Source organism: Candidatus Rokuibacteriota bacterium (assembly GCA_030647435.1).
GTDB lineage: Bacteria > Methylomirabilota > Methylomirabilia > Rokubacteriales > CSP1-6 > AR37.
In genome coordinates, this window is sequence record JAUSJX010000123.1 from 1 (window position 1) to 55466 (window position 55466).

The 55466-nt window shown below is 68.6% G+C and carries 60 protein-coding genes and 1 pseudogene (1 of these 61 running past the window's edge); 40 read left to right on the forward strand and 21 right to left on the reverse strand.

Translation table 11 applies throughout. The features are described 5' to 3' along the window. From Q7W02_20935 to Q7W02_20955, 5 genes are all read left to right on the forward strand, one after another. Positions 1 to 318: acyl dehydratase (locus tag Q7W02_20935; GenBank protein ID MDO8478611.1), on the forward strand; the 318-nt coding region annotated here is incomplete at its 5' end. An 8-nt stretch (positions 319 to 326) separates the two neighbouring features. Next, entirely contained in the window at positions 327 to 785 is a 459-nt protein-coding gene (locus Q7W02_20940; protein ID MDO8478612.1) for a MaoC family dehydratase N-terminal domain-containing protein, read from the forward strand. A gap of 87 nt (positions 786 to 872) precedes the next feature. Further along, positions 873 to 1400 carry a MaoC family dehydratase N-terminal domain-containing protein gene (locus Q7W02_20945; GenBank protein MDO8478613.1) on the forward strand — a complete coding sequence of 176 codons (528 nt, stop codon included), beginning with the start codon at positions 873 to 875 and terminating at the stop codon, positions 1398 to 1400. Positions 1401 to 1412: 12 nt separating this feature from the next. Next, positions 1413 to 1901, forward strand: coding sequence for an acyl dehydratase (locus tag Q7W02_20950; GenBank protein MDO8478614.1), 489 nt, complete (start codon positions 1413 to 1415; stop codon positions 1899 to 1901). A gap of 91 nt (positions 1902 to 1992) precedes the next feature. Then, complete coding sequence (locus Q7W02_20955; protein MDO8478615.1) at positions 1993 to 3000, forward strand: LLM class flavin-dependent oxidoreductase; 1008 nt, start codon at positions 1993 to 1995, stop codon at positions 2998 to 3000. A 19-nt stretch (positions 3001 to 3019) separates the two neighbouring features. Here Q7W02_20955 and Q7W02_20960 read toward each other — a convergent pair whose 3' ends face one another. Continuing rightward, the gene (locus tag Q7W02_20960; protein MDO8478616.1) at positions 3020 to 3325 is read right to left on the reverse strand and encodes a methylenetetrahydrofolate reductase; all 306 of its coding nucleotides are present in this window, start codon (positions 3323 to 3325) and stop codon (positions 3020 to 3022) included. Between the two features lie 476 nt (positions 3326 to 3801). Then, a complete protein-coding gene (locus tag Q7W02_20965; GenBank protein MDO8478617.1) occupies positions 3802 to 4470 on the reverse strand; it encodes a hypothetical protein in 669 nt (222 codons plus the stop codon). Between the two features lie 696 nt (positions 4471 to 5166). Here Q7W02_20965 and Q7W02_20970 point away from each other — a divergent pair. The 4 genes from Q7W02_20970 to Q7W02_20985 all read left to right on the forward strand — a co-directional run bounded on the left by Q7W02_20970 (position 5167) and on the right by Q7W02_20985 (position 11168). Continuing rightward, positions 5167 to 6759 (forward strand): ABC transporter substrate-binding protein, encoded by a 1593-nt coding sequence (locus Q7W02_20970; protein MDO8478618.1) that lies wholly within the window; start codon positions 5167 to 5169, stop codon positions 6757 to 6759. A 602-nt stretch (positions 6760 to 7361) separates the two neighbouring features. Beyond that, positions 7362 to 7811 (forward strand): transposase family protein, encoded by a 450-nt coding sequence (locus Q7W02_20975; protein ID MDO8478619.1) that lies wholly within the window; start codon positions 7362 to 7364, stop codon positions 7809 to 7811. 265 nt (positions 7812 to 8076) lie between these two features. Further along, on the forward strand, positions 8077 to 10254 hold the full coding sequence (locus Q7W02_20980; GenBank protein MDO8478620.1) for an acetate--CoA ligase family protein: 2178 nt from the start codon (positions 8077 to 8079) through the stop codon (positions 10252 to 10254). Further along, a complete protein-coding gene (locus Q7W02_20985) occupies positions 10251 to 11168 on the forward strand; it encodes a CoA ester lyase (GenBank protein MDO8478621.1) in 918 nt (305 codons plus the stop codon). The genes Q7W02_20980 and Q7W02_20985 overlap by 4 nt, the downstream gene beginning before the upstream one ends. 399 nt (positions 11169 to 11567) lie before the next feature. On the opposite strand, the gene Q7W02_20990 is transcribed toward Q7W02_20985, so the two are convergent. After that, complete coding sequence (locus tag Q7W02_20990) at positions 11568 to 12320, reverse strand: thiamine pyrophosphate-binding protein (GenBank protein MDO8478622.1); 753 nt, start codon at positions 12318 to 12320, stop codon at positions 11568 to 11570. A 15-nt stretch (positions 12321 to 12335) separates the two neighbouring features. After that, entirely contained in the window at positions 12336 to 13157 is an 822-nt protein-coding gene (locus tag Q7W02_20995) for a GntR family transcriptional regulator (protein ID MDO8478623.1), read from the reverse strand. A 307-nt stretch (positions 13158 to 13464) separates the two neighbouring features. On the opposite strand from Q7W02_20995, the gene Q7W02_21000 reads away from it, so the two are divergent. The 7 genes and pseudogenes from Q7W02_21000 to Q7W02_21030 all read left to right on the forward strand — a co-directional run bounded on the left by Q7W02_21000 (position 13465) and on the right by Q7W02_21030 (position 18218). Next, positions 13465 to 14043, forward strand: coding sequence for a UbiX family flavin prenyltransferase (locus Q7W02_21000; protein MDO8478624.1), 579 nt, complete (start codon positions 13465 to 13467; stop codon positions 14041 to 14043). 53 nt (positions 14044 to 14096) lie between these two features. Continuing rightward, on the forward strand, positions 14097 to 14564 hold the full coding sequence (locus Q7W02_21005) for a pyridoxamine 5'-phosphate oxidase family protein (GenBank protein MDO8478625.1): 468 nt from the start codon (positions 14097 to 14099) through the stop codon (positions 14562 to 14564). 138 nt (positions 14565 to 14702) lie between these two features. Further along, positions 14703 to 15185 (forward strand): CoA transferase, encoded by a 483-nt coding sequence (locus tag Q7W02_21010; GenBank protein MDO8478626.1) that lies wholly within the window; start codon positions 14703 to 14705, stop codon positions 15183 to 15185. 44 nt (positions 15186 to 15229) lie between these two features. Then, positions 15230 to 15535: pseudogene (locus Q7W02_21015) on the forward strand (CoA transferase). Between the two features lie 79 nt (positions 15536 to 15614). After that, a complete protein-coding gene (locus tag Q7W02_21020) occupies positions 15615 to 16073 on the forward strand; it encodes a branched-chain amino acid ABC transporter permease (protein MDO8478627.1) in 459 nt (152 codons plus the stop codon). A gap of 9 nt (positions 16074 to 16082) precedes the next feature. Beyond that, positions 16083 to 17138, forward strand: a complete 1056-nt coding sequence (locus Q7W02_21025; protein MDO8478628.1) for a TIGR03617 family F420-dependent LLM class oxidoreductase — start codon at positions 16083 to 16085, stop codon at positions 17136 to 17138. Positions 17139 to 17288: 150 nt separating this feature from the next. Then, positions 17289 to 18218, forward strand: coding sequence for an aldo/keto reductase (locus tag Q7W02_21030; protein MDO8478629.1), 930 nt, complete (start codon positions 17289 to 17291; stop codon positions 18216 to 18218). Between the two features lie 27 nt (positions 18219 to 18245). Here the strand turns inward: Q7W02_21030 and Q7W02_21035 are convergent, their stop codons facing one another. Beyond that, positions 18246 to 18344: a nitrate reductase cytochrome c-type subunit gene (locus Q7W02_21035; protein MDO8478630.1), complete on the reverse strand. Its 99-nt coding sequence runs from the start codon at positions 18342 to 18344 to the stop codon at positions 18246 to 18248. 179 nt (positions 18345 to 18523) lie between these two features. Between Q7W02_21035 and Q7W02_21040 the strand changes: the two genes are divergently transcribed. Continuing rightward, on the forward strand, positions 18524 to 20071 hold the full coding sequence (locus Q7W02_21040) for an ABC transporter substrate-binding protein (protein ID MDO8478631.1): 1548 nt from the start codon (positions 18524 to 18526) through the stop codon (positions 20069 to 20071). Here the strand turns inward: Q7W02_21040 and Q7W02_21045 are convergent. Then, a complete protein-coding gene (locus tag Q7W02_21045) occupies positions 20055 to 20945 on the reverse strand; it encodes a TauD/TfdA family dioxygenase (protein ID MDO8478632.1) in 891 nt (296 codons plus the stop codon). The genes Q7W02_21040 and Q7W02_21045 overlap by 17 nt on opposite strands. Before the next feature lie 81 nt (positions 20946 to 21026). Continuing rightward, positions 21027 to 21350, reverse strand: a complete 324-nt coding sequence (locus Q7W02_21050) for a hypothetical protein (GenBank protein MDO8478633.1) — start codon at positions 21348 to 21350, stop codon at positions 21027 to 21029. Between the two features lie 163 nt (positions 21351 to 21513). Here Q7W02_21050 and Q7W02_21055 point away from each other — a divergent pair, with 163 nt between their 5' ends. Then, positions 21514 to 21768 carry a hypothetical protein gene (locus tag Q7W02_21055; GenBank protein ID MDO8478634.1) on the forward strand — a complete coding sequence of 85 codons (255 nt, stop codon included), beginning with the start codon at positions 21514 to 21516 and terminating at the stop codon, positions 21766 to 21768. Here the strand turns inward: Q7W02_21055 and ilvE are convergent. Continuing rightward, entirely contained in the window at positions 21758 to 22681 is a 924-nt protein-coding gene (gene ilvE / locus Q7W02_21060; GenBank protein ID MDO8478635.1) for a branched-chain-amino-acid transaminase, read from the reverse strand. The two genes, Q7W02_21055 and ilvE, sit on opposite strands and share 11 nt — an antisense overlap. 114 nt (positions 22682 to 22795) lie before the next feature. Here ilvE and Q7W02_21065 point away from each other — a divergent pair, with 114 nt between their 5' ends. Next, complete coding sequence (locus tag Q7W02_21065) at positions 22796 to 24073, forward strand: MFS transporter (protein ID MDO8478636.1); 1278 nt, start codon at positions 22796 to 22798, stop codon at positions 24071 to 24073. Positions 24074 to 24089: 16 nt separating this feature from the next. Here Q7W02_21065 and Q7W02_21070 read toward each other — a convergent pair whose 3' ends face one another. Further along, positions 24090 to 25022: a fumarylacetoacetate hydrolase family protein gene (locus Q7W02_21070; GenBank protein MDO8478637.1), complete on the reverse strand. Its 933-nt coding sequence runs from the start codon at positions 25020 to 25022 to the stop codon at positions 24090 to 24092. Positions 25023 to 25028: 6 nt separating this feature from the next. Then, positions 25029 to 26741: an amidohydrolase family protein gene (locus tag Q7W02_21075; GenBank protein MDO8478638.1), complete on the reverse strand. Its 1713-nt coding sequence runs from the start codon at positions 26739 to 26741 to the stop codon at positions 25029 to 25031. A 168-nt stretch (positions 26742 to 26909) separates the two neighbouring features. Here Q7W02_21075 and Q7W02_21080 point away from each other — a divergent pair, with 168 nt between their 5' ends. The 8 genes from Q7W02_21080 to Q7W02_21115 all read left to right on the forward strand — a co-directional run bounded on the left by Q7W02_21080 (position 26910) and on the right by Q7W02_21115 (position 30561). Beyond that, positions 26910 to 27935: an LLM class flavin-dependent oxidoreductase gene (locus Q7W02_21080; protein MDO8478639.1), complete on the forward strand. Its 1026-nt coding sequence runs from the start codon at positions 26910 to 26912 to the stop codon at positions 27933 to 27935. Further along, complete coding sequence (locus tag Q7W02_21085; protein ID MDO8478640.1) at positions 27911 to 28333, forward strand: Lin0512 family protein; 423 nt, start codon at positions 27911 to 27913, stop codon at positions 28331 to 28333. Before Q7W02_21080 ends, Q7W02_21085 begins: the two co-directional genes overlap by 25 nt. A gap of 3 nt (positions 28334 to 28336) precedes the next feature. After that, complete coding sequence (locus tag Q7W02_21090; protein ID MDO8478641.1) at positions 28337 to 28798, forward strand: VOC family protein; 462 nt, start codon at positions 28337 to 28339, stop codon at positions 28796 to 28798. Between the two features lie 32 nt (positions 28799 to 28830). Next, the gene (locus tag Q7W02_21095) at positions 28831 to 29145 is read left to right on the forward strand and encodes a putative quinol monooxygenase (GenBank protein MDO8478642.1); all 315 of its coding nucleotides are present in this window, start codon (positions 28831 to 28833) and stop codon (positions 29143 to 29145) included. A 5-nt stretch (positions 29146 to 29150) separates the two neighbouring features. Beyond that, positions 29151 to 29342 carry a hypothetical protein gene (locus Q7W02_21100; protein MDO8478643.1) on the forward strand — a complete coding sequence of 64 codons (192 nt, stop codon included), beginning with the start codon at positions 29151 to 29153 and terminating at the stop codon, positions 29340 to 29342. Beyond that, positions 29339 to 29554, forward strand: coding sequence for an Os1348 family NHLP clan protein (locus Q7W02_21105; protein ID MDO8478644.1), 216 nt, complete (start codon positions 29339 to 29341; stop codon positions 29552 to 29554). Before Q7W02_21100 ends, Q7W02_21105 begins: the two co-directional genes overlap by 4 nt. A gap of 423 nt (positions 29555 to 29977) precedes the next feature. Beyond that, a complete protein-coding gene (locus Q7W02_21110; GenBank protein MDO8478645.1) occupies positions 29978 to 30337 on the forward strand; it encodes a hypothetical protein in 360 nt (119 codons plus the stop codon). After that, positions 30334 to 30561: a winged helix-turn-helix domain-containing protein gene (locus Q7W02_21115; protein ID MDO8478646.1), complete on the forward strand. Its 228-nt coding sequence runs from the start codon at positions 30334 to 30336 to the stop codon at positions 30559 to 30561. Before Q7W02_21110 ends, Q7W02_21115 begins: the two co-directional genes overlap by 4 nt. A 38-nt stretch (positions 30562 to 30599) precedes the next feature. Here the strand turns inward: Q7W02_21115 and Q7W02_21120 are convergent, their stop codons facing one another. From Q7W02_21120 to Q7W02_21145, 6 genes are all read right to left on the reverse strand, one after another. Continuing rightward, positions 30600 to 31820, reverse strand: a complete 1221-nt coding sequence (locus tag Q7W02_21120; GenBank protein MDO8478647.1) for a CoA transferase — start codon at positions 31818 to 31820, stop codon at positions 30600 to 30602. A 1-nt stretch (position 31821) separates the two neighbouring features. Then, positions 31822 to 32664, reverse strand: coding sequence for an SDR family oxidoreductase (locus tag Q7W02_21125; protein MDO8478648.1), 843 nt, complete (start codon positions 32662 to 32664; stop codon positions 31822 to 31824). Next, entirely contained in the window at positions 32664 to 34007 is a 1344-nt protein-coding gene (locus tag Q7W02_21130; GenBank protein MDO8478649.1) for a M20/M25/M40 family metallo-hydrolase, read from the reverse strand. Before Q7W02_21130 ends, Q7W02_21125 begins: the two co-directional genes overlap by 1 nt. 94 nt (positions 34008 to 34101) lie before the next feature. Next, positions 34102 to 35112, reverse strand: coding sequence for a nitronate monooxygenase (locus tag Q7W02_21135; GenBank protein ID MDO8478650.1), 1011 nt, complete (start codon positions 35110 to 35112; stop codon positions 34102 to 34104). A gap of 165 nt (positions 35113 to 35277) precedes the next feature. Further along, positions 35278 to 35736, reverse strand: coding sequence for a GatB/YqeY domain-containing protein (locus tag Q7W02_21140; protein ID MDO8478651.1), 459 nt, complete (start codon positions 35734 to 35736; stop codon positions 35278 to 35280). A 22-nt stretch (positions 35737 to 35758) separates the two neighbouring features. Continuing rightward, a complete protein-coding gene (locus Q7W02_21145; protein ID MDO8478652.1) occupies positions 35759 to 36064 on the reverse strand; it encodes a DUF308 domain-containing protein in 306 nt (101 codons plus the stop codon). Between the two features lie 42 nt (positions 36065 to 36106). Here Q7W02_21145 and Q7W02_21150 point away from each other — a divergent pair, with 42 nt between their 5' ends. The 3 genes from Q7W02_21150 (at position 36107) to Q7W02_21160 (ending at position 38470) form a co-directional block, all read left to right on the forward strand. Continuing rightward, entirely contained in the window at positions 36107 to 36898 is a 792-nt protein-coding gene (locus tag Q7W02_21150) for an aldolase/citrate lyase family protein (protein ID MDO8478653.1), read from the forward strand. A gap of 154 nt (positions 36899 to 37052) precedes the next feature. Then, positions 37053 to 37670: a CoA pyrophosphatase gene (locus Q7W02_21155; GenBank protein ID MDO8478654.1), complete on the forward strand. Its 618-nt coding sequence runs from the start codon at positions 37053 to 37055 to the stop codon at positions 37668 to 37670. Positions 37671 to 37681: 11 nt separating this feature from the next. Beyond that, positions 37682 to 38470: an SDR family oxidoreductase gene (locus Q7W02_21160; GenBank protein MDO8478655.1), complete on the forward strand. Its 789-nt coding sequence runs from the start codon at positions 37682 to 37684 to the stop codon at positions 38468 to 38470. 133 nt (positions 38471 to 38603) lie between these two features. Here Q7W02_21160 and Q7W02_21165 read toward each other — a convergent pair whose 3' ends face one another. Beyond that, positions 38604 to 39116, reverse strand: a complete 513-nt coding sequence (locus Q7W02_21165; GenBank protein ID MDO8478656.1) for a gamma carbonic anhydrase family protein — start codon at positions 39114 to 39116, stop codon at positions 38604 to 38606. Positions 39117 to 39123: 7 nt separating this feature from the next. After that, entirely contained in the window at positions 39124 to 39918 is a 795-nt protein-coding gene (locus tag Q7W02_21170) for an enoyl-CoA hydratase/isomerase family protein (protein ID MDO8478657.1), read from the reverse strand. 134 nt (positions 39919 to 40052) lie between these two features. Between Q7W02_21170 and Q7W02_21175 the strand changes: the two genes are divergently transcribed. Both Q7W02_21175 and Q7W02_21180 read left to right on the forward strand, forming a co-directional pair. After that, positions 40053 to 41141 carry a Gfo/Idh/MocA family oxidoreductase gene (locus tag Q7W02_21175; protein ID MDO8478658.1) on the forward strand — a complete coding sequence of 363 codons (1089 nt, stop codon included), beginning with the start codon at positions 40053 to 40055 and terminating at the stop codon, positions 41139 to 41141. Positions 41142 to 41173: 32 nt separating this feature from the next. Beyond that, positions 41174 to 42382: an acyl-CoA dehydrogenase family protein gene (locus Q7W02_21180; protein ID MDO8478659.1), complete on the forward strand. Its 1209-nt coding sequence runs from the start codon at positions 41174 to 41176 to the stop codon at positions 42380 to 42382. Between the two features lie 125 nt (positions 42383 to 42507). On the opposite strand, the gene Q7W02_21185 is transcribed toward Q7W02_21180, so the two are convergent. After that, a complete protein-coding gene (locus Q7W02_21185) occupies positions 42508 to 43398 on the reverse strand; it encodes a DMT family transporter (GenBank protein MDO8478660.1) in 891 nt (296 codons plus the stop codon). Positions 43399 to 43442: 44 nt separating this feature from the next. Here Q7W02_21185 and Q7W02_21190 point away from each other — a divergent pair, with 44 nt between their 5' ends. Further along, entirely contained in the window at positions 43443 to 45761 is a 2319-nt protein-coding gene (locus Q7W02_21190) for a transketolase C-terminal domain-containing protein (protein ID MDO8478661.1), read from the forward strand. Between the two features lie 99 nt (positions 45762 to 45860). Here the strand turns inward: Q7W02_21190 and Q7W02_21195 are convergent, their stop codons facing one another. Continuing rightward, complete coding sequence (locus tag Q7W02_21195) at positions 45861 to 47897, reverse strand: hydantoinase/oxoprolinase family protein (protein ID MDO8478662.1); 2037 nt, start codon at positions 47895 to 47897, stop codon at positions 45861 to 45863. A 1-nt stretch (position 47898) separates the two neighbouring features. Further along, on the reverse strand, positions 47899 to 49575 hold the full coding sequence (locus tag Q7W02_21200) for a hydantoinase B/oxoprolinase family protein (GenBank protein MDO8478663.1): 1677 nt from the start codon (positions 49573 to 49575) through the stop codon (positions 47899 to 47901). Positions 49576 to 49714: 139 nt separating this feature from the next. Between Q7W02_21200 and Q7W02_21205 the strand changes: the two genes are divergently transcribed. From Q7W02_21205 to glk, 7 genes are all read left to right on the forward strand, one after another. Beyond that, the gene (locus Q7W02_21205) at positions 49715 to 51130 is read left to right on the forward strand and encodes an extracellular solute-binding protein (GenBank protein MDO8478664.1); all 1416 of its coding nucleotides are present in this window, start codon (positions 49715 to 49717) and stop codon (positions 51128 to 51130) included. Then, complete coding sequence (locus Q7W02_21210; GenBank protein ID MDO8478665.1) at positions 51121 to 51990, forward strand: sugar ABC transporter permease; 870 nt, start codon at positions 51121 to 51123, stop codon at positions 51988 to 51990. The genes Q7W02_21205 and Q7W02_21210 overlap by 10 nt, the downstream gene beginning before the upstream one ends. A 1-nt stretch (position 51991) precedes the next feature. Continuing rightward, positions 51992 to 52837, forward strand: coding sequence for a carbohydrate ABC transporter permease (locus tag Q7W02_21215; GenBank protein MDO8478666.1), 846 nt, complete (start codon positions 51992 to 51994; stop codon positions 52835 to 52837). A 13-nt stretch (positions 52838 to 52850) separates the two neighbouring features. Beyond that, on the forward strand, positions 52851 to 53693 hold the full coding sequence (locus Q7W02_21220) for a hotdog fold domain-containing protein (protein MDO8478667.1): 843 nt from the start codon (positions 52851 to 52853) through the stop codon (positions 53691 to 53693). A 118-nt stretch (positions 53694 to 53811) separates the two neighbouring features. Continuing rightward, the gene (locus Q7W02_21225) at positions 53812 to 54513 is read left to right on the forward strand and encodes a TIGR04282 family arsenosugar biosynthesis glycosyltransferase (protein MDO8478668.1); all 702 of its coding nucleotides are present in this window, start codon (positions 53812 to 53814) and stop codon (positions 54511 to 54513) included. After that, positions 54514 to 54714, forward strand: a complete 201-nt coding sequence (locus tag Q7W02_21230; protein MDO8478669.1) for a hypothetical protein — start codon at positions 54514 to 54516, stop codon at positions 54712 to 54714. Positions 54715 to 54728: 14 nt separating this feature from the next. After that, positions 54729 to 55466: the 5' portion of a glucokinase gene (gene glk / locus Q7W02_21235; protein MDO8478670.1), read on the forward strand. The gene runs 243 nt beyond the window's last position; 738 of the gene's 981 nt are visible here — the first part of the coding sequence; the start codon lies at positions 54729 to 54731; its stop codon lies off the right edge, out of view.

The following is a 55466-nucleotide window of genomic DNA, read 5'->3' on the forward strand; positions in this document are numbered from 1 at the left end:
GAATTCCATCACGACGAGCACGTGGCGAAGGCCCAGGGTCTGCCCGGCATCATCCTGTCCGGGCCGCTGATGGCGTCGTACCTCCTGACCGAGGTCGCGCACTGGGTCGGGCGAAACGCGCGGCTGCTCCGGTTCGCCGACCGGAACGTCGGCTCCACGATGCCCCGGGACATGGCGTACCTCCGCGGTCGCGTCAAGAAGACGTACGTGCAGGACGGCGAGGGCGTGCTCGAAATCGAGTGCTGGATCGAGAACCAGCGGGGCGAGAACACGACGCCGGGGCGCGCGGTGACGGCGGTGCCCCGCCGGACCCCCTGAACGGCGACATGGAGATGTCGGTCCCGGACATCGAGAAGTTCCTCGCCGGGCTCGTCGGTCCGGTCGGGAAGCCCGACACCATGGCGGTGGAGCTCGGGGCCGTCCGCAAGATGGCCAAGGCGGTGGAGGACTTCGATCCGATCCACTACGACGCCGCGGCGGCAATCGCGCGCGGCTATCGCGGCGTCGTGGCGCCGTGGCCGCTCCTGTGGCTCTTCTACTTCAACGGCACGGAGCACAGCATCGACTTCCCCTTCGGGAAGGCGACGGTCCACGGCGAGGACGAGTACGAGTTCCGCGATCCGGTGATCGTGGGCGACGAGATCGCGATGCAGATGGTGATCACCGACGCGCGCCTCAAGCAGGGGCGCTCGGGCCCGCTCGGGGTGGTCGTCGAGGAGCGGCGGTTCACCAACCAGCTCGGCACGCTCTGCGCGGTGCTGCGCACGACCCTCATCCGGCGCTGAGGATGACGCGGGCGCGCACGCCGGGCCGGCGCGCGCGGCGCGGAGCGTGGCGAGCCGGAAACTTCGCGCTCGAGGAGGAGCAGAGGCATGGGCGTCAACTACATCACCGATGAGGTGAAGGCCGTGATCGGCGCCGAATCGGAGCCGGTGGAGGCGTACCACGCCGTGGAGCCGAGCGAGGTGCGGCGGTTCCATCACGCCACGATGGACCCGGCGCGGCGCTACTGGGACGCCGAGTGGGCGAAGCAGAGCCGCTACGGCGGCCTGGTGGCGCCGCCGGCGTTCCCGGCACACGCCTTCCGGCGCCCGCCCGACGCGCCGGATCCCCTGGACCAGATGGGCGATCCCGACTTCGACGGCCGCAACCGGCGGATGCGGCCGGGCCTGCCGCCGGTCGAGGTCCCGCTGGTGCGCCTGCTGAATGGCGGCTACGACTACGAGTTCTTCCGCTACGCGCGCCACGGCGAGCGTCTCTTCGTGAAGAGCCGCTTCAAGGACATCTACCAGCGCGACGGCAAGTCTGGGACGATGGTGTTCGTGGTGATCGAGGACCTCTACAGCAACGAGCGAGGCGAGCCGCTGCTCAAGACGACGAACACGCTCATCCTGCGCTGAAAGGACGAGGCGATGAAGGCACCTGTGTTCGAGGATGTCCTGGTCGGACAGGAGATTCCGGTGGTGGTCAAGGGACCGATGACCACCGCGCACGTCATGCGGTGGTCGGCGGCCATGGAGAACTGGCACCGCATCCACTACGACTGGCGGTATGCCACGGAGCACGACAAGCTTCCCGACGTGATGGTGAACGGGTCGTGGAAGCAGCACGTGATGGTCCAGCTCCTCACCGACTGGGTCGGCGAAACCGGCTGGCTGTGGAAGATCAGCTTCCAGTTCCGCGGCATGAATGTGCCCGGCGACACGCTCACCGCGTGGGGCCGCGTGGTCAAGACGGAGGCCCACGGGCCGTACGGCGTCGTCGATCTCGAGATCGGCCTGAAGAACCAGAAGGGTGACGAGGGGACGCCCGGCACGGCGAGCGTCGTCCTGCCGCGACGCAACGGGCCAGCGGTGCCGTACCCGTTCGATCCCGGCTCGCTGGGCTTGGCGACGGCCTGAGCGCCCGCCAGCCATCGGCTGGCCGGTGAGGCACCCCGGGACGGGTGGGAGCCCACCGGCCAGATCGCGAGAAGGGGAGAGGAGGGGAGCGATGCGATTCGGGTTGTCACTGCCGGTGCAGCATCCCGTGGGCGACGACATGTCGCAGCGGTTCGCCGAGCTGCTGGAGATGGTGCGGCTGGCGCGGGGGGCGGGGTTCCATCACGTCAGCGCCAGCCAGCACTACCTGGCGGCGCCGTTCCAGTACATGCAGCCGCTCCCGGTCTTGGCACGCGTGGCGGCCGAGATCGGAGAGATGACGCTGGGAACGGGCATCATGCTGCTGGCCCTGCAGCATCCGGTGGATGTGGCGGAGTCCCTCGCCACCCTGGACGTGATCTGCGGCGGGCGGCTGGTGTTCGGCGTGGGACTCGGATACCGCGACGTCGAGTTCGATGCCTTCGGGATTCCGCGCGGCCGGCGGCTGTCTCGCTTTCTGGAGGTCCTGGACGTGGTGCGGCGGCTGTGGACCGAGGAGCGTGTGACCTTCCATGGCGAGCATTTTCACCTGGAGGACGTCGGCCTCACCATGAGGCCGCGGCAGAAGCCGCGGCCGCCCATCGTGGTGGCGGCCAGCAACGACAAGATGGTCCGGCGCGTCGCCCGTATCGGCGATGCCTGGGCCATTGCCGGCCACGCCACCCTGGCGACGCTGGAGCGGCAGGTGGCGCTATACCGCGCCGCCCTGGAAGCGGAGGGCAAGCCGTTTCCGCCTCCGCTGTTCAGTCTGGGCAAGGAGCTCTACATCGCGCGCGACATGGACACGGCCTTGCGCGAAGCCCTGCCGTACCTCGCGACCAAGTACGAAGCCTACGCGCAATGGGGCCAGGACAACGTCTTGCCCGCGGGTGAGACGTTTCGTCTGCCCATCGAGCAACTGCGGCAGGATCGGTTCATCGTCGGCGATCCCGCATACTGCATCGAACAGATCGCGCGGCATCAGGAGCGCCTGGACATCCAGCAGATGGGCTTTCGCCTGCACTGGCCCGGCATGCCGCACCAGCGCGTCATGAAGGCCATCGAGCTGCTCGGCGAGCGCGTCCTGCCGCATTTTGCGTGAGGCCCCACCGGCCGAGGGGCTACTGCTTCAGACCCTCCAGCACCTCCAGCGCTAGCTCGTACCTGCCGAGGGGCGGCATGAGGTAGGCGCCCTGCACGCGGTCCCGCACCGCGAAGAGCATCTCGCGGGCGATCTTCACGCCTTCCTTGCGCGCCGCCTCGCCGCCGGACATCCGGCGCATGCGCTTGCGGATCTCCTCCGGGATCTGCATGCCGGGGACCTCGTTGTGGAGGAACTCCGCGTTCTTGTAGCTCACGAGCGGGAGCACCCCGACGATGATGGGTAGTCCTAGGTGCTCGATGCGCCGTAGGACGGCGTCGAGCAGGTCCTGCTGGAAGACGGGCTACGTCATCACGAGCTCGGCGCCCGCGGCCTTCTTCTTCTCGAGGCGGTGGATCTCACGGTCGAGGTCTGCCGGACCAGGCTCGAACCCCGTGGCGAACAAGAACGACGTCTTCCCGCCGGACGAGGGCCTTTGCACCGGAGGAAGGGACATTACTTACGCAGGAGTCAATAACTTCTACATCTGACGCGGTTCCCGACCGCCGCCTTCATGCGCTCGACGCGGACTTCGTGTCGTCGTCCGTGAGCGTCATCCTGACAGCATCGAGTGCGGCGCGCGCCTGCGGAGGCGCTTTGCCAAGCGTCCCGTTGAGCGCGCGTTCACGGATCCCGTTCAACTCAGTCCGGTGGTGTTCCTGGCGTGACCGGGCACTCAGCGTTCGAGGAGTTCAAGCACGGGGATGCCAGGCGCTGGGTGCGCGCAGTCCATGATCGCGAAGCAGACTCGCTCCTCGTCCATCACATCCCTCGCGGATCGTGGTACCGTTCGAGGCCGAACTTCGTTGGTATCGCGATGCTACCGTCTTCGTCGCCCTTGGTCATGAACGCATGGGCCTTCTCGGCGCTGGTCGGCATCACGACGACTCGCGGCGGGAGGAAACCCCAATGTTTCGGCTTCGAGTTGATCGTCGCCGCGGCGAGCGCCAGAGCATTCGCGTGATCGTCATGCTGCCCTCGCGGGTGGTTGACACGATCCTTCCCACCGACCTGTGGGCGGCGCTCCAGCATGCGAAGCTCGCGAATGAGCGTCGGGTGATCGAGAATCTCAATGTGCGCCTGGGCGAACAAGGGTTCGGCTTCGAGGTACGCTGACGAACGGTCTAACACCACGCTTTCTCCGTTCACCTTCGCGGTGGCATCTCGGTACGTGATCTCGTGGCGCGCGAATGCCTCGCGGACCCAGCCCTTCGCGTACCGATCCCCGACGACCTCCTTGATCCGGTAGGTCTTGCATATCGACGCGATCTCCGCCACGGCGCCCTCGAGGTTGGCGGCGCTGTCGCGCGGCTTGGACCAGCCCTTCATCCGGTCCTGCACGACTTTCGTCGTCGCCCCGTCGCGCTCGGCGTGAACGATCGCCAACGTGAAGGCGTCAGGACCACCGCCATTCGGATCGACCGCGGCCACGTACGTGACGCCTTCGAGCCACGGAAGCTCGTGCCGTCTCGGGACCGCGGCGGCCTCGACCCAGGCGCTGGGCAGGAACGCCGCACCGATGGTGGAGGTGAGGAACGGATTCATGGTTATGTCCCGGGAACCGGTGGGGTATGGCCCCGGGACGAGCGTGTCAACGGTCACCCAAATGTCCCCACTTGTGGTCATCGAAATTTCCCCACCCTGTGCAAGATCTCATCGCGGTGCAGGCCATCCTCGCCCACCTTGCCCGCTCCGGCGCCCCCGACCCGCCCGGCCCGGCCCCGCCCGCCTCGGCTGCGATCGGGTAAACTCCCCGCTCGGTCAGACCCTCGACGCCTCACTCTCGCCGCCTCTGCGCCCGCGCCTTGACCGCTCGACCGCGGCGGCGCAGCATAGCTGGGGGCAGCGGACGATCGCGATGCCGACCCTTGCCTTCGCCCCCTCGAGCGGCCGTTGCGGGTGCCCGGTGGCGCGGGGGCGCCGGAGCGGGCAAGGTGGGCGAGGATGGCCTGCACGGCGAGGGGATCCTGCACGGCTGATCGTCGAGCTGCGCGTGGCGCTCATCGACGGCCGGGAGATCGTGTAGCGCTTCGGCCGACCGCTAGATTTCTACTGCTGCCGCGTCGTTCGAGACTACGTCACCCACGGAGGTGTCAGATGATGAGGCGAGGAGTCCGACGTCACCGAATGCTGTTCACCATCGCTGCGCTCGCGCTTTTGGTTGCCTCGGCAGATGTGGGGATGTCCGCCGGGGCCCAGGCGGCGGAAACGCCCCGCGGGGGGGGCATCCTGCTGGCGGTCATCGGCGCCGAGCCGCCGAGCCTCGACCCCCACCAGGAGGGCACCTTCGCCAATATCCAGCTCGTGGCGCCGTGCTACAGCCTGCTCTTGCAGTTCGACCCGTACGACTTCTCGAAGATCATCGGCGACGTGGCCACGGACTGGAAGATCGCGCCTGATGGGCGGACCTACACGTTCAAGATCCGGCAGGGGATCCGGTTCCACGACGGCTCGGTCATGACAGCGGCTGACGTCAAGGCCAGCTACGACAAGATCATCTTCCCGCCGGAGGGGGTCCGGAGCACGCGAAAGACCAGTTACTCGGCGGTGGAGCGGATCGAGGCCCCCGACTCCGGCACCGTGGTGTTCCGGCTCAAGTTCTCGTCCGCCGCCCTCCTCGTCAACCTGGCGTCGCCGTGGAACGTGATCTACCCGAAGCAGTACCTGGACCAGGACCCGAACTACTTCAAGACGCACGTGGTAGGCTCGGGGCCCTTCAAGTTCAAGAACTACACGCGCGGCTCCACGTTCGAGGGGGAACGGAACCCCGACTACTTCATCAAGGGCCGGCCCTATCTCGACGGGTACAAGTTCTTCATCAGCACGGAGACGTCCGTGCGGGCGGCGGCGATTCGTTCCGGCCGCGCCTACGTCGAGTTCCGCAACATGCCGGGGCCGGAGGTAGAGGCGATCAAGAAGCAGCTCGGCGACAAGGTCGTCGTGCAGGAAACGGGCATGAGCTCCTCCTGGGGGATCGCGGTCAACCACACGGTGAAGCCCTTCAACGACGTTCGGGTGCGCAAGGCGCTCACACTGGGCATCGATCGGTACACGGCGGGCAAGGTGCTGTTTCCCATCAACGGACTGAAGTTCGTCGGGGGATCGCTGCGCCCGGGCTCGGAGTTTGCGTTGCCGGAGGCGGAGCTGCAGAAGCTCCCGGGGTTCGGCAAGGACATCGAGAAGAGCCGGGCGGAGGCGCGGCGGCTCCTGGCCGAGGCCGGCTATCCCAACGGGCTGAAGGTCGTCTTGAAGAATCGCAACATCAGGCTGCCCTTCCAGGACTGGGGGGTGTTCGTGATCCAGGAGTGGCGCAAGATCGGGGTGGAGGCGGAGCATCGCCCGCTCGAGACGGCGGCCTGGTTCGCGGATGGGCAGAACACGGGGAACTTCGAGCTGATCGTTTCCTCGCCGAGCACGTTCATGGACGATCCCGATGTGTGGCTCAATCGCTACACCACGGGGGACACCGAGAACTGGGGCCGGTTCTCCGACCCGAGGCTCGACGATCTGTACGCGCGACAGGCGCGCTCGCTCGACCCCGTCGAGCGCAAGAAGCTCGCCAACGAGATGGAACGGATCGTCCTGGAGAACGTGCACTACCTGCCGGGGTTGTGGTGGACGCGGAACGTGGTGCACTGGGCGAAGGTGAAGAATTACGTCGCCCCGCCCAATCAATTCTCCAACCAGAAGCTGCAGGACGTGTGGCTCGCGGAGGACTGAGCGCCATGGAGATGGACGGCCTCGTCGCTGTGACAAGGGGAAGAGCCAAGGGGAAGAGCTGTGACAAGGAGGGAAGCGCCTGGGCCGCAGGGCGGCATGACTGAGAACGGGCTTTATGTTATCTACGCTCCTGCCTGTGGAGCTGCAGGAGGTGAGGGAGGCGTCAATGTCGCGGCGGATGTCGTCTGTGAAGTTCCCTTACACAGTTCTTCAAATGATGTTTCCCGGTGAAGCGGACGGGAGAGGCGACGCAAGCGACGCAGGCGGCAAAGGCGGGGGCCGCTACTAAGATGACGCTCCTCATCGGATTGAAGAGTGAGAGTTCGAGTATTGGCGGCACAGCTTTGTGCTCGAACTCATAAGGTTTCCTCACTGCACGTGGCAAGTGAACTCGCCCAGAGCGCCGGCATGGGGCGCAACGGTGTAGGGTGATCGAGGCGCCTCGGGTATTTTCTCTGGCTGATGGACCGCGGAGGCTTTGCCTTGTCGGAGTCCACGGTCTACCGGGTGCTGAAGTGCCATGGCCTGATTTGCGAGGTCAAAGTGGTGGGCTTCCCGGCAGGTCCAGAGTACCGAGTGAAGACGACGCGGCCCAATGAGCAGTGGCAGTCCGAGCCAGCTACTTCTTCGTGGTGGGCTGGGGGTGGTACTACCTGATCTCGGTGCTCGACGACTATTCCCGGTTCATCCTGGCCTGGAAGCTCAAGGCGGAGCAGACGGCCGAGGCCATCAGCGAGGTGGTCCAGCAGGCCGTGGAGTGGACGGGCATGCCGGCGGCGCCGGTCGAGTCCCGAGCGCGGTTGCTCACCGACCGGGGCTCAGGCTACCTGGCGGCCGCGTTTGAGGACTACCTGCGTGCCCGGGGGATCCGGCACATCTACTGCGCCCCCCATCACCCCAGACCAACGGCAAGCTCGAGCGCTTCCACGAGACGCTCAAGGCGCGGCTCAATCTGCTGGTCTACACGAGCCCTGAGGTCCTCCGGGCCGCGATGGCGGACTTCATCCGCTTCTACAACCACGAGCGGTACCACGAGGGGATCGGGAATGTGACGCCGGCCGATGTGTATGACGGCCGGCGGGAGGCGATACTGCGGCGGCGGGCGGCCCAAAAGAGCCGGACCCTGGCCCGGCGTGTTCGCTACAATCGGGCCGCAGCCACGCAGGGCACCCAGGGTGAGCTGACTGGCGACCTATCGGTTCCGTGCAGCCTCACGGAGTCCCAAAGGCGCTGAAGACGGACACTTCTCGTGGAGGTCGCCGTGCGGATCCTCGTCACGTACGTCCCGGTGCTCTACACGTGGCTCCCGAGCGTCTTTTGAGCGCCCGGGCCCCCGATCTCCAGCCGCTCCTCGCGCCGCGCTCGATCGCGCTCGTCGGCGCCTCGCGGTCCAATCCCTATGCGAGCCGGCTGCTCTCGAACCTCGCCGGGGGCGGCTTCGCCGGCGCGATCTACCTCGTGAACCGGCGCGCCGAGTCCATCGACGGCTACCCCGCGTTCCCGAGCGTCGAGGCCCTGCCCGAGCCGGTCGATCTCGCCGCCGTCGTCGTCCCCCAGCGCGCGGTGCTCGGCGTGCTCGAGGAGTGCGCGAAGCGCGGCGTCCGCGCCACCGTCGTCATCAGCGCCGGCTTCGCGGAGGCCGGCCACGACGGCCGCCGCGACGAGGAGGAGATCCAGGCCCTCGCCCGCCGGACCGGGCTCCTCGTCTGCGGACCGAACTGTCTCGGGATCGCGAACGCCGCGGCGCCGGCGATGATGCACGCCTACTCGGGACTCCGCATCCCGCCCGGCCGGATCGCGCTCGTCTCCCAGAGCGGCGCGCTCGCCTTCGCCTCGATCCTGTCGCCGGCGGCCGACCGGGACATCGGCTTCAGCCACGTCGTGTCGAGTGGCAACGAGGCCGTCCTCGACTCCGTCGATTTCATCCGGGCCTTCGTCCGCGATCCGGCGCCGCGCGTGATCGCGACCCTCATCGAGGGCCTGAAGCCGGGCCGCGGGCGGCACTTGCTCGAGGCCGCGGAGGAAGCTGCCGACGCGGGCAAGCCGCTCGTCGTCTGCAAGGTGGGACGCTCGGAGCTCGGAGCCCGCCAGTCCGTCTCTCACACGGGATCGATGACGGGCTCGGATGCCGTGTACGAGGCGGCGTTCGCGCAGGGTGGCATCATCCGTGTCCCCGATCCGGACGATCTCTTCGAGGTCGGCTCCATGTTCGATCGCTGCCCCGAGCCACGCGGGGAGGGTCTGGCGATCCTCACGACGTCCGGGGGTCTCGGCGTGTTGCTCGCCGACAAGTGCGGAGCCCACGGCCTCGATCTTCCGCCGCTCTCGCGCGAGATCTCGAGCGCCCTCGCGGCGAGCGGCCATCTGCTGATCCTCGGCGAGCTCGGCAACCCCGCCGACATCCGCGGTCAGGGCGCCCAGCACCTCCCGGAGATCCTCCGGCTCTTCATCGCTGACGACCGTTACCACATCCTCACCGTCGCGCTCGGGATGCCGGCCGTCGGCGAGCGCTCGACAGGGATTGCGCGCGACCTGATCAGCGTCGCCTCGGAGACCGACAAGCCGCTGATCGTGCTGTGGACGGGCACGCGGCGCGATCCCCAGGGCCGCGTCAGTGACGAGGACGGCTTCCGCCTGCTCGAGCGGAGCCCCATCCCGATCTTCTCGACGCCGGACAAGTACTTCCGCGCCGTGCAGGCGATGGTCGCCTACCATCGCTTTCGCCGGCGCCGCTCTCGCGCGCGCGCGACGCCCGCTCCTCCCGCGCCCGCCGCCGACGCGGCAGCCGCTCGGGCGTTCCTCGCCGGCAAGCAAGAGACGCTCGACGAGCTGGAGTCGCGCCGCGTGCTCGGCTTCTACGGCATCTCCGGACCCCGCGAGACGCTCGTCGCCGACGTCGACGCCGCGGTCTCCGCAGCCGCTGCCATCGGGTACCCCGTCGCGCTGAAGGTCGTCTCGCCCGACGTCCCGCACAAGACGGAGGCGGGAGCCGTGCGCCTCTCCATCGCCGGCGAGGACGCGCTCCGCGCCGCGTGGGCCGAGACGATGAGGCGCCTCGCCGCCGATCATCCGGCCACTCGCGTCCGCGGCGTCCTCGTCCAGGCCATGGTGACCGGAGCGCGAGAGATGATTGTGGGCGTCGCCCGCGACCCGCAGTTCGGTCCCGTGGTGACGTGCGGCCTCGGCGGCGTGCTCGTCGAGGTGATGCGCGACGTCAGCCGCCGCGTCGCGCCGCTCGCGATCGACGACGCGCGCGACATGCTGGCGTCGCTCAGGGCCGCGCCGGCCCTCGGCGCCTTCCGTGGCCGCGCGCCCGCCGACGTTGAGGCGGTGGCGGACGTCCTCGTGCGGGTCGCCCGGCTGGCCGTCGACCTGGACGACCGGATCGCCGAGATCGACGTGAACCCCCTCATGGTCCGCGACGCCGGCGAGGGCGCCGTCGCCGTGGACGCCCTCGTCGTCCTTCGCCCCGAACACCAGGGGGTCATGGCATGAGCTTCCGCGTGCGCCGCTCCTCGCTGATCCTTCCCGTCAACGTCCCCCGCTTCATCGAGAAGGCGCACACGCGCGGCGCCGACGCGATCGTCCTCGACCTCGAGGACTCCGTCCCGGCGGCGGCGAAGGCGAGTGCCCGGAAGCTCGTGAAGGACACGCTCCCGCTGGTCGCGCGCGGCGGCGCCGAGGTTGCCGTGCGGGTCAACAACGATCCCGCGCTGCTGTCCGACGACATCGACGCGTCGGTGTGGCCCGGGCTTGCCGGCCTCTCGATCCCGAAGGTCGAGACCGCTGCGGAGATCGAGCGCCTGGCGGCGCAGGTCGAGCGGCTGGAGCGGGCCCGCGGCATCCCGGTGGGCCACGTCACGCTGAGCATCGCGATCGAGACGCCGAAGGGACTCCTCGCGTGCGAGAGCATCGCGACGGCGAGCCCGCGGATCGTCACGATGGGCGTCGGCCCGGAGGACTACTGCCTGTCTCTCGGCGTCGAGCCCTCCGCCGACGGGATCGAGCTGCTCTACGGAGTCTCGAGGGTCGTCACCGTCTGCAAGACGGTCGGCATCCAGGCCGTCGGCCTCCTCGGCAGCATCGCCGGCTTCCGGGACCTCGCCGCGTTTGAAGGCGCCGCCACGCGGGCTCGAAGCCTGGGCTGCGAGGGCGCGGGCTGCATTCACCCGGAGCAGGTCGTCGTCCTCAACCGGGTCTTCTCTCCGGATCCGCAGAAGGTCGAGTACGCCCGCCGCGCGGTGGAAGCGTTCGAGGAGGGCGTCAAGCGCGGCACCGCCTCGGTGAACCTCGACGGCAAGATGGTCGACGTCCCGGTCTACCGCCGGGCCCAGCTCATCCTGCAGCGCGCGAACGCGATCGCGGAGCTCGAGCGGACGAAGGCGGAAGCGCTCAAGCGCCTCGGGTGACGCAGGCGCGGCGGGCGGATAGGACGGACACACGCGGGTTCCCTCGGCTCCCTCGCCGCGCGATGCGGGTGGGCGACATGCGGCCTCCCCTGCGGGCCCCAGCCTGACACCCGGCATTGCGCGCGTCACCGGGGCGACGGCGAGCGTCCGCACCGCGATCGCCCGCTGACCGGGGCCATCCTGCGCCGCCACGGGCTCGCGGTCACGAAGCGGGCGGAGGGGTGCGGCTGCGGGGCCGTGGGGCGCCGCCGTCGGGTGGCAGGGGCAGCCTCGAGAGAAGGACTTGAGCTACGGGCGACGTGAGGGCGCCGGAGCGGGCCCTGGGGGCGAGGATGGCCTGCCCGGCGAGGGGATATTCTGCACGGTGGCGATGACGCGCAGGCGGCCACCAGCCCACAATCAGGGGGATCGACTTGTCTCACGGTCGAGGAGTGCCCCGGTCACACTCGAACGGTCGAGTCGTTGACACTGCTGGGCCCGTTCCGGTAGCATCGCCGCATCTCGGCTTCGCGGCTGCCCGCTCGGGCGGCCCGGGAACGACCACAGCGAGCCCCGGAGGGATTGCTCATGGCGATGACGGCGGTCACGCGGCGGCGGTACCTGACGGACGAGCAGGTCGCGAGCTATCATCAGGACGGCTACGTCGCCGTCCGGGGCCTCCTTGACGGGGCGCCCGGTGATCGCCGTGCGGTAGGCTCGCAGGAACATATCGACCGCGGTATCGGGGCGCGTGATGAGCACGGCCTTTTTCGAAATCGGCTTGACGATCTGCGTCCACTCCTCGGGCGCGTACCGATATGCCTCTTCGATTCCGCCCCGGTCGAACCAGTGTGTCGCGCCCGCGCCGGCGAAGACGAGCATCGCGATGGACTCATAGAAGGCGCCGGCGAGGGCCGACACGATGTTCGCGTTGCCCGGCCCGACGCTCGTCGTCACGATCGGCATCGGGGCCTGGCGCCGGACTCGCCAGTACCCGTCCGCCATCTGCAGCGCGTGGTCTTCGGCTCGGGCCGGGATCCCCTTGATCCGTGTGTCGTGCACCAATGCATCGAGGAGCGCCCAGTTGCCGTGACCGTTCACGCCGAACACGTACTCCGTGCCCATGCGTTCCAGAAGCTTCGCCAGCGCTAGAGCGACGGTGATCTGCGCCATAATGATTCTCCTTGATCAGTGACCGCGGCCCCAGGACCAGTGTTGTGCTTTGAGCCGCTGGAGGCGCACCGCGAACGCATAGCGGTCGGCGCGGTAGTGGCTCTGAACGAGCTGAATCGGCGTGCCGCCCGGCGCGAGGTACAGGCGCTCGGCGAACAGCAGCGGCGAGGCGAACGGGACCTCCAGGTGAAGAGCGGTTTCACGATTGGCGAGCACCGCGCGGAGCGTCTGGACCGCTTCGGCGATCTTGATCCCGTGCCGCTCCTCCAGCAGGCGGAGGAGCGGGTACTTGAGCAAATCGGCCTTGCGGAGCCGCCGGCCGATGTTGACGGGGAGGAAGTTCACGGTCCAGGCGAGCACCCTGCCGTTCACCTCCCGCACGCGCCGGACCACGATCAGCGGGGTCTCGGGCGGAAGCGCGAGTCGCTCCAGCACCCTCACCGGCCCCTGACACCGGTCGATCTCGACCGACCTCGCCACGACCCGCTCGACCTGATCGTAGAGGTCCTCGAGAGAGCCGACGAGCTTGACCGGTTCAACCGCGTCCTTCGTCATGCTGGACACGAAACTACCCTTGCCGTGCTGCCGGACTACGAGGCCGGAATCGACGAGCTCACGCAGCGCTTCTCGGACGGTCGCCCGACTGACGCCGTATTTCTGGCAGACCTCGTGCTCCGACGGGAGGCGGGCGCCCGGCGGAAATGCCCCGGCGCGGATGCTCTCCTCGAGGAGATTGCGGAGTCGGAAGTAGAGCGGCAGCCCGCGCCCGCCAGCCCGGTCGGTCCGGAACTGAACGGCCGTCTGTGCGTCCGGTTGCACGGATGATTGGTCGTCCATACAAGCCACCTCGCGGGAGTGTGGCCTAGGCGGGTGGGACGCTCAATGAGGCATCCGACTCAAATTCGTGATGAAGACGGCGGGTGCGGGCCAGTAGCGGGCCGACAGATTCATGCCCGGACCACACCGATCTGGTCTCCTTGTGTCGCTTCATTTGCAGCGCTCGAGGGCCGCCAGCAAGCTCGTCGGGCGACCGCCGGCGCAGCTCGGGGCCCAGCCCGACAGCCGGCCTTGACACGCCGAGCGCGGGCGCGCTATGTGCTGGTGGGCGGGTGGGAGCGGCCTAGTGTGGCGCTATGGAGGATAGATGAAATTAGTCGTGGGAATGTCCGGGGCCAGCGGCGCGATTTACGGCATCCGGGTGCTCGAGGTCTTGAACCGGGCGGGAGTCGAGACGCATCTTGTCATGTCGAATTCGGCCAGGCGGACGGTTGCCCTTGAGACGGATCACGGCGTGGGCAGCGTTTTGAAGTTGGCGACCCACGTTCACGACGTTGACGACGTGGGAGCCTGCATTTCGAGCGGCTCGTTCAAGCACGACGGTATGGTGATTGCGCCGTGCTCGATCAAGACTCTTTCGGCAGTGGCAAACTCGTTCAATTCCAATTTGCTGTGCCGCGCGGCGGATGTGACGCTGAAGGAGCGGCGCAAGCTGGTGCTGATGATTCGTGAGACGCCGCTGCATCTCGGACACTTGCGGCTGACGACACAGATCACCGAGACGGGGGCCGTGCTCGTGCCGCCCATCCCGGCGTTCTATCACCGGCCCAAGACGCTGGACGACCTGATCAACCAGTTGGTGAACAAGGCGCTGGAACAGTTCGGGATGGATGTCAATCTTCTCAATCGCTGGACCGGAGCGGACAAGCCGGCGTCGGGGCAGTAAGGGACCCGACGTGACAGATCTCGAAGACCCGTCAGGGCTGTGGAAACAACGACTTGGATGACGGACTCCGCGCCAACATCATTGGTTATCTGAAAGCGCATCGCGTGATGACGCTGGCGACATCGGCGGGAGATGCGCCGTGGGCGGCAGGGGTGTTTTATGTCAGCCACGACTTCACGATCTATTTTTTCTCGGACCCGAAGTCACGGCACTGCACCAACGTCAGGCGGAACCCGGCGGCCTCGGCGGCGATACACGAGAACTACGCGGACTGGCGCGAGATACGCGGATTGCAGATCGAAGGCAGAGTGGAAGAAGTATCAGTGGTGGAGATACCGGCGATGATGAGCGCGTACGTGGCGAAGTTCCCGTTTGTAAGAGATCTGTTGACGCCGGAAGGGCTCTTTCGGGTTGGCGGGAAGATGATCGACGCAAGGTTTTACAAGCTCATGCCGTCACGCTGTGTTCTGCTCGATAACAGCAAGGGTTTCAGCCACCGCGAGGAGTTTGTCGTGTCATGACCAGGGCGCGGTGTATCTGCTAACAAAGGGATCGGCGTGGGCCATGACACCCCTGCGGCGCTCTCTATATCCGCTGCGGGGCCGCCGGGCCGTTTGCACTATTGCCGGGCTGAGACACGTTGAGTAGTTTGGGCGGTAATGCTTGAGGGGTTCCGTGTCCTCGACCTGACTTGGGTACTGGGTGGCCCGTGCGCGACGCAGCTACTCGCTCAGCTCGGCGCAGATGTTATCAAGGTCGAGGCGCCCGCCGGCGACATGTCCCGGAAGATCCCCCCTCATTTCGTGGACGGCGAGTCGTCGTTCTTCCTCTCGGTAAACCGCGGCAAGCGCAGCGTGGCCCTGGATCTCAAGCACGTGGACGGGATGGCGACGCTCCGGGACCTGGTCCGCGTCTCGGATGTGGTGATTTACAACTTCACCCCGAACGTGCCGCGCCGGCTCGGTATCGACCACGCATCCCTCCTGACGCTGAATCCAAGGATCTGTGTCGGGGAGATGATCGGACTGCACGACGAGGGGGAGTACGCGCCAATCCCCGCCTTTGACCTGGCGATCCAGGCGCTCGCCGGCGTAATGAGCATTACAGGAGATGCCGACGGGCAACCGGCGCGTGTCGGCTAACAGATCGCGGACCTGGCCGGGGCCTCTACCTGGCGCTCGGCACGGTGGGCGCCCTGCTTCGCGCGCTGCGCACCGGGAAGGGCCAGTACGTGCAGGTGTCGCTGCTCGATTGCCAGCTCGCGCTGCTCACCTGGCAGGCGCAAAGCTATCTCGCGTCGGGTAAAGTCCCGGGGCGGCTCGGCTCGCGCCATCCCATGATCGCGCCGAGCGAAACCTTTCTCGACTCCGAGGGCCGGCACTTCGTCGTCACGACCGCGGAATCGTTCTGGCGGCCGTTCTGCGAGGCGATCGGCCGCAACGACCTCGCCGATGATCCAAGGTTCGTGACGGCCGCGGCCAGGATCGCGCACGTGGAGGAGCTCGCCGCGCAGCTCCAGACGACGTTCCGGGCCAAGCCGGCGGCCGAGTGGCCAGGCCGTCGCCTGGGGCGTGCACCTCGGTGCGCTTGGTTTCCGCTTCCGCGCGGTGAGGGAGAACGAGGCGGCGGCGCAAGCGATGGGCATCAACCCGGTTGCCGTCCGTCTCGCCGCGATGAGCATCACCGGTGCCCTCACGGCGATCGGCGGGACCATCTACGCGCAGTACCTCCTCTTCCTCGACCCGCGGACGTTCTTCGGCCCAGACGTCACGATCAAGGTCATCCTCTTCACGCTGGTCGGGGGCATGGGCACGGTCTGGGGGCCGGTGGTCGGAACGGCCGTCCTCTATCCGGCGGGTGAGTGGCTGCGGGGGGCCTTCGGCGGTCAGGTCCCGGGCCTTGACATCCTCTTCTACGGCTCGCTCGTGATCATCTGCTGTCTGACGTTCCCGGCCGGCATCGTCGGGTCGATCGGACGCCGCCCGGCGCGCGAAGGCGACGGCCCCGCACCAGGCCCACAACCTCGGTAAGGAGGACCTATGAGAGTTGAGACGCTGCTCCCCATCGGCAAGGTCGATCCCGGCCTGCGCGACGTGTCCATGAGGCTCGACCTGCTCAAGGTCCCCGACATGGCCCGCGAGGTCGAAGCGCTGGGATACGACGGCCTCGTCAGCGGCGAAACCAAGAACGATCCCTACGTCCCGCTCGTGCTCGGCGCGCCGAGCACGGAGCGCATCCGGCTCACCACTGCCGTCGTCATCGCATTCCCGCGCAGTCCGACGGTCACGGCCCTCACGGCCTGGGATGTCCAGTCGCTCTCGAAGGGCCGCTTCGTCCTGGGGCTCGGCCCCCAGGTGAAGGGCCACATCGAGCGGCGCTTCGGCATGGCGTGGGCGCCGCCGCTGCCACGCATGCGAGAATACATCCTCGCCGTTCGGGCCGTCTGGAACTGCTGGCAGAACCGCGTGCCCCTTGACTTCCAGGGCGAGCACTACAAACTCTCGCTCATGGTCCCGCTGTTCGACCCCGGCCCGATCGATTACCCGGATATCCCCATCCAGCTCGCCGCCGTCAACACGGGGATGTGCCGGCTGGCCGGAGAGCTATGCCAGGGGTTCCGGCCCCATCCGATCTGCACGCCGAAGTACATCGCTGAGGTCATGGTCCCGAGCGCGCAGGCGGGCGCGAAGAAGGCGGGACGCGACCTCAAGGGGTTCGACCTGATCCCGAGCCCGCTCATCGCGACGGCAGCCACGCCCGCGCTCTTGGAGGAGAGGATCCGGGACGTCCGGTCGCGCATCTCCTTCTATGCGTCGACCCGCACCTACCGCGCGGTCTTCGAGCATCACGGCTGGGGGGCGCTGGTCGACGAGCTCCACGAGTACTCGGTGAAGAAGCGCTGGGAGGAGCTGCCCAAGCGCATCACCGACGAGGTGCTCGACACCATCGCGGTGATCGGGACCTACGACGAGCTTGCCGCGAAGCTCAGGAAGCGCTACGGAAGCGTCGCGACGGGGATCGAGTTCGGTCTGCCGCTTCGCACCCCGGCTGATCGCGAAGCGCTGCAGCACATCATCGGTGAGCTCCATCGCTGAGTCAGCCCGGGGGGAACTGATCGATAGGCGACACGGCGCCCGTTCGACGTGTATGTTTTGGTCGTGTCGTCATCTCTCTCGGCTCGATCCAGCTAAGCTGGGGTGCAAATTGACAAAAAGGCGGTCATGTCCCGTTCAGCCGGATACGGAGTGCTAGACGTGTTCACGACTCGCCGGGAGCTGCTCAAAGCCGGTATCGGATCGGGCGCCGCGCTCCTGCTGTCCTCGGGACGGCTCTGGGCCCAGCCGGGGCCGTTGATCGAGCGAGCCATTCCGTCGTCGGGCGAGCGCCTGCCGGTGATCGGCATCGGGACGGCGAGGCGATGGGAGAAGGTGACGACGCCCGCCGAGATGGCGCCGCTCCGAGAAGTTCTGCGCCAGCTCGCTGAGCGGGGGGGCAAGGTGGTCGACACGGCGCCGTCCTATGGCACCGCCGAGGCGGTGGTCGGCGAGCTCGTGGGCGAGCTGGGCGTCCGCGCGTCGCTCTTCCTCGCCACCAAGGTCGGCGCCACGGGGCGGGAGGCGGGGATCCAGGAGATCGAGGCGTCGTTCCGGCGACTGCGGACCTCCCGCGTCGATCTCATCGCCGTCCACAACCTGCGCGACACGGCGACACAGCTCCGGACGCTGCGCGAGCTCAAACAGGCGGGCCGCATCCGCTACGTGGGGATTACCACCTCGTTTCCGCGGCAGTATCCGGACTTCGAGCGGACGATGCGGGCCGAGACGCTCGACTTCATCCAGGTGGACTACGCGCTCGACAGCCGGGAAGCGGCGGCCACGATCCTGCCGCTGGCGGCCGATCGGGGCATGGCGGTGATGATCAACCTGCCGTTCGGGCGGGGCCGGCTCTTCCAGGCGGTGCAGGGCAAGGCGCTGCCGCCCTGGGTGAGCAGCTTCGACTGCGCGAGCTGGGCCCAGTTCTTCCTCAAGTACATCGTGTCGCACCCGGCGGTCACCTGCTGCGTGCCGGGGACCGCGAGGGTCGACTACCTCCTCGACAATCTCGGCGCCGCGCAGGGCAGGCTGCCGGACGCGGCGACGCGCCGGCGGATGGAAGAGTTCATCGGCCGGCTCTGAGGCGCCGGCGCGGGCGACCGGGCGCGCTCAGGGGCGGAAGCGGTTCCCCACCAGGTTCGGCGCGTCGGTCTTGGCGGCGTGGCAGGACACGCAGACGTAGCGCGGCCCGGCCGCCCGGCCGCCCACGCGGTCGGGGGCATTGCGGTAGTTGGTGTAGTGGCGGTCCGTGCGATCACGGCTTGATATTAATCCGACTCGGTCTCTCGAGCACTGACGCAGATCAGCAGTGCGAACGTAACAGGGCAGGGGGGAGCGGGATGGCGGAGGCCCCGGGATGTGGACTAGGATAGCGCCCGGAGGAGCCCATGAGACCACTGCTCGCCCGTTCACGGATCGCCACGCTGGCCGTCCTGCTGCTCCTCCCGGCCCTCGCCCGGCCCGCCGCGGCGGCCCCCGAGGGGACGATGACCTGGGGGCTTCACGTCACCCTCGTCACGAAATGGTTGGATCCGGCCGACACCGAGGCGTTCATCAACCAGTTCATGGTGCTGTACGCCATCCACGACGCGGTGGTGAAGCCCATGCCGGCCGGAGACAACACGCCGAGCCTGGCGGAGTCCTGGACGGCGTCGAAGGACGGGCTGACCTACGAGTTCGTCCTGCGCAAGGGCGCAAAGTTTCACAACGGCGACCCGGTGACGGCGGAGGACGTCAAGTTCTCGTTCGATCGGTACCGGGGCGCCGCGGCCAAGCTCCTCAAGGACCGGGTGAAGGAGATCCAGATCGTCGATCCCGGCCGAGTGCGCTTTCATCTTAAGGAGGCGTGGCCCGACTTCATGACCTTCTACGGCACGTCCGCCACGGGGGCCGCGTGGATCGTGCCGAAGCGCTACGTCGAGAAGGTGGGCGACGACGGCTTCAAGAAGGCGCCGATCGGTGCGGGGCCGTACAAGGTGGTGAGCTTCACGCCGGGGGTGGAGCTGATCATGGAGGCGTACGAGGGTTACTGGCGAAAAGTCCCCTCCATCAAGCGGCTCGTGTTCCGCAGCATGCCGGACGAGACGACCCGCGCCGCGGCCCTCAAGGCGGGCGATGTGGATCTCGTCTATCTCTTGAGCGGGCCGCTGGCCCAGGAGATCAAGCGGACGCCGGGGCTGCGGCTGGCCGCCTCCATGCCTCCCGGCGTCGTGTTCCTGGACCTGCCCGAGCAGTGGGATCCGAAGTCGCCCTGGCATGACCGGCGCGTGCGGCTGGCGGCCAGCCACGCTCTCGACCGCGATGCCCTCAACCAGGCGGAGACCCTCGGGCTCTCGCGCACCACCGGCGCCCTCATCCCTCGGAGCCTGGACTTCGCGCGGGTCTACGAACCGCCCGCCTACAATCCTGCCCAAGCCAAGAAACTGCTGGCCGAGGCGGGCTACCCCAACGGGTTCGACGCCGGCGACCTGACCCCGTTTCCCCCGTTCTTCTCGCTGGCCGAGGCGATCGGTAACTACCTCCAGGCGGTGGGCATCCGGACGCGCCTGCGCACGATGGAGCGCGCCGCCTTCCTCACTGCGTGGCGCGAGCACACGATCAAGGGCGTGATCATGGGCCTGGGCGCCCCTGCCGGCAACGCGGCGACACGGATCGAGGTGTACGTGACCAAGGGCGGCATCTATTCCTCTGGAGTCGTGCCGGAGATCGAAGATCTCTACCAGCGCCAGGCCCGGGAGCTGGATCGGAAGAAGCGCGAGGCCATGCTCTACCAGATCCAGCAGATCATGCACGACCGCGTGATGCACGTGCCGATCTACGAGCTGGCCTTCCCCTGGGGTATCGGGCCGCGCGTCGAGGAAGCGTGTGTCAACCACATCAAGGGATTCTCCTACTCGGCGCCCTACGAGGATCTGAAGCTCAAGCCCTCGCGCTAGGAGTGTGGGCGGGCTCGGGGATATCGAGCGTTGTCACGCGGCGCAGCTCGCGGCGATACTTCGTGTCGTCGAACGGCCGCGCGCGGTGCATCGTGGCGCGGTTGTCCCAGATCACGAGGTCCCCGACGCGCCAGGAATGGCGGTAGACGAACTCCGGCTGGGTCGCGTGCTCGATCAGGTCCCGCAGGAGGAGCCGCCCCTCCGGGACCGGCCAGTCGATGATCCTCGACGCGTGCGAAGCGACGTACAGCGACCTGCGCAGCGAGCGCGGGATCGTCCGGATCAGCGGATGGACAGCGCCCTTCAAGGCCTCCTGCTCGTCCTGGGAGAACTCGAAGCCGAGCGTCTGGCGCGAGTGGGCGATCGAGTGATGGACCCGCAGGCCATCCAGCCGGGCTTTCATCTGAGCGTCGAGCGCGTCGTAGGCCGCGCGCATGTCGGCGTACTCCGTATCGGCGGCCACGGGTGGGACGACCTTCGCCGAGAGCATCGAGTACCGTCCCGGCGGATCCTGGAAGGAGGCGTCGGTGTGCCACAGGCGATTGCCGAGCCCGTACATGCGCCGGCGATTGTCGGACTTCATGACCTCGCCGTTTTCGTCGAGGTTCGAGATGTCGCCGAGCGCCTCATTCCCGAAGCGGTTCTTCACGAGGGCGCTGCTCCCCGATTTCGTGTGCAGGAGGCCGTCGAGCCGCTGCGCGAACGCGAGGTGCTCGTCGTCGGCGAACGGCTGATCGTGGAAGACCAGGACCGCGAATTCGTCCATCCCCGCCCGGATCCGGGCAAGGGTCTCGGGATCGTGGACCTGGCGGAGGTCGACCGGGCCCACTTCGGCCACGAAGTGCGGGTGGAGCTTCCGGAAGGTCAGTGCCATGGGCATGAGCCTAGGACGACCCCGGGCGGGGAGTCAGCGTGATCCTGCGTGGGGGACCTGTGCCCGGACCGGCCGGGCGCTCTAACGTCCAAGGCGCTGCTCGATCTCCTCGATCCGGGACTGGAGCGCAGCCATGTGCTGCTTCAGCTCTGCGAGGGCGCGCTCGAGGATCTCGCGTCGACCGCGCTTGTCGGCGAGCCCCGCCTCGATCCGGCGCAGGGCCTGCGTGATCGCGTAGTACTCCTGCTCGAGTCGCTCGAAGCGGTGGTAGATCGCATCGAAGTGCCCGAGCACCTCCTGTCGCAGCTCGGTGAGCCGGAGGTCCACCTCGCCAAACCGGCGGTCGACCTCGGTGAACTGGCGTCCCAGGAATTCAACGAGTTGCTGGTACTCGACGGAGGTCATGGTCCCTATCTATCCCAGGTCCAGACCGTGTGCGAGTGTGTCCAGGTGTGGACAGGCCTAGCCAGTAGCGGACACATCACTTGTCAACAACAGCGTGGTCTTGGGCGCCGGTTTGACCTGATTCCGGCCATCTGGCAGGATGTGCGCGGTGGTCATGCTTTCCATGAAAACTTCCAAATCCGGTGACGTCCTGGCGAAGGCGCTCGAGTTCCTTGAGTCGGGTGCGTGGCAGCAGGCCCACGAGATCGTCCAGGCGGAGCGATCGAACCTCGCGGCGTGGCTGCACGGCATCGTGCACACGCTCGAGGGCGATCTCGACAACGCGCGCTACTGGTACCGCCGGGCGGGCCGCGACTTCGCGGGACGGGATGCCGTCCAGCAGGAGATCGCGGCCGCCCGGCGGAAGGTCACACGGTGACGGGCCGGTAGACCGGCGTGCGCCACTCCGGGAAGCGCTGGTCGGTGCCGCGCACCACGTTCATGTAGGTGTTGAGCAGGCGCTGGGTGACGGGCCCGAGCTTGCCGTCACCGAGCGGGAAGCGGTCCACGGACAGGATGGGCGTGATCTCGTAGCCGCTACCGCAGAAGAAAGCCTCGTCCGCCACGTACAGCTCGGTCCGCGCGATGCCCCGCTCCACGACGTCCATGCCGAGGGCAGGGCAGAGCGACTCGATCAGCGTTGACCGCGTGATGGACTCCAGGATGTCGCTCGTCACGGGCGGGGTGACGAGCTTGCCCTTGCGGACCATGAAGAATGTGGCGCCGGTGCCTTCGGCCACCGTGCCGTGCTGGTTGAGGAAGATCGGCGAGTCGTAGCCGTCGGCCTTGGCCTGGAGCGCCGCGAGCCTGCCGTTCTGGTAGTTGGCGCCGCACTTGAGGCGGATCGGGATGGCGTTGTCGGAGGTGCGCTGCCACGAGCTGACGCAGCATTTGAGGCCGTTGCCGTCGCCGATGCGGGGCCGGCGCCTCGGGTTGATGTACATCCCGGTAGGCGAGGTCGCCTCGAGCCCCGGGCCGCCGACGTAGGCGACCAGGTGCATGTGGATGTCCTCGCGGGCCTCGTTGCCGCTCAGCACCTGGCGGACCGCTTCGTAGAGGTCCAGATCCTGGTAGGGGATCGTGAAGCGCATCATCTTCATGGACTCGCGGAACCGGGCGAAGTGCTCGGCCAGCCTGAAGGCGTACAGCTCGCCGTCGGCCTCGTTCCAGTACGCCCTGATGCCTTCGAAGACGTTGCTGGCGTAGAAGACCGCCGCGCTGTTGACGGGCAGGACCGCCTCCGCCTGGGGGACGAGCTTGCCGTTCATCCAGATCTTGAACTCTGTCTTCATCGCGCTCAGTTCCTCCGTAGTGGGTGCCCTTCGCCGACCGATCCGTTCTGACGAGATTATCAGGAATCGGTGGGTGTTGGGAAGCCGACTGTGAGGTGTGGTAAGAGTCTCAGGATGCGCCCGACCGTCCGTCGCCGGTTGACCGTGGCCGCGTTGTTCGTGGTCACCTGCGGCATCTCGACCCCGCTCGCCGCCTACGGGGTGTTCCTGCCGGTCCTCGCGGAGGCCTTCGGGTGGAGCCGCGGCGCGATCTCGACGGCGCTCTCGATCAACCTGGTGCTGGGCGGCCTGGCCGGCCTCGGGATCGGCGCTCTCGCGGACCGCCACGGGCCCCGCGTGCTCCTCGCCCCGACGGTGGCCCTGGCCGGCGCGGCCTTCGCCCTCGTCTCGACGGTCGGCGCGCTGTGGCAGCTCTACCTCTTCGTCGGCGTGCTGGGCGGCGTGGGCATGTCGAGCTTCTACCTGCTCAGCGCGACAACGGTCGCGCGATGGTTCGACGAGCGCCGCGGCTTAGCACTGGCCCTCGTCCTGGTCGGGTTCAACCTTGGGTACATCTTGGGCGGTCCCCTGGCGGCGTGGCTCATCGCTGAGGTGGGCTGGCGCGTGGCCTACGCGCTCCTCGGTGGAGGCTCCGGCATGATCACGATGCTCGCGGCGCTCTCCGTCCGCCTGCCTCGCCCGTCGGAAGCGGCGGCGCTTCGCCTGCTGTCGGGACGGCCGTCGGGACAGCCCTCGGGACAGCCATCGGGACAAGCGGACGCGACGGATGTCGCCCACCGGTCCGGCAGGCCCGCGCACGGTCACGGGTCGGGCGCCACGCTCCGCGACGCGCTCGCCGACTCGCGCCAGTGGTGCCTGAACGTCGCGTGGCTCCTCCTCGGCGGCCTCGCGTTCATGGTCACCGTCCACATCGTGCCGTTCGCGCGCGACCAGGGTGTCAGCCTCGCCGACGCCTCGCTCGCGCTCACCGCGTACGGCATCGGCTCCGTGGTCGGGAGGGTCGCCGCGGGCGCCATGTCCGATCGAATCGGCACCGTCACGACCATGCGGATCGCCTACGCCGTCCAGGCCTTGGCGCTGCTGGCCCTCCTGTGGCTGCCCTCGCGCGAGACGCTGTTCGGCTCGTTGGCGGCGTTCGGGGCGGGCTTCGCGGCGGCGGACACGATGATCGCGAAGGTCATCCCCGACGTGTTCGGCGTGCGGGCGATCGGCGCCATCATGGGCGTGCTGACGCTCGGCTGGCGCTCCGGAGCCGCGCTGGGGCCGGCCGCCGCGGGATTCCTCTACGACCTGAGCGGGTCGTACGCCGTGCCGTTCGGGGCGGCGCCGGGGGTCGTCCTGGTGAGCTGGGCGCTCTTCGCGGTCGCGACTTCGGGCCGCGCTCGGCGCTGAGCGGTCCGCTCACGCGCTAGCGCGCGGGCGCGTACTTGCCGGTCAGCTGGGGCGTCGTCCCTTCGAGCTTCTTCTCCTGCCGGTCGAGTCGCGTCTCCCTGGCCCACGTGCGCTTCAGGTCATCGCGCACGTGCAGGCGCAGCCGGCCCAGCCCGTCCGTCTCCAGATCGATCTGATCCCCGTCCTGGAACGCGCTGAGCCCCCGGTGGTTGGTGCCCGTGGCGAGCACGTCACCGGGCTCGAGCGGATGGATGGAGCTGACCCACTCGATGCACCGGGGGATCTTGTGGGCCATGTCGCTGGTGTTGAAGTTCTGCTTGAGCACCGCGTTGACCCAGAGCCGGATCTGGAGGCTGTGGGGGTCGGGCACCTCGTCGGCGGTGACCAGGTACGGGCCCATCGGGGCGAACGTCTCCCGCGACTTCATCTGGTAGAAGGTGTTGCCGGCGGGCAGCAGGCCCCTGGCCGAGCCGTCGATGAAGTTCGTGTACCCGAAGACGTAGTCCATGGCCTCCGAGGCCCGAACGTTGGACGCCCGCTTGCCGATGATCACCGCCACCTCCGCCTCGCCCTCGAAGATGGTGGCGGGGACGTCGGGCAGCACCATGGTGTCGCCGTCGCCGATCACGCTGAGCGGCGACTTGTGGAACGCGTTGGTGGGGGCGGGCTCCGCGCGGGTCCCGTCCTCCATGTAGTTCACCGCCATGCAGACGATGTTGCAGGGCTTGGGCAGAGGAGGGCGGATCCTGACCTTGTGGAGCGGCACGCTCTCCGCCCGGGCGGCCGCGCCCTCGAGACGCTCCTTGTGCTCGTCGAACCGCGCGATCAGCGCGCTGATCAGGTCGTGCGGCCCGCTGTGCGGAATGCCCCGGACGGCGTGCGACACGTCGAAGACCGCGTCCCCCTTGAGGACGCCGAGCTTGAAATCGTCGAAGAAGAGGAGCTTCACGCCCGCTCAGGCCCTCGCGGCGAGAGGCCCGCGAAGGAGGCGCCCCGGCAGGGCGCCCGTGTGCTTGCCGTCGCGCAGCAGGACCTCGCCGTTCACCACGGTGGCGGCGATGCCGCGGCAGCGCTGGGTGAGGCGCTTGGCGCCGGCGGGCAGGTCGTTGACCACCTCGGGCATCTCGGGGCCGATCGTGGCCGGGTCGAAGACGACGAAGTCTGCGGCGAAGCCTTCACGGATCAGGCCCCGGTCCGTCAAGCCCCACTGAGTCGCTGTGTCGAACGTCAGCATGCGGACCGCCTGCTCGAGCGTCAGCGCCTGCTTCGCGCGCACCCAGTGGCTGAGCAGATGCGTCTGGAGCGAGGCGTCCATGAGCTGCGAGACGTGGGCGCCCGAGTCCGAGAAGGTCACGACCGTGCGCGGGTGCTTGATCAGCTCGAGCGCGTGGTCCTGGTTCTCGTTGGCGATGGGCTGGAGGAAGAAGAGGTCGAGGTCCTTCTCGAGGGCGACGTCGATCATGGCCTCGACCGGGTCGACCCCGCGCTGGCGCGCGACGTCCGCCACGGAGCGGTGCGGTCCCTCGACCGTGTCCATGACGAAGATCCAGTCGTAGATGGGCGGCCGCGCCTCCGTCCCGAGAGCTTTGCGGCTGTCGCGCTCGCGCGCGGCCTCGACCAGGCGGCGGCGCAGCTCCGGATCGCGGAGCCGCTGCTTCTGGTCTTCCAGAGGCAGCGCCCGCAGCTCCTTCCACACGGGCAGGCGGTCGAACGGCAGCTGGGTCTTGAAGGAGAGGATCGCGGAGAGCCAGCGGCTGTGCACCTGGGCGAACATGCGACCGCCGGCGGCGGCGGTTTCATCGAGCAGCGCGGCGTACGTGCGCCAGATATCGGGCGCGTCCTTCCGGCTGAAGAGGCCGAAGGTGACCGGGCGCCCGGTCTCGACCGCCAGCTCGCGCAGCCGGCGCTGATAGTCCTTGAGGCCGGGGTGGCCCACTTCGCGGTCCACGCTTTCGCCCGCGATCTCGAAGATGCCTGCGTTCATCTCGCCCATCGCGCCGACGAGACGGCGGACCTCGTCCCACGCGGCGACGCGGCTCGCGACGGGGCGGCGGTCGGGGGTCTCGTGGCTCGCGGAGCGCGACGTCGTGAAGCCGATGGCGCCGGCGGTGAGGGCGCTCCGCAGCTCCTTCTCCATCGCCTTGAGGTCATCCTCGGTGGCCGGTCGGTCGAAGGCGCGCTCGCCCATCACGTAGGTGCGCAGGGCGGAATGGCCGAGGTACCCGGAGTAGTTGATGCCCTTGGGCAGGGCCTCGACGGTGTCGAGGAACTCGGCGAACGTGGTCCACGTCCAGTCGATGCCCGCCTCCATCGCCTCCGCGGAGATGTCCTCGGCGCGCTGGAGGTTGCGGATGACCAGGTTGCGGTCGGCCTTGGCGCAGGGGGCGAGGGTGAAGCCGCAGTTGCCCATGACCACGCTGGTGATCCCGTGCCAGCAGGAGGAGGTGCCGAGCGGGTCCCAGAAGACCTGGGCGTCCATGTGCGTGTGCCCGTCCACGAAGCCGGGCGACACGACCTGGCCCTCGGCGTCGATGATCTCGCGCGCCGACTCCCGGATGCGGCCGATGCTGGCGATGCGGCCGCCCTTCACGCCGACGTCGGCGCGGTACCGGGGCAGTCCGGAGCCGTCCACCACCCAGCCGTTCTTGATTACGAGGTCATAGGACATGAACCGCTCCTCCCTGGTCAGGACCTTGGAGACAGGACCTTGGGGCACCGCGCTCGTTAAAGTTGGCCTATGGTACTCCACGTTCTGGCGTACTCAAGCGGTTAGGAATCAGCTTTGACATCGCCCCGGGGCGTGCCTAGACTCCTTGAGCGCCAATATGGACCCAATATGGATATAGGCGTCTTCGACCATCTCGACCGGCGGGACGTGCCGCTCGCCGAGTTCTACGAGAGCCGGCTGCGCCTGCTCGAGACGTACGACGCGGCCGGCTTCTACTCCTACCACTTGGCCGAGCACCACGCGACTCCACTGGGGCTGGCGCCCTCTCCGGGCATCTTCCTCGCGGCCGCCACCCAGCGCACTCGGCGCATCCGTCTCGGTCCCTGCGTGTACTGCCTGCCGCTCTACGACCCGCTCCGGCTGATCGAAGAAGTCTGCATGCTGGACCAGCTCTCGCGGGGGCGCTTCGACTTCGGCGTGGGACGCGGGATCGTTCCCTACGAGATGGCGTACTTCAATCTGCACCACCTCGAGACCGAGGAGATCTACCAGGAGGCGCTCGAGGTCATCCTGCAGGGGCTTCAGAGCGAGGTGCTCGACCACCGCGGGCCGCGCTACACCTACCGGAAGGTGCCCATGGTCCTCCGGCCGTTCCAGCAGCCGCACCCGCCGCTCTGGTACGGCCTGAGCCACGCTGCCGGCGCGGAGTGGGCGGCGACCAACCGCGTCCACGTCCTCACCAACGGCCCGAGCGAGGTGTCGGCGCCGCTCTTCGAGCGCTACCGAGAGGTCTGGGAGCGCAAGCACGGCGGCGCAGGCATGCCCAAGCTCGGCATCTCGCGCCACATCGTCGTCGCGCCCACCGACGCGCAGGCCGAGGCGCTGGTGCGGCCGAGCTACGCCGCGTGGTACGCGAACCTGACCAAGCTCTGGCGCGACTTCGGCTCCGTCCCCATCCGCTTCGCCCGGGACTTCGACGAGGCGCGCCAGCGTGGCGTCGCCATCGCGGGCACCCCCGCGCGGGTACGCGAGGAGATCGAGCGCCAGGTCGCCGCGAGCCGCTGCACCTACTTCGTCTGCCGGCTGATGTTCGGCGTGATGAGCGAGACGGAGGCCGCGGCGTCCATCGGCCTCTTCAGCACCGAGGTCATGCCGCATCTCACCGCGCTATGTCCGCCTGGAGGTGGAGCGTGACGGCAAAAGCGTCTGTCCTCGAGTTCGGCATGGGCGTGGACGTTCACGGTCGGGACGCCACGAAGGCCGCCTGCCGCGCGGTATCGGACGCGATCCGGCATTCGAGCCTGCCGCTGCTCCAGGAGGTGCGGGAGCGCGGCGGGAAGATGCTGGTCGACGTCACCGTTGCGGTTCCCGACCCGGGGTCCGTCAATATCGATATAGTCCGGCGCGAGCTTCCTCACGGCGAGGTGACGGTCCGCGCGGTCAGCGGAGGCTTGAGCGTGCCCGGCGCGGACACGATCATCGCGTGCGCGGCCATCACCGTCAGCATCGAGTACCCGGAGGCGTCACATGGAGTTCGAGCCGAGACGCTCCCTGCGAGCCGCAGGCGAGGCGAGCGGCGAGGGGAGGGCTGAGTTATGACCACCGGCATCGGTCTCAAGCGCTTGCAGCACCTCGTGCTGTGGGTCTCCGACGTCGATCGGAGCGTTCGGTTCTATCACGACGTCCTGGGCTTCGAGGTGAAGCGGCGGTATCCCAACGCGGCCTTCCTGAGGATTCCCGGCAGCGCCGACGACCACAACCTGGGTCTCTTCGAGCAGCCGGGGATCCCGAGACCCGACGAGCACACGGCACGCATGTACCATTCGGCGTGGGAGGTCGGGGAGATCACCGATCTGGTCCGGGCGCGGCTGGGGCTCGCCGAGGCGGGCGCGCTGGTCGGTTCGTCGGATCACGGCGTGAGCCTGTCGCTGTACGCCAAGGACCCTGACGGCCTCGAGTTCGAGATCTTCTGGACGGTGCCGGGAGGCACTTCTGTCGGGACCAGGGCGCTGGACCTCGAAGCCGAGGTCGCCCGGTGGACTACGCAGGGCGTCTGACCATACTGTTTGATCATATTGGGGAGGCGAGCATGCTGGCGATCTGGGTGAAGGCGCGCATCAAGCCGGGGGAGCGGCAGCGCTTCCTGAAGGCGATCGAAGTGGACGCGCTCGGCTCCGAGGGGGACGAGCCCGGGTGTCTCCGCTTCAACGTCCTCCAGGACGTGAAGGACCCGAACGTCTACTACTTCTACGAGGTCTACAAAGACGAGGCCGCGCTCGAAGCCCATCGCGCCACGCCGCACTACGCCATCTGGAAGGCCGTCGCCGACACGCTGGACGGGCCGACCGAGCCGACCCGCTGCCAGACCGTGTTCCCGGCGGCGCGCGCGTACTGGGGCAAGTAAGAGCGATGGGCAAGGTCGTCTACGCGGCGGCGATGTCGCACGTGCTCTATCCCGACTACTACGGCAAGAACGTGGGTCCCCACGGGCGCCGGATGGTCGAGGAGCTGATCGCCGACGACCACCTGAACGTCTTCTCCTTCGACGCGATCCCGGCCAGTCGCATCGACCTCGCCGCACTCGAGTGGGCGCTCCCATGAGCCGTTACGAGGTCAACGTCCTCCTCTACCGCCTCAAGAAGGACCCGGCCTTCCGCGCCCGCTTCCGCGACGACGCCGCGGGGGCGCTGACCGCCGCCGAGCTAAGTGACGAGGAGCGGGAGGCGTTCGTCCGCTGGCACTCGCGGCGGCTGAACGAGCTGGGCGGCTCGCTCCACCTGCTGATCTCCATCCCAGGTCTCGGCGGCCACTAAGCGCAGCAGGAATAAAGTTGCCCGGTGGACGGCGACGCGAGCCCGTCCACCGGGCAGATGTGCGGCAGGCCTCCAGCCTGGGCGCGTCCCAGCGAATGGCCGGGACCTTGGTACAGCTTTACGGCTCAGCGGGCATCGCCCGATGACCAAACCCTGACGACTCCCACCATGCCCATTCGACGCCGCCATCGTGCTTTCGGTCAATGAGCCGCATGCGCCAATTCACTGAAGCATTCGGCTCCCTGGCTCGGGAACTGCCGGTCGCGCCGGGCTGAGGCGCGGCTTCCTCAACTGTGGCCTCGGGGCATCATCGCGTTGCCGTTCCGTTCGCCAGGGGCCGAGCAACCCCGCGATGTTCCATCGTTCCTTTTGCCGTTGCCGCGGCATCCCGCTTGCATTTCATGCTCGCGGGAGGTGAGGCTCATGGACTGGCCGATCGCTTCTCCAGGGTGGGATGTCCAGGTGGCGTGGGTGGATAGGCCGAGCATGCTTGGATGGGGTGTGTTGATCTGGGCCGGGGTTGCCGCCGCCCTCGCGGTGCTGCTGCTGCCGATCGCCACCCGGGCCGTGCGCCGTCGGCGCTTCTGGTGCGCCCAGGCTCAGCGGGAGGTGGAGGTGGAGTTCGAAGAGCACGGGCTGATCGGTTTTCGGCGGGCCGTGGCCGTGCGGAGCTGCAGCGTGTTCGACCCGCCGACGCACGTGTACTGCCGGCGCTCCTGCCTCGATCAAGACGCGAGAGCGCGGCTGCCGATGGCACTGGCTCGCCCGTGGAGAAGGCCATGATCGCGCAACGCTTCGACCGCAGACCGGTAGACCAGCTGGACCCCGAGAACTGGTGGGACGACAGCGACGGCGAGATCCTCGACTGCCTGAGGGAGCACGGCTCCGCGACCGTGAACGAGCTCAGCGAGGAACTGGGCCTCTCCGAGGGGGCGACGACCGCCTTCCTCGCCATGCTCGCCCGCGAAGGCCGGGTGAGGATCGTCCAGGTCGAGCTGGTGGCCTGACGTCCCGCGCCTGACCCGCCGGCGTCTCCGCCGCGCGGCTACGGCGCCTCGACGACGCGGGAGGTGAGCAGGGCCGCGATCCGCTCCTCGTCATAGCCCAGGAGATGCGCGAGCACGTCGCGGGTATGCTGGCCCACGCGATGCGGGGCGGGGCCCTGCGGGTGGACCGGCTTGCCGTCGAGGTGGTAGGGACTGGCCGTCACGCGCACGTCCCCGCGGGCCGGATGCGACAGCGCCGGGAAGAACTTGCGCTCGGCCAGCTGCGGCGCCGCGATGACCTCGGCCGGGCGCAGGACCGGCGCGCAGGGCAGCCGCGCCTTGGTGAGCACGTCGATCGCCGCGTCCACGCTCGCAAAGTCGTCGAGCCACCGGCCGATTACCTCGCGGAGCGCGCGCCAATTCGTCCGCCGCGCATCCGCCGTCGCAAAACGCGCATCGTTCGCCAGCTCCGGGCGCTCCATCACCTTGAGCAGCCTCGGCCAGAGCTCGGGCCCGCCCACGACCTGGAACGCCAGGTAACGGTGACCGATCTTGTGGACCACCATGCCGGGCCGCGGATTGCCGTGCTCCTGGCCGCCGTTGAGAACGGCCCCGAAGGTCACGCTGTCCGAAGCCACGAGGGCCTCGAGCATGGAGACGTCCAGATGCGCGCCGCGTCCCGTGCGCGCCCGTCGCCAGAGCGCGCCCAGGATGGCGGTGGAAGCATGGGTCGCGGCCAGCATGTCGGCGGCCTGGAGGTTCGAGGCCCGAGGGTTTGGCTCGTCGCCCTGCTCGAGGTGCATGAGCCCGGACATGGCATTGATGGTGTGCGCGAAGGCCGGGCGGAGCCGCCACGGGCCCGTCTGCCCGAAGCCTGAGATGGAGCAGTAGACGATGTCGGGCTTCACCAGGCGGACCGCGTCGTAGTCGCAGCCGAGGCGGGCGATCACGCCCGGCGTGAAGTTCTCGATGAAGACATCGGCGTGGCGGGCGAGGTCGAGCACCACGCGGCGGCCCTCGGCGTGGGACAGGTCCACCGCCACGCTCTCCTTGCCCGCATTGACGCGGATGAAGTACGTGCTCTGGTCGTCGCGGCCGGGCTCGAGCTGGTGCGGGTTGTAACGCGTCTCCTCGCCGGGGCCCGGACGCTCGATCTTGATGACGCGCGCGCCCATGTCGGCCAGCAGGCGGGTGCAGTACGGGCCCGCGAGGACGCGGGTGAGGTCGAGGATCAGCAGGCCGCTCAGCGGGAGAGAATCGTCGGGCGCCGCCGTGGACATATCAGGCTCCACCTTCGAGCTTGGCCAGGGGAGAGACACTGGCGAGCCCGGCCAGGGGAGAGACGATGGTCAGGCCGCCGTCGAGCAGGATGGTCTGGCCGGTGAGGAAGCCCGCGCCGTCGGAGACGATCCAGGCGACGCAGTCGGCGACGTCCTCCGCGGTGCCGGTGCGCCGCACGGGCGTTCTCGCCGCGAGGGCCGCCATCGCCGCCTCGTAGTCGCGTCCGAGGCCCCTCTCGATGTACCGGCGTGAAGAATCGGTGGTGATCATGCCCGGGTTAACGCCGTTGACCGTGATGCCCTCGGGCCCGAGCTCGAGCGCTAAGGAGCGCACGAGGCTCTCGACGGCGGCCTTGGCGCCGCCCAGCAGGCCGTGGCCGGGCATGGCCTGGAAGGAATCGATGCCCGAGATCGCTACGATGCGGCCGGCGCGGCCGCGCATGAGAGGCCGCGCCGCCTGGATTGCGGCAATGAATGAGTCCACCGAGATCGCGAAGGTGCGGCGGACGTTTTGTTCCTTCTGGTCCATTAACGGGCGGAAGGAAGTGGCCGCGGCGTTGGCGACGAGAATGTCCACGCGACCGAAGGTCTCGCCGACGCGCTCGACGACGGGCGGCACGTCTGACGGCCGGCCCAGCTCGAGCGGGAGTGCCAGGCCCTTGACGCCTTCGAGTTGGATCTGGGCGACCACTTCGGCCGCGAGATCCGCGCTGCGCCTGTAGGTCAGCACGCAGTGGGCGCCGTCGCGCGCCAGGCGGAGCGCGACGGCGCGGCCGATACCGCGCGTGCCCCCCGTGACGACGGCCACGCGGCCGTCGAGCGGTCTCGTCGACGCCGGCGCCATCAGGCCAGGAAGTCTCGGCAGAGCGCTTCCCACATGGTGGCCGACAGGCGGAGGCTCTCCGTGTCAATGCGTTCGTTGTTGCCGTGGAACATGAGCGGGTAGTCGGTGTAGGGGATGCGCCGGGAGTGCAGGGCGAAGCCGTAGGACGGCACGCCCTTCCAGCGAAAGAAGCGCGAGTCGGTGGCGCCGCCCGTGAGCCGCGGGATGATCTTGCTGCCGGGCACGAGCGCCTGCGTCACCCGGGAGAGCGCCTCGCCGAGCGGGGTGTCCAGCGAGGTCGTCGAGCCCTCCTGGCCTCGCGGGGCCTCGATGTCCACGCGCGAGGCGAGATCGCCCAGCGCCTCCTTCAGCATGGCGTCCACGTCGAGCGGGCTCACGCCGGGAAGCGCGCGGATGTCGATGTCGATCGCGATGCGGTCGGGGATAACGTTGATCTTGGACCCGCCGTGCACGACATTCGGCGAGAAGGTCGTGTGGGTGCACGCATGGGCCATGCGCGCCAGCCCCAGCGGCTCCAGGTGGCGCACGGCCTCAAGCACGCGGCCGGGATCGGTCAGCGCCGCCTCGAGCTCTTTCGGCAGCTCGAGCTCGGCCACGTAGCGTCGCCACTCGTCGAGAATCTTCGGCTTGGGCTGGTAGGCGGCCACCCGGCGCACCACCTCGGCCGCGGTGACGAGCGCATTGTCGGTGCGGAAGGGCATCGAGCCGTGGCCGGGCGTGCCCTTGACCACGAGCCGCCGCCAGTTGACGCCCTTCTCGCCGACTGTCACCGGCAGCTTGATGCCCGAGGGCGTGGGGATGGGCACGCCGCCGCTCTCGGTGATCACGTAGTCGGCCTTGACCGCGTCGAACTTCTCGCGGGTCAGGTAGCTGGCGCCGTAGACGCTCCCGGCTTCCTCATCGGCGACGGCGAGGTAGATCAGCGTCCCGCGCGGCTTGAAGCCGCTCTTGGCCAGCCGCCGCGTGGCCACGGCCATGGTGGACGTGATGTTGAGCATGTCGGTGGCCCCGCGGCCCCAGACGATCCCGTCCACCACCTCGGCGCCGAAGGGATCGCGCTCCCAGCCGGATGGGTTGACGGGCACCACGTCGGTGTGACCCATGAGGAGGAGCGTGGGCGCCTTGGGGTCGCTGCCGATTATTCGGGTCATGAGGCTGACTCTTCCGGGCCCGGCCGCGTGGCGCTCGAAGGAGAGGCCCGAGCCCGCGAAATACGATTCGATCGCGTCGGCGTTGCGCTCCTCGTGACCCGACTCCGGCGTGCCGTCGTTTACGCAGGCGTTCCTGATGAGGGTGCACAGCAGCTCCGTCGCTTCGGTCTCGACGCTCTTGGGGTCGGTCACGGGGTCTCCTCGGATCTGGGGTCAGGTCTTGAAATACGACATTCTGCTTCTGCAGGTGGTGACTGGCCAAGCGCAATCGCCCGAATGTCGTATTTCAAGACCTGACCCCGAAGGCCAGGCGCTGAAGCGCGGCCTCGGCCTCGGCGATCATTCGTTCGATCAGCTCGCGCGCGGGCACGATCTCGCTGATGAGCCCCGCGCTCTGGCCACAGGCGGCGTGGCCGTTCTCGATGTCGCCCTCCTCGCGCGCCCGGATGGCGGCGGGGAAGCCCACGCGCTGCGCCTGGAGCGGAAAGGGCAGGATCTCGGCCGTGCGCTTCTCCCACTCGCGCGTGAAGTCGTTGCGGATCGCGCGGCAGGGCTTGCCGGTGGCGCCGCGATGGACCACCGTGCCTTCTTCGTCGATGGCGACGATCTTCTTTTTGTAGTTGTCGTGGCCGTAGGCTTCGTGGGTGGCGATGAAGCGCGTGCCCATCCAGACGCCGACGGCGCCCAGCGCCAGCGCGGCGGCGAGCCCGCGCCCGTCGGCGACACCGCCGGCCGCCACCACCAGCGTCGGCGCCACCGCGTCCACCACCGCGGGGATCAACACCATCCCGCCGATGCGGCCGGTGTGCCCGCCGGCCTCGTGGCCTTGCGCGATGACGGCGTCGACGCCGTTGGCGGCGTGGTCGCGCGCCTGCTTGACGTTGCCGCAGAGGGCCATGACCTTGATGCCGAGCCGATGGGCCTCGGCCGTGACGGGGCCGGGATTGCCGAGCCCGGCGATGAGCACCGGCACCCGCTCCTCGAGCGTCACGTCTGTCCACCCTTTGACCTGGTCGGTGAATTGCTCCACCTCGTCACCGGCTATGCTGATGGTCGCGAAGAGGACGTCCACGCCGAAGGGCTTGTCGGTCAGATCGCGCACGCGGCGGATCTCGTCGCGGAGCAGGGCGGGGGTGCCGTGGGCCGCGGCGATGACGCCAAGCCCGCCGGCTGCGGAGACGGCCGCCGCCAGGGAGGAGCGGGCGACGAAGGCCATGCCCGCCTGGCAGATGGGATAGCGGATGCCGAGGAGGTCGCAGAGCGGCGTGTGCAGGTTGCTGCGTGTCTTCGTGGCCATGGCGATGTTCCCTCCCGGTTGGCTCGGCGGCCACTATCGCATGCGGTGGTGCCGGTGGCAATCGGGGAGTCGGCGGCGCTCGCGAGCACGGGGGCGCCCCGGCTTCAGAACGAGTTCAGGATCATCGTGAACTACGAGATCCCGGGGCTGTAGGAGGCGGACCGCTCAGCCCTTCAGGAGCTCCTCCGCGATGCGCTTGACGTCGCCGGCCTCGACCTGGCCCTTGTGGGTCTTCATGATGTCGCCGACGAGGCGCCCGACCTGCTTGGCGTCGGCGATGCCGAGCGTAGCAAGCCGCTCCTTGACGAGCGCGCGTACGGCCGCTTCGTCCATCCCCTTCGGCAGGTAGCCCTCGCAGAACTCCTGCTCGAAGCGAAGCTGCGCGGCCTGCGCGGCGCCACGCTCGCCGACCTTCTCGTATTCCGAGATCGCCTTCTGGAGCTGCTTGCGGTAGGCGCCGATGACGTCGAGGACGAGGGCGTCGTCGACCTGGCCGGAGAAGCCCTTGGCGGTGCGTCGCTCCTGGAGCCGGGTCTTGAGCATGCGCACCACATCGGCGGTGCGCGCGTCCCTGCCCTTGATCGCCTGCGTCAGCCGGTTCGTCAGCTCCTGTTCGAGCGCCATGGGATCCGTCGGGTGCGAAATCTCAGGCCGCTGCCGCCATCGCGCCCTTGACGCGGAAGGCGGCGACGATCGTCACGATGCCGCCGGCGATGACGACGATGCCGAGCGTCGGGACATAGGCGAGCATGCCCACCAGGGGGTGGGTCACCAGGAAGAGACCAAGGATGACCCAGGACGCGCCCCAGAGCAGCAGGAGCGTCCAGCCGTGAGACTGCGGGGTGGCGCGGTCGCCAAGGTTCTGTCCTCCTCGTGTGGGGCTCGGGCGTTGACCGGGCGGGAGTATAGCACGCGGTCGTGTCCTTGACAGGCAGGGGCGCGGGCGGTTCAATAGCGCGGTCGTCTGTGATCCCCCTATTCAAAGGAGAGTGACGTGCGCGAGAATACGCTCAGGACGATCTGGAAGCGCGGCGAGGCCGCCGTCAACGGATGGCTGTCCATTCCGTCGGGCTTCTCGGCCGAGGTGATGGCTCATCAGGGCTTCGACTCGCTGACGGTGGACATGCAGCATGGCGTGGTCGACTACCAGGTCGGCGTGTCCATGCTTCAGGGCATTTCGACGACCGGGGTGATTCCGCTGGCGCGTGTGCCGTGGAACGACCCGGCCCGCATCATGAAGATCCTGGATGCCGGCGCCTACGGAGTCATCTGCCCGATGGTCAACACGCGCGAGCAGGCCGAGGCGCTCGTCCAGGCGTGCAAGTACCCGCCGCGCGGCTACCGCAGCTGGGGCCCCGTACGCGCGAGCCTGTACATGGGCGCCGACTACGGCGACCGCGCTAACGAGGACGTCATCGTGATGCCCATGATCGAGACGGCGGAGGCGCTCAAGAACTTGGACGACATCCTGAGCGTGGCGGGCGTGGACGCGGTCTACGTCGGACCGTCGGACCTGTCGCTGGCGTTCGGATGCAAGCCGCGGCTCGACCAGACGGACGCGCCGGTGGTCGAGGCGCAGCAGGTCATCGCCAAGGCGTGCAAGAAACACGGCGTCGTCGCGGGCATCCACAACGCGACCGCAGCCTACGCCGTCAAGATGATCGCCGAGGGCTACCAGTTCGTCACGCTCGCCAGCGACAGCCGCTTCATGGCGGCCAAGGCCGCAGAGGAAATCGGAGTCGTCCGCAAGACAGGAACCGCGGGCGGGAAGCTCCCGGCCTACTAGCCCGGATTATGCGTGAAGACAGCGCCACCCTCACCCCGACCGTCTCCCTCTCCGGGGGAGAGGGAGACGTTTCGGTCCCCTCGCCCCCGGAGAGGGCAGGGTGAGGGGGCGGCGAGAACGCGGACCGGGCGTTCGTGAATAACGCAGGCTAGGCGTGCGCTTCGATCTGGCGCTGCTCGAGAGGGCGCGCGCGAATCTTGCCGCTTTCGACCGGCGGGCCGTGGCTGTCGAGGGGCGCAAGGCCGCGGCGGTAGCCGTGGTCCTGCTTCCCGATGACGAGGGGCGCGGCTGCTTCCTGCTGACCAAGCGCGCGCCGACACTGCGCGCCCACACGGGGCAGTGGGCGCTGCCGGGCGGCCGGATGGACGCGGGGGAGAGCCCGGAAGGCGCGGCGCTCCGCGAGCTCGACGAGGAAGTCGGGCTCAAGCTCGGCGCGGGGACGGCGCTCGGGCTCCTCGACGACTACCCGACGCGCTCGGGGTTCGTCATCACGCCTGTTGTCTTCTGGGCCGATGATCCCGGCGCGCTCGCTCCGAACCCTGCCGAGGTGGCGCGCGTGCACATGGTCCCGCTGGAAGACCTCGACGCTCCCGACGTGCCGCGCTTCGTCAGCATCCCAGAGAGCGACCGGCCGGTCATCCAGGTGCCCCTCCTCGGCAGTCTCATTCACGCGCCCACGGCGGCCGTCATCTACCAGATGCGCGAGGTCGTGTCTCACGGCCGACCGACGCGCGTTGACCATCTCGAACAGCCCGTTTGGGCGTGGCGCTGACAGGAGACCGTATGGGAAAGCTTGACGAGAAGATCGCGATCGTCACCGGCGGCGGCACCGGCATCGGCCGCTCCACCGCGCTCATGCTGGCCGCCGAAGGCGCGCACGTTGTCGTCGCGGGCCGGCGCAAGCTGCCTCTCGAGGCCGTCGTGGATGAGATCACGAAGGCTCGCGGCCGGGCGGTGGCGCGCGAGGCCGATGTCGCCAAGCCCGCGCAAGGGCGCGCCTTGGCGGAATGGGTCGTCAAGGAGCTCGGGCATGTGGACATCCTGATCAACAACGCGGGGCATTCCAGCAAGGTGCGCAACGCCCGCTGGGTGGGGCAGGAGGACTGGGACGCCGTGATCGCCGTCAACCTGACCGGGGTGTACGCGCTGACGCAGGCCGTGCTGCCGAGCATGATCGCGCGTGGCGGCGGTGCCATCGTCACGGTCGGCTCGTACGCGGCGCTCCGGCCGGGGCTCATCGGCGGGGCGCCCTACGGCGCCGCCAAGGCGGGCGTGCTCAACTTCATGGGCCACATCCACACCGTGCTCCGCGACAAGGGCATCCGCGCGACCACCGTGATGCCCGCCGAGGTGGACACGCCGATCCTGTCGAACCGGCCGCTACCGCCCGACGACGCCGCCCGCGCCACGATGATGCAGCCGGAAGACGTTGCGGCGGCCATCTTGATGTGTGTGACGCTGCCGGAGCGCACCGTGGTCGAGGAGATCGTGCTGAGCCCGACCCGGACACGCGACCAGAGCCGCGACCTGGAAGTCGCGCGCAACCTGGGCGCGCCGCCGGGGGCGAAGTAGTCTAAAGTTCCTGCTGGGCGAGGCCGCTCAAAAGGGTTCCAGATGCAGGCGGCGACCGACGGCCGCAGGCGAGGCGTACTCTCTGTACGTTGAGCGTGCGGCCGAGGGCGCCAACGAAGCAGATGGGCCCTTTTCAGCGGCCTCGGTAGTCGCGGTGCCAGAGCTCGAGATATTCGACGGCGTTTCGGCGGATGTCTTCGAGCTCCTCTTCGCTCATCTTCCTGACCGGCTTGGCGGGCACGCCCATCACCAGCCAGCCGGCGGGCACGACCTTGCCCTGCGGGACCACGGCACCCGCGCCCACCTGCGCGCCTTCTTCCACCACGGCCCCCGTCAGCACGACCGCGCCGATGCCGATCCGGACGTTGTCCATGATGGTGCAGGCGTGGACCACGCAGCGGTGGCCGATGGTGACGTTGGCGCCCACGATGCAGGGGAACTCCGGCGTGACGTGGAGCACGGAGTTGTCCTGGACGTTGGAGTTGCGCCCGAGCGTGACGTAGTTGTCCTGGTCGCCGCGGAGGACGGTCAGCGGCCAGACGCTGGCGCCCTCCTCGATGGTGACGTCGCCGATGACCTGGGCGGAGGGATCGACCCAGGCGCCCGGGTGGACGCGCGGGGTGCGGCCGGGAACGCTGCGGATCATGGGGCGTCTACTTCCCGGTCCAGCGGGGTTTCCGCTTCTCGAGGAAGGCGCTCATGCCCTCGCGGAAGTCGGCGCTCGCGTAGGTGAGGGAGATCAGATCCTCGCCGCCTTCGAGGCGGCGGCGCTCCTGGATGCGGCGGACGGCCTCCTTGGTGACCTTTAAAGTAATCGGCGCGTAGGAGGCGACCTCCTCGGCGACGGCCTTCACGCGCGCCTCGAGCCCGGCCGCGGGCACGATCTCGTGGACGAAGCCCGCGGCATGCGCTTCCTCGGCCGTGATGAGCCGCGCGCGCATGATCATCTCCTTGACCCGCGAGGGACCGAAGAGCTCCACGCAGCGCGAGTAGTTCTCCATCGAGAGGCAGTTGCCGAGCGTGCGCGCGATGGGGAAGCCGAAGCTCGACTCCGGCGTGGCGATCCTGATGTCGCAGACGGCGGCGATCGCGAAGCCGCCGCCGACGGCGAAGCCCTCGATCTGCGCGATGACGGGCTTGCCCACGCGCTCGAGCCGGCCGGTTCGCCGCTCGCCGTCGCGCTCGTACTGGATCCCGTCCTCCGCGGTCTTGAAGCTCTTGAACTGGCCGATGTCGGTGCCGGCCACGAAGGCCTTGCCACCCGCGCCGCGCAGCACGAAGACCCGGATGGAGTCGTCGGCGTCGATCACTTCGCATGTCTGGTAGAGCCGCTCGTACATGTTCCACGTCAGCGCGTTGCGGGCTTCAGGGCGATTGAAGGTGAGTGTCACCACGGGTCCGTCGCGGGTGACGAGGACTTCGCTCGAGTCTTGCGCCTGGTTTGCCACGGTCTGTGCCTCCCCGTCGTTCGAGTCGCCGCATGGTAGCACGGCTGAAGGGACGTGACAGGCCCCGCCCCCGCGTGGCCGCGCCCGGTGCGCTATACTCCGGCGATGCTTCCGCCCCGAGAGGAGACATGACCGTGGCTCGGCCAGCTCGCACCGTCGGCATCGTCGGGCTCGGCTTCGGCCGGGCCCACATTCCAGCCTTCCAGGCCCACGGCTGCGAGGTCGTGGCCGTCTGCCAGCGCGACGAGAAGTCCGCCCGCGCCGTCGCGGACCGGTACGGGGTGCCGCGCGTCTTCGCGCGCTGGCAGGACCTGCTCGCGCAGGCCAGGCCGGAGATCGTCGTCATCGCCACGCCGCCCGTCCTCCACCAAGAGATCGCGCTTGCGGCATTCGCCGCCGGCTGCCACGTGCTCTGCGAGAAGCCGCTCGCCATGAACGCGTCCGAGTGCCGCTCGATGATCGAGGCGGCCGCGCGGGCCAAGCGCGTCGGGATGACCGGCTTCAACTGGCGCTACACGGCCGCGATGCAGCGCTTCCACGCCATGGTCGAGGCGGGCGCGCTCGGCCGGCTCTTCCACGCCAACCTCCGCTGGATGGGGTCGCGCTGGGCCGACGAATCCGCGCCGGCGACCTGGCGCATGGATCGGGCGCAGGCCGGCCACGGCGCCATGGGCGACATGGGCGTCCACGTCATCGACATCGTGCGCTGGCACTTCGGCGAGATCGCGGCGGTCAGCGCGCAGACCGGCATCGCCTACCCCTCGAAGACCGTGCCCGGGGTCGGAAAGGCGACCGACGCGGAGGACTACTGCGACGTGACGGCGCGGCTCGTCTCGGGCGCCCTCGTGGCCTTCACCGCCAGCCGCGCCGCCCGGGCGATGAACCAGCAAACCATCGAGGCCTACGGCTCCGAGGGCGCGCTCGAGTATCGCCTCGATCGCGACAAGCCCCGCTGGTGGCGAGGCGAGCTGCGCCACGCGGGAAAGGAAGGCGGCTTCGTCCCGGTCAAGGCGCCCGCCGGCTTGCCGAAGAGCGCGGGGGAGGGGGACGCGATGGAAGTCGTCGGCAAGACGACCATCGCCCCGCTCGTGAAGCGCTTCCTCGCCGCCGTCCGCAGGAATCGGACCGAATCGCCGTCCTTCGAGGACGGCATGCGCGCCCAGGTCGTCCTGGACGCCGTGCTCGAGTCCATTGCGTCGGACGGTCGGATGGTGTCTATTTAGGCCACACACTCACGACCCTGGAGGGGCTCCCGATGGAATTTGAATACTCGAAGAAGACCAAGATGTACATGGAGCAGGTGACCGACTTCATGGGCAAGCACGTCTACCCGGCTGAGCCCGTGTTCCACGACCAGCTCAACCAGGGGCCGACGCGCTGGCAGGTGCCGCCCATCATGGAGGAGCTCAAGGCCAAGGCGCGCGAGCGCGGGCTCTGGAACCTCTTCCTGCCGGAGAGCGAGCGCGGCGCCGGGCTGACCAACCTCGAGTACGCCCCGCTCTGCGAGATCATGGGCCGCTCTCCGATCGCGCCCGAGGCCTTCAACTGCTCGGCGCCGGACACCGGCAACATGGAGACCATCGAGCGCTACGGCTCGCCCGAGCAGAAGAAGCAGTGGCTCCAGCCTTTGCTCGAGGGCAAGATCCGCTCCGCCTTCGCCATGACGGAGCCCAAGGTGGCGTCGTCGGACGCGACGAACATCGAGTCCTCGATCACGCGCGACGGCGACTCCTACGTCATCAACGGCCACAAGTGGTGGACCTCGGGCATCGGCGACCCGCGCTGCCAGGTCCTGATCTTCATGGGCAAGACCGACGCCAAGAACTCCGACAAGTACAAGCAGCAGTCCATGATCCTCGTCCCGCGCGATGCCCCCGGCATCAAGGTCGTCCGGATGCTGACGGTCTTCGGCTACGACGACGCCCCCCACGGCCATGGAGAAGTCCTCTTCGAGAACGTGCGGGTGCCCGCCTCCAACATGCTGCTGGGCGAGGGCCGGGGCTTCGAGATCGCGCAGGGCCGGCTCGGGCCCGGGCGCATCCACCACTGCATGCGCCAGATCGGCGTCGCGGAGCGGGCGCTCGAGCTGATGTGCCGCCGCTCGACGAAGCGCATCGCCTTCGGCAAGCCGCTGGCCGACAACGACATCACGCTCGAGCGCATCGCCCAGTCGCGCATCGACATCGACCAGGCGCGGCTGCTCGTGCTTCACGCGGCCTACATGATGGACACGGTCGGGAACAAGGCGGCCCGGCAGGCCATCGCCGAGATCAAGGTCGCGGTGCCCAACATGACCCTGGCCGTCGTCGAGCGGGCCATGCAGCTCCACGGCGGCGGCGGCGTCAGCCAGGAGTTCCCGCTGGCCTTCATGTGGGCGCACTCGCGCACGCTCCGCTTCGCCGACGGGCCGGACGAAGTCCATCGGCGCCAGATCGGCCGCCTGGAGCTGCGCAAGCACGCCTAACCCCGCCCCCTCACCCTACCCTCTCCCCCGCGACGGGGGAGAGGGAGTCTTCGGAACCCTCTCCCCTCCGAGGGGCCTTCGTGACCCTCTCCCCTCTGGGGAGAGGGTAGGGTGAGGGGCGACTCCTAGATCCGCAGCAGAGCCAGCCCCGCCACCGTAACGAGCGTGCCGAGGACGGCGCGCGCGGTCAGCCGCTCTCCGAGGAAGACGAGCCCGAGCGGGATCGCGAAAAGCGGTGACGTCGAGGACAGCACCGCCGCGACCGCGACGTCGGCGAGCTTCACCCCGGTGACGAAGAGCACCGAGCTTCCGGCGGTCACCGCTCCGAGAAACGCCACGCGCAGAAAGACGCCGCGCCCCGCGCGGCCCATCTGAGTCGCCGCGCCCCAGCCCCACGGCGTCGCCAGCAGCACGAGCCCGGCCAGCGGCAGCCGTACCGCCTGCGCCGTCACCGCGTCCAGCGAGCCCATGGCGGGCTTGAGCAGGAGCAGGGAGACGGCCCACGCGACGGAGGCGGCTGTCGCCGCGCCCAGGCCGAAGCCGGTGCGCCCGTGGCGAGGGCCGCTGGCCGGGCGCGCGAAGACGATCAGCGCGAGCCCCGACAGCGTGACGAGCGAGGCCGCCGCGACCGCGAGCGTGATCGGCTCGTCGAGGAAGATCGCCGCCAGGATGGCGCCGATCAACGGGTAGGTCATGGTCACGGTCATGGCGGGCGCCAGGCCCAGGTAGCGCGCGCTCTCGAAGAACGCGACGTCCCCCACGCCGATCGCGATGATGACGGAGACGGCGAGGAGCGCGAGCGTGCCCGGCGGCACCGCGACGAGGGTCACGAGCCCGCCTACGGTCAGCACCCACACCAGGAGCAGCGAGCCGCCGATGAGCGAGCGCAGGATGCTGACCGCGACCGACCCCAGCGGCGGGGAGACGGTGCGGACGAGGAGGCTGATCACCGCCCAGGTGATCGCCGAGCCGAGCGCGCAGAGGGCGCCTACTGCCTGCGGGGAGAGAAAAGTCACGCCGAGTCCTTACGATACCAGACGCCACGGAATGAGCTAAGGTTATGGAGCCGATGGCCTCCGCCGATCCGCGCGCCGATCTGGCCGTGCTCGAGAGCATCCAGCACCGGGTGCTGTGGCTCGCCGCGCTCACCGTCCACCACGCCAACACCCGCCCCAACCCCGACGGCACCAAGATCGGGGGGCATCAACCTTCGTCCTCATCGGTGGTCAGCCTCATGACCGCGCTCTACTTCGGCGCGCTCCGCGAGGGCGACCTGGTGGCGTCAAAGGCCCACGCCTCACCCGTGCTCTACGCGATCGAGTACCTGCGCGGCCGTCTCGCCGCCGACGATCTCCGGAGCCTGCGCGCGCTCGGCGGGCTCCAGGCCTACCCGAGCCGCAGGAAGAACCCCTCCATCATCGACCTCTCGACGGGCTCCATGGGGTTGGGAGCGGTGACGGCGACGTTCGCCGCGCTGGCACGGCGATACATCGGCGACCACTGGGACGCGCGCCCGGGCGGACGCTTCATCGCGATCGTGGGCGACGCCGAGCTCGACGAGGGCAACGTATGGGAGTCGCTCCTCGAAGAGCACGTGGCGGGGCTGGGTAACCTTCTCTGGATCGTAGACATGAACCGCCAGAGCCTCGATCGCGTCACTCCGGACGGCCGGCGGCGCCAGATCGCCGACTGGTTCGGCGCCGCAGGCTGGCGCGTCATCGAGCTGCGATGGGGGCGGCGGCTCCAGGCGCTCTTCGCCAAGCGGGGCGGGGAGCGTCTCCGGGTCCGTCTCGAGACCATGGCGAACGCGGAGTACCAGGCGCTGCTTCGACGTCCCGCCGGCATGGTGCGCAAGGGGCTCGTCACGGCCCCCGACGGACAAGTGGACGGAGCGCTCGACCGGGTCGTGGGAAATCTCTCCGACGAAGCGCTCGCCGCCGCCGTCGCCGACGTGGGAGGCCACGATCTCCCGCTGATCCTCGACGCCCTCGACGAGGCTGGGAGCCAGCGGGACAGGCCCTCCGTCATCCTGGCGCAGACCATCAAGGGCTGGGGGCTGCCGCTGGCGGGCGATCCCATGAACCACGGCGCGCTCCTGACCGCCGCGCAGATGGAGACGCTGCGCGAATCGCTTGGAGTGCCCGCGGGGATGGAATGGAGCGCCTTCCCCGAGTCGAGCCCCGAAGCACGGTGGATCCGGGGCCGTCCCGCGCCCTTCTCCGAGCCGCCGCTCCTGGGTGACGCGCCCGTCATTCCCGAGAGCCTGAACGAAAGTTACCCGCCGCAGTCCTCGAGCCAGGAGGCTTTCGGGCGCGCGCTCGGCAGGCTCGGCCGCCTGCCCGCGGGCGAGCACATCGTCACGCTTTCCGCCGACGTCGCCGTGACCACCCACCTCGCGGGATGGATCAATCGGAAGGGTGTGTGGGCGCCCTTAGCAAGGCCCGACTTCTTCGCCGGGACGCCGCAGGCAATGCAGTGGAAGGAGTCCCCCGCGGGACAGCACGTCGAGCTCGGCATCGCCGAGCACAACCTCTTCCTGGCGCTGGGCGCCTTCGGCCTCTCGCGCGAGCTCTCCGGCGTGCCGCTCCTGCCCATCGGCACGCTCTACGACCCTTTCGTCACGCGCGGACTCGACGCCCTGTACCACGCGCTCTACGCGGGAGCAAAGTTCATCGTCGTCGCGACGCCCTCGGGCGTGAGCCTCTCGCCCGAGGGCGGGGCCCACCAGTCCGTGATCACCCCCGGGATCGGCGTCGCGCTGCCCGCCATCGCATACTACGAGCCCGCGTTCGCGCTCGAGGTCGAGTGGATCCTCCTCGACGCGCTCGAGTCGCTCCTCGATCGCGAGAGGGGCGAGAGCCTCTACCTGCGCCTCTCCACCAAGCCCGTCGTCCAATCACTGGCGCCAGCGCCGAGCCCGGAGTATCGGCGCGCCGTGCTCAAGGGCGGCTACAGGCTGATCGACGCGCGCGGCGAGGCGGGGTGGGATCCCGAGACCAACGCCGTCCACTTGTTCTCCGCGGGCGTCATGGTGCCCGAGGCCGTGGAGGCCGCGCGCGCGCTCCGCGCCGAGGGCGTCCTCGCCAGCGTCTTCGTGGTGACGAGCCCGGACAAGCTCTACCGGGGACTGCGCGACCCGCGCCCGTATCTCGAGGAGCTGGTCACGGCAGAGGAGGAAGGCGTGCCGGTCGTGTCGGTCCTCGACGGCCACTCACACGGCCTCGCCTTCCTCGGCTCGGCCCTGGGAGTGCCCCAGATGGCCCTCGGCGTGGACCACTTCGGCCAGTCCGGCAGCCGCCGCGACCTCTACGCCCACTACGGCATCGACGCGCCCGCCATCACCCGCGCCGCGCTGACGCTACTCGGCCGCCAGCGCTAAGGGGGTCAGGTCTTGAAATCCAACATTTAGACTCGGCACAAGATCGCGCGTAGCGGTCGGTTCTGATCGCCAATGTATGATTTCAAGACCTGACCCCGATTAGGCGAGGCGGATGTCGAGCCAGCCGAGTGGTGTGACAGCTGCGCGCTCGTTCTCCCGCAGAACCACGGTGGTCGTAGAGGACTCGAAGATGGCCGGGCCTTTGACCTCGAGCCCGTGCCGCGCTCCCTCGAGGTCGTAGACGGGCACCTCTAGCCAGCGCCCGATATAGATGCGACGGCTCTTCGGCTGCGCGTCGCCGCTGGCGGCGGCTGGTCGCTCGGCGGGGAGGCTTGGGAGTAGGCCGACGACGGCGACGCGGGCGTTGACCAGGACCACGTCCTGGCCGGGCATGCTGTAGGTGTAGAGCTCCTCGTGGCGGCGGTGGAAGCGCTCGACGACCCGGTCCATGAGGTCTGCGGCGTCCACATTCACGTCCTCGAGCGGGACGGTGATCTCGAAGGTCTGCTCGCCGTAGCGCATGTCCACGGCGTGACGCACCCGAACGCGTCCCGCGAAGTCCGCGCCGAGGCGACGACGGCCTTCCGCCTCCATGTCTTTGAAGAGCTTGCGGAGCCGCGCTCCGCCGACCTTCTGCGCTTCGCCGACGTGGGTCAGCACCAGCTCGTGGCGGAGATCGGTGGCGAGCATGCCCCACGCCGAGAGCACGGCGGCGACCCGCGGTACGACGACGCGAGTGATCTCGAGCATCCGCGCGAGTTCAGTGACGTGGAGCCCCGCCGCGCCGCCGAAGGCCAGGAGCGCGAAACGGCGCGGGTCGGCGCCGCGGCGCACCGAGACGAGACGAATGCCCTCGGCCATGTTGGTGTTGACGACGCGCTGGATGCCTTCCGCCGCGGCCACGGTTGACGTGCCGAGCCGTTTCGCCACCGCGCCGACCGCGCGCTCCGCCGCGTGTGCGTCGAGGCGCGCGCGCCCGCCCAGGAAGTTGGCGGGGTCGAGGAAGCCCATCACCACGTTGGCGTCGGTGACCGTCGCCGCCGCGCCGCCCCGGCCGTAGCAGGCCGGTCCCGGCACGGCGCCCGCGCTTTCCGGGCCGACGTGGAGGATGCCGCCCGCGTCGACGTAGGCGATCGATCCGCCGCCCGCGCCCAGCGTGTGGATGTCGATGGCCGGCAGCGCGACCTTGCTCGGCCCGACGGTCTTGTCGCCGCTCAGTTGGGGCTCGCCGTCCCGGAGGAGCGCGATGTCAGTGGAGGTGCCGCCCATGTCGAAGGTGATGAAGTCTCCGTGACTCAGGAGCCGCGCCGCGTGCCGGCTGCCCGCGATGCCGCCCGCGGGGCCCGAGAGCACCGCGCCGGCGGCGAGTCGCACGGAATCGGCGATGCCCGCCACGCCGCCGTGCGATTGCATGATCAGCACCTCGCGCGCATAGCCTCCCGCCTTGAGCCGTTCCGCGAGGCGCCCCAGGTAGGTCGCCAGGGCGGGACCGACATAAGCATTGACCACCGTGGTGCCGAAGCGCTCGTACTCCTTGATCTGCGGCAGGACCTCGGATGACAGCGACACGTAGACGTCGGGGAGAAGACGCTCGAGGGCCCGGCGCGTCGCCCGCTCGTGGCTCGCGTTGGCGTAGGAGTGGAGGTAGCACACCGCGACAGAGTTGACGCCCATCTGCTTGAGCCGCGTGATGGCGGCCTCGAGGGAGCGGCGGTCGAGCGGCGTAGCGACCTTGCCGTCGAACCGCATGCGCTCCCTCACCCCGAGCCTGCGCCCGCGCGGGGCGAGCGGGATCGGCGGCGGCATGCGCAGGTTGTAGCGGTCGTCCTTGAGCCCCTCGCGCATCTCGATGATGTCGCGGTGGCCTTCCGTGGTCAGCATGCCGACCTTGGCACCCTTGCGCTCGAGGAGCGCGTTGGTCGCCACCGTCGTCCCGTGGACGATGAGATCCGTCGCCGCCAGCAGGGACCGGGCGTCGGTGCCGAGCTCGGCCGCCAGGAGGCCCAGACCGTCCATCACGCCGATCGACGGATCCTCGGGCGTGGAGGCGGATTTCGCAATGACTACGCGGCCATCCCTATCCACTGCTACGAGATCGGTGAAGGTGCCGCCGACGTCGACGCCTATGCGGTACATGTCACCGGCTCCCGCGCTTCCGGCCGCGCGAGCCGGTCTTCCGCCTCACGAAGCCGTTCTCGAGGTCGGAGGCGCGGGCCGCCGGCTCACGGCGCGACGGCTTGCCCCAGCCGCCGCCGCCAGCGGAGACGATGTCGAAGACGGCGCCGGGCGGGATGGGAATGCCGACCTCCTTGGTCTTGAGGACGCGCCGCATGCCGCCGGCCAGCATGACGTAGCGGTGGGGCAGGCCGTCCTTGCCGCCGAGGATGCCGTACGAGGGGTGGCGCACGCCGTCGCCGGCCGTGTTGCCCTTGGCGAGCTCGGTCGTTTCCATCCGCAATGTCAGAACGGATCCCACCCCGCCGCGGAACTGTCCGTCGCCGAAGGAGTCGGGACGGAATTCGTGGCGCTCGAAGAACAGCGGGAAACGCGCCTCGGCCACCTCGACGCTGCCGAACTTGATGCCGCCTGCCGCCTGGCCTTCGCCGGCGGTCTCCCACCCGTCACCGGCGGAGGAGGCGCCACCGCCGCCGCGCGCGTGAAAGAGATGCCAGATGAAGGGGCGGTGGGTGCGCGGGTTCTTGCCCGAGATCGCGATGCGGAAGCGCCGCGACCAGCCGGCCAGGGCGCGATCGGGGCAGGCGCCGGCCAGCGCCTTGATGACTGCTTCCGCCACCTCTTGCGCACAATGATTGGTGGCGAGCGTCACGGGCGCCGGCGGATAGGGCCACACGATGGTGCCCTGCTTCGCTTTGATCTCGACCGGACGGAAGGTGCCCTCGTTCTTCGGGATGCGCGGGTCGAGGAGGTAGGCCAGCGCCATGTGCACCGCCGAGATCGTGTTCGGGTACGAGGAGTTGACGAAGCCGATCACCTGCGGGTCGCATTGCGTGAGATCCACGATCAGGGAGTCGCCCTTCTTCGTCACGGTGGCGCGGAGCTTGATGTCCTCGATGCCGTGTCCGTCGTCGTCGAGGATGGAGAGCCCGCGGTAGACGCCGTCCTTCCATCCCCGGATGCAGGCGCGGCTCTGGCGCTCGGCGCTGTCCAGGACCTCTCCCACCGCCGTGGTCGCGGTCTCGATGCCGTAGTCGTCTACCAGCTTGAGAAGCCTTCTCTCCCCCACGCGCGCCGAGCCCAGCATGGCGCGAAGGTCGCCCAGAAAGTCGCTCGGGTGGCGAACGTTGAGGGCGACCATCTGCATCACGTCGTCGCGGAGCTGTCCTGCGTCGTAGAGCTTGAGCGGCGGGATGCGGATGCCTTCCTGCCAGATCTCGGTCGCTCCCGGGTTGTAGGCCCCGTGGGTGGCGCCGCCGATGTCGCTCTGGTGCGCCCGGTTGATGGACCAGAAGGCGAGGCGCTCGCCGACGAAGACCGGTAGTAGCACGGTCAGGTCCGGCAGATGGTTGCCGCCGTGGTACGGATCGTTGAGCAGGTACATGTCGCCGGGGCGTATGCGTCCCGCGAAGTACTCGGCGACCGCCTTGACGGCCCACGGCAGCGCGCCCACGTGGATGGGCACGTGCTCGGCCTGGGCGGCGAGGCGGCCTTGGCCGTCGAAGACGGCGGTCGAGAAGTCGCGGCTCGAGTTGAGGATCTGCGAGTACGCGGTGCGGAGCATGGCCTCGCCCATCTCCTGGACGATGGACTCGAGGCGGTGCTGGATGACCGAGACGGTGATGCGGTCGAGGGCCATGGTGTGCCTCCGGGACGAGCGGGGGATCGGGAGTCTTTGCGCGACTGTACATCAGCGAAGCCTCCGCGGTATACTCCGTCGCGCCAGGGCCCCGATACGGGCGCATATGCTTCCCATCGCTCTCAAAGGAGACAAGTGAATGGGTCAGACCCGCCGGCAGTTCCTCAAGACCACCGCCGTCGCCACGGGCGCCGCCGCCAGCACGCTCAGCTTTCCCATGGTGTCGCGGGGCCAGACGAAAAAGCTGACCGTCTGGTGGAACCGCGGCTACTACAAGGAAGAAGACGAGGCGATGCTGAAGATCGCCGAGGACTTCCGCAAGGCGAAGAACGTCGACCTCGACATCTCCTTCACGATCCAGGAGGACCTCCGCAACAAGATCATCAGTGCGTTGACGGCCCGCCGCGGACCCGACGTGGCGTTCTGTTTCTACAACGACTGGGAGATCATGCCCAAGTACGCTTGGGAAGGCCAGCTCGTCGACACCACCGACACCATCAACGAGCTGAAGCCGCGCTACATCGAGAAGTTCCTCGAGGCGGCGTACTGCTACGACAACAAGGCCAAGAAGCGCGCGTACTACGGTGTGCCGATCGAAGCCCAGACCATGCACATCCATTACTGGAAGGAACTCCTGAAGGAGGCCGGCCTGCCGGACGACCCGGCCAAGATCCCCATGAAGTGGGACGAGTACTGGGCGTTCTGGAAGAAGGCGCAGGATAACCTGCGCAAGAAGGACCCGGCCAAGTACGGCAAGGTCTACGGCATCGGCATGACGGAGTCCTCCACCGCCTCCGACACCATCTACAACTTCGAGATGGCGCTCCTCTCGTACAACGGGCAGGTGTTCTCGGACGACGGCAAGGTGGTGGCCGACGAGCCGAAGAACAGGGAGGCGATCGCCAAGGCGCTCAAGTTCTTCGGCGAGCTGTTCCTCTCTGGCTACGTGCCGCCCGACACGCTCAACTGGTCGGACGGCGACAACAACGCCAATTTCCATTCGAAGTCCATCGTCATGACACCGAACCCGTCGGTCAGCATCCCGGCGCACCACTACTTCAACGCGCCGGACAACTACTTCAACAAGAGCGCGACCATCGAGTGGCCGGACGGGCCCGACGGCCGCAAGCCCACGTACATGATCGCGGTCAAGACCGTGATCCTCCCGAAGGACTCGGCCAACAAGAACCCCGACCTCGGCAAGGAGTTCGTCAAGTTCGTGGTCGATCCGAAGCGCTTCGCCGAGTACGTCAAGGGCGCCAACGGCCGCTGGTTCCCCGCCTTCAAGGATGTCGCCAGCGACCCCTTCTTCTCGCGCGGGCAGGTGGGCAAGGGCGGCGAGAAAGACCCGCATCTGCCGACCGTGACCAAGATCTACCTCGAGCGGAACACCAAGGTCTTCGAGCACTGGAAGAATCCGGCGAACTCGCAGGTCTACGCCGAGAACGTCTGGGGCAAGGCCATGACACGAATCAACGTGGACAAGTGGTCGCCCGAGAAGGCGGCCGACGAAGCCATCGGTCGCGTCAAGACCATCGTCGCTCAGTGGCGGTAGGCTCGCTCGTAGCTCGATCGACGGCCGCGGCGGCAGGAATCCTGTCGCCGCGGTCGCGCAACCTTCCGGGGCTGCTCTTCTCGCTGCCCCTGCTGGCGCTCTTCGCCTGCTTCGTCGTCTACCCGCTGTTCTTCGTCGCGACGCGGATCTTCGACCGCTACACGTACGAGGTCCTCTTCAGCGACCCGGTCTACGTGCAGACCATCGTCAACACCATCGTCTACGTCGGCGTGGCGGTCAACGTGAAGCTGTTCCTGGCGCTCCTGCTGTCGGCCGTGCTCGACTCGGACGGCAAGGCGACGCGCTTCCTTTCGGCGATCTTCCTCCTGCCGTGGGCGATTCCCGTGCTGCCGGGCATCCTCTCGGTCAGGTGGATGATGTCGTCCCAATGGGGAATCCTGAACCTCATCAGCGAGGACCTGGGCCTGGGCACGCACCACTGGCTCGCATCGCGCTGGACCGCCATCGGCGCGATCATCCTCTTCCACATCTGGAAGTACCTGCCGTTCTGGACCATCATCTTCCTCTCGGCCCGCCGCGGCATCCCGCGCCAGCTCTACGAGGCGGCGTACATAGACGGCGCGGGGCCGTTTCAGGCCTTCCGCTACATCTCTTTGCCGATGCTGGGCGGGATCTACCTCATCTGCACGCTGCTCTCCATGGTCTTCACCATGGGTGACTTCACCAACGTCCAGCTGATGACGGGCGGCGGCCCCGGCGACTCGACCCACGTACTCGCGACGCTGGCGTACCGCTATACCTTCCGCGTGGGCAAGATCGACTGGGGCATGGGCGTCTTCGCCACCGCGCTGCCGGTGACGCTGCTCTTCATCTTCGTTCTCATCAAGAAGATCCGCTGAGATGACCGGGCGCGGCGTGTGGGTCAACGTGGCGCGCGGCGCGGTCCTGGCCGTCATCACCGTCTGGACGCTCTTTCCCATCTACTACATCGTCTCGCTCGCCATCACTCCCTGGACGGACCTGTTCCGGCCCGTCTACTTCGTCACGCATCCGACGCTCGACAACTTCAAGTTCGTGATCTTCCAGGAGAGCCCGTTCGTGAAGTTCTTCTGGCGCTGGCTCGCCAACAGTCTCTGGGTGTCGGCGGCGACCATGTTCGCCGTGCTGGTGGTGGCCGCCATGGGCAGCTTCGCGCTGGGGCGGATCCGCTTCGGGCTCGGGCGGTGGGTGTCGGGGATCACGCTCTTCACCTACATCATCCCGGCTTCCTTCCTGTCCATTCCGTTCTTCAAGATCATGGGCGACTACGACCTCCTCGACACGTACTGGGCGCTGATCTTCGCCATGACCACCTTCGCGGCCCCGTACGCGCTCTGGGTGCTGTGGGACTACGCCAAGACCATTCCGCAGGAGATCGACGAGTCGGCGGCCATCGACGGCGCGGGGCTGGTGTCGGTCTTCTTCCGCATCTACCTGCCGCTCATCACGCCGTCGCTCATCGCGATCGGCACGTACGCCTTCTTTTACGCCTGGAACGAGTACCTCTACGCGGTGCTCCTGCTCCAGGGCGAGAAGACGATCACGCTGCCCGTGGGCATGGGCAACTTCCTGACGAGCGACGACGCCCCGTGGAACCTCCTGATGGCGCTCTCCGTCATCTACGCGCTTCCGCCCGTTCTCTTCTACTACGTCTTTCGCCGCTACCTGACCCACGGCCTGGTCTCGGGCTCGGTGGCGGGCGTCTGATCCCGGAGCCACCATGACTTTCGAGAACCTGACCGCCGGCGCCGTCCTTCCGGAGTTCCATGTGAGCGCGCCTGCGCCGACCGAGCCGCACGAGAACAAGATCCACGAGGACGACCTTGCGCGGCAGTACGGCTTCAAGGGCGGGCTCGTGCCCGGCGTCACCGTGTACGCATGGATGACGCACCCCGTGGTGGAGGCGTTGGGGGTGGCATGGCTCGAGCGCGGGACCTTCGAGACTCGCTTCGCCAAGCCGATCTACTACGAGGAGCCCGCCATGATCCGCGCCAAGGTCGCGGCGACGACGGCGGATTCGGTGACGATCGAAGTCGCGGCGCACAATTCAGTGGGCGAGGTGTGCGGGACGGCGGCCATGACGCTTGACACGGGAGCGAAGCCGTCACCGCCCCTGGCCTCCGAATTTGCGGTTGCGCCCGTGCCGGCCGAGAGGCCGCGGGTGACCCGGGCCCATCTCGAGAGCCTGAAGGTCCTCGGCACCCCGGAGCTCGACTTGACCGCCAAGGCCGCGGCCGACTACATGGCCCGCTTCAGTGAGACGCTGACGGTCTATACCGGAGCCGGGGCGCCGGCTCACCCGGGCATCCACCTGGATCTCTCCAACCGCGCGCTGGACAAGAACGTGCGGATGAGCCCGTGGATCCACGTGGAGAGCCACGGGCGGCACTGGAGCGCGGCACGCGTCGGTGACCGGCTCGAGATGCGCGGGCGCGTGGAGAGGCTGTTCGAGAAGAAGGGCCACGAGTTCGTCGAGGCCGACCTCCTGCTGGTCGCGGACGGCTCGCGGCCCGTCGCATCGATCCGCCACACCGCGATCTACCTGCTCCGCAAGACCGCCTGACCGCCAACCCGCGGCGGCGAATCCCGCCGGACCCTGCCGGCGTCCCACCGCGCGTGGTCCAACCCACCGCGGCGGATCCGGGTCAACTCCATCGTGCCCGGCGAGGTAAGCTGAAGTGATGGGGACGCGCATCGCGCTCTGCATCATGGCCAAGGCGCCCGAGGCGGGGCGGGTGAAGACGCGGCTCTGCCCGCCGCTGTCCCCGGACGACGCCGCGGGGCTCTACCGCTGCTTCCTGCTGGACAAGATCGCCCAGGCGTGGGAGGTGGCGGGGGTAGAGCCGTTTCTCGCCCATGCACCGGCGCAGGCGGCGGCCGTTTTCGAGGCGCTGGCTCCCGGCTTCACGCTGCTGCCTCAGCGGGGCGCCGATCTCACGGCGCGGCTCACGGCCGTCTTTGACCAGCTCTTCCGGAGCGGCTGCGATGCCGCCATCGTGATCGACAGCGATACGCCGACGCTGCCGACGGAGCGCCTCGAGCGCGCCGTGGCCGTCATGAGCGGCGGCGGGCACGACCTCGTGCTCGGGCCCAGCGAGGACGGCGGCTACTACCTAATAGGCCTGCGCCGGCTCCACCCGGAGCTTTTCGAGGGCATGCAGTGGAGCACCCCGAGCGTGCTGGAGGAGACCCTGCGGCGAGCCCGAGCTCTCGGACTCAGCGCGACCAAGCTTCCCGCGTGGTACGACGTGGACACGGCGGCGGATCTGGTACGGCTCCAGGCCGACCTCGCGGTTGGGCCTCCCGGCGGGCCGCGCCACACGCGGCGTTTCGTCCTGGAACGGCTCGCGGGGCGAACCGCCGGGGCCGGTGGGAGCATTTAAGTGGCCATGATCGCTGAGCAGCAGCGGCTGCTCGAGGCGGAAGCGCGCTCGGCCCACTGGCGGCGCTGGGGCCCGCACTGGTGCGGCCTGATTCCCTTCCGCGAGTACTTCCACGGCGACAACGGCGCCGGCATCGGCGCCAGCGAGCAGACGGGCTGGACGGGTCTCGTGGCCAAGCTGCTCCAGCAGAGCGGGGAGTAGCCGGCACGGGCGCCATGATCCTCGCCGGCGACGTCGGAGGCACCAAGACCCTGCTCGCCGTTTTCGATCCCGGCGCCGGGATGTCCATCGTCCGCGAAGCGACCCTGCCGAGCCGAGAGATCGAGACCCTCGAGAGCGCCGTCGAGGCGTTTCTCCTGGGCGCGCCGCGGCTGAAGGTCGGCGCGGCCTGCCTGGGCGTTGCGGGCCCCGTCGTGGACGGGCACTGCGTCGCCACGAACCTGCCGTGGGAGATCCACGAGCGCCGCCTCGCGGTGGCGGTGGGCGCGCCGGCGAGGCTCATCAACGATCTCGAGGCGGCGGCGCACGGCGTCCTCACGCTGCCGCCGGAGAAGTTCCTCGTCCTCCAGTCGGGCACGCCCAACCCTGGACGCAACATGGCGCTGATCGCCGCCGGAACGGGCCTGGGTCAGGCCCTCATGGTCCCGGACGGGCAGGGGTACCGTGTCGTGCCATCCGAAGGCGGCCACGCCGATTTCGCCCCGCGGGACGAGACCCAGGTGGACCTCTATCGCTTCCTCAGGGCCGAGTTCGGCCACGTGAGCTGGGAGCGCGTGCTCTCGGGCCCGGGCCTCGCCAACATCTACCGGTTCCTCCAGACGCGCGCGGCGCATGCCGCGCCGGACTGGCTGCGCGCGGGGCTTCAGCGAGAGGACGCCGGCGCCGTGGTGGGCGAGGTGGGACTATCGGGCCGCGATCCAGTCTGCGCCGAGGCCCTCGACCTCTTCGTCTCG

Coding starts and splice junctions, on each gene's coding strand:
- Q7W02_21225 (MDO8478668.1), top strand. CDS start 53,812: ATGGGGACGCGCATCGCGCTCTGCATCATGGCCAAGGCGCCCGAGGCG.
- Q7W02_21160 (MDO8478655.1), top strand. CDS start 37,682: ATGGGAAAGCTTGACGAGAAGATCGCGATCGTCACCGGCGGCGGCACC.
- Q7W02_21025 (MDO8478628.1), top strand. CDS start 16,083: ATGAGAGTTGAGACGCTGCTCCCCATCGGCAAGGTCGATCCCGGCCTG.
- Q7W02_21065 (MDO8478636.1), top strand. CDS start 22,796: ATGCGCCCGACCGTCCGTCGCCGGTTGACCGTGGCCGCGTTGTTCGTG.
- Q7W02_20955 (MDO8478615.1), top strand. CDS start 1,993: ATGCGATTCGGGTTGTCACTGCCGGTGCAGCATCCCGTGGGCGACGAC.
- Q7W02_21105 (MDO8478644.1), top strand. CDS start 29,339: ATGAGCCGTTACGAGGTCAACGTCCTCCTCTACCGCCTCAAGAAGGAC.
- Q7W02_20995 (MDO8478623.1), bottom strand. CDS start 13,157: ATGGACGACCAATCATCCGTGCAACCGGACGCACAGACGGCCGTTCAG.
- Q7W02_20950 (MDO8478614.1), top strand. CDS start 1,413: ATGAAGGCACCTGTGTTCGAGGATGTCCTGGTCGGACAGGAGATTCCG.
- Q7W02_21100 (MDO8478643.1), top strand. CDS start 29,151: ATGGGCAAGGTCGTCTACGCGGCGGCGATGTCGCACGTGCTCTATCCC.
- Q7W02_21190 (MDO8478661.1), top strand. CDS start 43,443: ATGGAGCCGATGGCCTCCGCCGATCCGCGCGCCGATCTGGCCGTGCTC.
- Q7W02_21165 (MDO8478656.1), bottom strand. CDS start 39,116: ATGATCCGCAGCGTTCCCGGCCGCACCCCGCGCGTCCACCCGGGCGCC.
- Q7W02_21090 (MDO8478641.1), top strand. CDS start 28,337: ATGACCACCGGCATCGGTCTCAAGCGCTTGCAGCACCTCGTGCTGTGG.
- Q7W02_21040 (MDO8478631.1), top strand. CDS start 18,524: ATGAGACCACTGCTCGCCCGTTCACGGATCGCCACGCTGGCCGTCCTG.
- Q7W02_21085 (MDO8478640.1), top strand. CDS start 27,911: ATGTCCGCCTGGAGGTGGAGCGTGACGGCAAAAGCGTCTGTCCTCGAG.
- Q7W02_21075 (MDO8478638.1), bottom strand. CDS start 26,741: ATGTCCTATGACCTCGTAATCAAGAACGGCTGGGTGGTGGACGGCTCC.
- Q7W02_21045 (MDO8478632.1), bottom strand. CDS start 20,945: ATGGCACTGACCTTCCGGAAGCTCCACCCGCACTTCGTGGCCGAAGTG.
- Q7W02_21180 (MDO8478659.1), top strand. CDS start 41,174: ATGGAATTTGAATACTCGAAGAAGACCAAGATGTACATGGAGCAGGTG.
- Q7W02_20945 (MDO8478613.1), top strand. CDS start 873: ATGGGCGTCAACTACATCACCGATGAGGTGAAGGCCGTGATCGGCGCC.
- Q7W02_21080 (MDO8478639.1), top strand. CDS start 26,910: ATGGATATAGGCGTCTTCGACCATCTCGACCGGCGGGACGTGCCGCTC.
- Q7W02_21200 (MDO8478663.1), bottom strand. CDS start 49,575: ATGGCCCTCGACCGCATCACCGTCTCGGTCATCCAGCACCGCCTCGAG.
- ilvE (MDO8478635.1), bottom strand. CDS start 22,681: ATGAAGACAGAGTTCAAGATCTGGATGAACGGCAAGCTCGTCCCCCAG.
- Q7W02_21050 (MDO8478633.1), bottom strand. CDS start 21,350: ATGACCTCCGTCGAGTACCAGCAACTCGTTGAATTCCTGGGACGCCAG.
- Q7W02_21125 (MDO8478648.1), bottom strand. CDS start 32,664: ATGGCGCCGGCGTCGACGAGACCGCTCGACGGCCGCGTGGCCGTCGTC.
- Q7W02_21120 (MDO8478647.1), bottom strand. CDS start 31,820: ATGTCCACGGCGGCGCCCGACGATTCTCTCCCGCTGAGCGGCCTGCTG.
- Q7W02_20970 (MDO8478618.1), top strand. CDS start 5,167: ATGCTGTTCACCATCGCTGCGCTCGCGCTTTTGGTTGCCTCGGCAGAT.
- Q7W02_21000 (MDO8478624.1), top strand. CDS start 13,465: ATGAAATTAGTCGTGGGAATGTCCGGGGCCAGCGGCGCGATTTACGGC.
- Q7W02_20990 (MDO8478622.1), bottom strand. CDS start 12,320: ATGGCGCAGATCACCGTCGCTCTAGCGCTGGCGAAGCTTCTGGAACGC.
- Q7W02_21135 (MDO8478650.1), bottom strand. CDS start 35,112: ATGGCCACGAAGACACGCAGCAACCTGCACACGCCGCTCTGCGACCTC.
- Q7W02_21055 (MDO8478634.1), top strand. CDS start 21,514: ATGAAAACTTCCAAATCCGGTGACGTCCTGGCGAAGGCGCTCGAGTTC.
- Q7W02_21195 (MDO8478662.1), bottom strand. CDS start 47,897: ATGTACCGCATAGGCGTCGACGTCGGCGGCACCTTCACCGATCTCGTA.
- Q7W02_20985 (MDO8478621.1), top strand. CDS start 10,251: ATGAGCTTCCGCGTGCGCCGCTCCTCGCTGATCCTTCCCGTCAACGTC.
- Q7W02_21115 (MDO8478646.1), top strand. CDS start 30,334: ATGATCGCGCAACGCTTCGACCGCAGACCGGTAGACCAGCTGGACCCC.
- Q7W02_21205 (MDO8478664.1), top strand. CDS start 49,715: ATGGGTCAGACCCGCCGGCAGTTCCTCAAGACCACCGCCGTCGCCACG.
- Q7W02_21110 (MDO8478645.1), top strand. CDS start 29,978: ATGGACTGGCCGATCGCTTCTCCAGGGTGGGATGTCCAGGTGGCGTGG.
- Q7W02_21215 (MDO8478666.1), top strand. CDS start 51,992: ATGACCGGGCGCGGCGTGTGGGTCAACGTGGCGCGCGGCGCGGTCCTG.
- Q7W02_21095 (MDO8478642.1), top strand. CDS start 28,831: ATGCTGGCGATCTGGGTGAAGGCGCGCATCAAGCCGGGGGAGCGGCAG.
- Q7W02_21010 (MDO8478626.1), top strand. CDS start 14,703: ATGCTTGAGGGGTTCCGTGTCCTCGACCTGACTTGGGTACTGGGTGGC.
- Q7W02_21140 (MDO8478651.1), bottom strand. CDS start 35,736: ATGGCGCTCGAACAGGAGCTGACGAACCGGCTGACGCAGGCGATCAAG.
- Q7W02_21220 (MDO8478667.1), top strand. CDS start 52,851: ATGACTTTCGAGAACCTGACCGCCGGCGCCGTCCTTCCGGAGTTCCAT.
- Q7W02_20940 (MDO8478612.1), top strand. CDS start 327: ATGGAGATGTCGGTCCCGGACATCGAGAAGTTCCTCGCCGGGCTCGTC.